The sequence below is a fragment of the Bradyrhizobium sp. genome (assembly GCF_030654605.1).
In the GTDB taxonomy this organism is placed as follows: domain Bacteria; phylum Pseudomonadota; class Alphaproteobacteria; order Rhizobiales; family Xanthobacteraceae; genus Bradyrhizobium.
Map to the genome: position 1 here is coordinate 1 of NZ_JAURXB010000274.1, position 52,735 is coordinate 52,735.

Genomic DNA, 52,735 nt, shown 5'->3' on the forward strand with positions numbered 1-52,735 from the left:
TGACCGTGAGCGCCAGCAACAGCGAGGCGGCCAGCGCAAAGATGATGGCGAGCGCCACCGGGATGAACAGCTTTCCCTCGAGGCCCTGCAGCGCCAGCAACGGCACGAAAACGATGATGATGATGAGCACGCCCGTCGAAACCGGCTCCAGCACCTCGCAGACCGACCGGAACACGATATGGACCAGCGGCGTCGTGCTGCCCTTCTGATCCTTGCTGAGATTTCCCACGATGTTCTCGACGACGACCACAAGCGCGTCGATCAGCATGCCGATGGCGATCGCGAGTCCACCGAGACTCATCAGATTGGCCGACATGCCGACCATGCGCATCACAATCAGCGCGATCATGATCGCAAGCGGCAGGCTCAGGGCGATTACCAGCGAGGCGCGCCAGTTGCCGAGAAACAGCAACAGCAGCACGATGACCAGAACCGTGGCTTCGGCCAGCGCCCGGACGACGGTTCCGACGGCGCGGCCGACCAGCCGGCTCCGGTCGTAAAACACGTTGATGGAAACGCTCTTCGGCAGCGACGGCTGCAGCTCCTGCAGGCGCTGGCGGACGTCGCGGACGAGCTGCCCGGCATTGGCGCCACGCAGGCCAAGCACGAGTCCTTCGACCGTTTCGCCGCGGCCGTCGATTGTGACGGCGCCATAGCGCGTCATCGCGCCCACCTGAACGCGGGCCACATCGTTGACCCGGATCGGAATGCCGTCCCGCGTGTCGACCACGATGGCCTTGATGTCGTCGATCGAGCGGATACTGCCCTCGATGCGGACGAGGGCGCTGTCTTCGCCCTGGTTGACGCGGCCAGCGCCGTCGTTGCGGCTGTTGGTCTCGATCGCCCGTCGAAACAGGTCATAGGAAATGCCGCGTGCGGCGAGCGCATCGCTGACCGGCACGATCTCGAAGGCCCGGACATGACCGCCGAGCGAGTTGACGTCGGCGACCCCCGGAACGGTCCGCAGCGCCGGGCGGATCACCCAGTCGAGCAGGCTGCGCCGCTCCGCCAGCGAGAGATCGGGACTCTCGATGGTGAACATGAACATTTCGCCAAGCGGGCTGGTGATCGGAGCGAGACCGCCGGTCACGCCTTCCGGCAAATCGCGCGCGATGTTGGCCAGGCGCTCCGAAACCTGGTTGCGCGCCCAATAGATGTCGGTGCCGTCCTCGAAATCGACGGTGATGTCGGCAAGCGCGTATTTTGTCGTCGAGCGGAGGATTTTCTTGTTCGGCAACCCGAGCAGTTCGAGCTCGATTGGAACCGTGATCCGCTGTTCGACTTCCTCCGGGGTGAGACCCGGCGCTTTCATGATGACCTTGACCTGAACCGGCGAGACGTCGGGAAATGCGTCAATCGGCAGGCTGGGCAGGACGACGACGCCCGCGCCGACGAGCAGAAGCACGCTCAGGGCGACGAACATGCGCTGCGAAAGCGCGAACGCGACCAGACGCTCGAGCATCACTCGCCGGCCCCGAGCCGTTGCAATATTCCTCGCAGGGCGGTGATGCCACTGACGGCCACTTCGTCCTTCTCCGAGATCGCGCCGGATACCACGACATGATCCTGATCCTCGGCCAGCAGCGTCACGGGCGCGATACGAAATCCGCCCTCGATGGCGACGAAGACCGACGTCGTTTCGCCGCGTCGGACGAGCGCGCTGTAGGGGATCTCCCAGGCACTCTCACCGGAGGAAAGAAAATTGATCCGTACCGCAGCGGTTTGCCCGGGGCGCAGTTCACCGGTATTCGGCACCTCCGCTCGCACCAGAATGGTTTGGGTCGCCACGTCGGTCGTTTCCGAAACCAGTACGACCTTGCCCGGCGTCACGTAGCCGTCGATTTCCACTCTCGCCCCCGGCCGGATGGCGCGGACGCTCATTGCCGGAATCGCAATCTCGACCCACAAGGGCGACAAGCGTGCGATCTTGACGAGCGGGGCCGATTGCTCCACCCGCTGGCCCGGGGAAACCACGATCTCGACCGCGGTTGCCGGCTGGGGCGAGGCGACCGAGAGTGTTGCCGTAATCGCGGTCTCGCTGGCGAGGCGCGAAATCGCCGCGTCCGACAGCCCGCTCAGCCGAAGCATTTGCTTTCGTTCCGACACCGCGATGCTCGCCTGCCGGGCTTCGGCCTGGCTGGTCTCCAGCACGCGTAGCGGCACCGCATTGCCCTGGAACAGTTCGGTATTCCGTTTCAGCTGCTGGGCAGCGAGCACGTCATGCGCGAAGGCCTGCAGGTAGTCGCGCTGAAGCGACACGAAGCTTGGGCTCTCGAGCATGACGAGCGGCTGGCCGGAATTGACCCGGTCGCCTCGCGCAACCGACAGACTGGTGACCATGCCGGCCACGGGAGCGCTGACGACCCACAGTTGCGGGGTAGGGATAACAATCTGGGCCGGATAGGGCAGTGTCAGGTCTGTCCGGCTCAGGATGGGATGCGCGACGCGAACGCCCAGGGTTTGTGCCTGCGCGGGGCTTAGCTTTACCTCGTCGTCGGCCAACGACAGGGTTGGCGGGCCGATCAAGGCGACTGCAAGCAAGGCCCGAATCAACCCGCGTCGCGAGCAGAGGTTTACGATCGTCTGAGCGAGATTCATCGGCAAGAAACCATATCATCGGGTGGCGCCGCCAAATCGCGCGTTCCGTTGAGCCTTCAGTATTCCGTGCAGTATCGGGTGGATTGATTTTTATCAAGCGATCGGATCCGCTCTCGGCTCGCTCGACCATTCAACTATCTCGATGCAGGTGGGTGCAATTGCGACGCGTTCGCGCGTGGCCTGCACTGCGATCCGGCAAACCTGCTTCAAGCGTCCTTTGCATAGCGCGCAAGCGAAGCCTTGAGCATTTCAAGCATTTCGTCCCGCACGGGATCGCGCGTGCCGCGGGCCCAGGCCGCCGCCAGCGGCAGCCGGTTCATATCGGACGCCTCGAGCGGGATGTAGCGGACGCCGCGCGCCGCCATTCGCGATGTCCATCTGGGAACGATGGCGACGCCGAGTTCGGCGGCGACCAGATTGACGATGGTCTGCTTTTCATCGGCCAACTGCACCACGCGCGCCTGCAGTCCGGCCTGGGCAAACAGCTTCATGGTGAGATCGTGGCTGTGCGGGCGCGACCGGCGCTCGGGCACGATCAGCGGCTGCTCGGCGAGATCGGTGATATCAACGCGTTTTCTCGATGCGAGGGGATGACGATCGGATACCGCGACCACGGCGGTTTCGTGCAACAGAAACAGGAATTCGAGCCGCTTGTCCGGATTGGCCGGCGGCCGCACCACCGCCATGTCGAGCCGCCCGGAGATCAGCCGCGGCAGCAGGCGGATCGTCTTGTCCTCCGTCAGCTTCACCGTGACATCCGGCCTGCGCGCACGAAAATCGTGCAGCAGCATCGGCAGCAGGCCGGCGGCCGCGCTATCGATCGCGCCGAGGCGGATGGTCGCCGCCTGCTTGCGGCCGCGGGCGTGGAATTTGACCGCGAGACTGTCCGCCTGCGCCAGCAAATGGCGGGCGTCCTTGAGCAAGACTGCGCCGTCATCGGTCAACGTAACGCTGCGGGTGGTGCGCGTCATCAGTCGGGTGCCGAGATCGTCTTCGAGCAGCCGGATGTAACGCCCGAGTGCCGAGGGCAGCATTTCGAGCCGTTGCGCCGCGCGGCCGAAATGCAGCTCCTCGGCCGCGGCCACGAAACAGCGAAGCTGGTGCAATTCCATAGGGAGCCTCCCTGCGCCAGATTATATCAAATATTTGTATAATCGTATGCCGATTGAACGGGTGTGACATCAGGACGTAGCGTGCCGGCAAGTGCTGACCTTCAGGCGGAATCAGCCGGCCAATAAATTTGATGGGAGTGACCAATGCGGTTCAATCGTCGCGCGATCCTGACCAGTGCCCTCGCCGCCATTTCCACCTTCGCGTCGCACGCCGTCACGGCGCAGACCGCCTTTCCGACCAAGCCGATCACGCTGATCGTTCCGGCCGCATCCGGCGGGCCGACCGACACCGTGGCCCGCCTCGTTGCGGAGTCGATGGGCCGCACCCTCGGCCAGACGGTGCTGGTCGAAAACGTCGGCGGCGCCGGCGGCACGCTCGGCATGGCACGGGTGTCGAAGTCGGCGGCTGACGGCTACACCGTCGCGGTCTGGCACATCGCGCATGCCACAGCACCCGCGCTTTACGACTCCCTGAAATACGACGTCGTCGGGGATTTCGATCACCTCGGCCGCATCACCGACGTGCCCATGACCCTGGTGTCGAAATCGACACTGCCGCCCGCCAACGTCACCGAGCTGCTGGCGTGGATCCGCGCCAACAAGGACAAGGCCACCTATGGGCATGCCGGTGTCGGCTCGGCCTCGCATCTGTGCATGCTGATGCTGATGAAGGAACTCGGCGTGCAGATCAACGGCATCCCCTATCGCGGCACCGGACCGGCCATGAACGACCTGCTGGGCGGCCAGTTCGACGTGATGTGCGACCAGACCACCAACACCACCAACCAGATCAAGGAAGCCAGGATCAAGGGTTTTGCGGTCACGACCAAATCCAGGGTCTCGTCCCTGCCCGACTTGCCGCCGCTCGATGCCGGCGCGGTCAAAGGCTTCGAGGTGTCGGCATGGCACGCGATGTGGGCGCCGAAGGGATTGCCGAAGGAGGCTTCCGACAAGCTTGTCGCGGCCCTTCAGGCGGCGCTGAAAGATCCCAAGGTGATCGAGCGGTTTGCGAGCCTCGGCACCGAGCCGGTCAAGGCGGAACTGGCGACACCGGCGGCCCTCAAGTCGCACCTGTCAGCCGAAGTGCCGCGCTGGAGCGCCGTCATCAAGGCTGCCGGGGCGAAGGGAAACTGAGTTTTCCGCCACCGGCGATCAATCACCCACAACGACACGCGGCTATCAGCGGTCCGGAGAGACTTCATGAAGACCTACGCCATTGCAGCGATCCCGGGCGACGGGATCGGCACCGAAGTCATTGCCGCCGGTGTCGAGGTGCTGCACGCGCTGGCCCAGCGCGACGGAAGTTTCACCTTCAAGGTCGATCATTTCGACTGGGGTTCCGAGTACTACAAGAAACACGGCATCATGATGCCGGAAGATGGCCGCGACCAGATCAAGGGACACGATGCCATCCTGTTCGGTTCGGCCGGCGCGCCCGACGTGCCCGACCACATCACGCTCTGGGGCTTGCGCCTCGCGATCTGCCAGCCGTTCGATCAATACGCCAATGTGCGGCCGACCCGCATCCTGCCCGGGATCACCAGCCCGCTGCGCAACGTTCACGGGCCGGAACTCGACTGGGTCATCGTCCGCGAAAATTCGGAAGGCGAATATGCCGGGGTCGGCGGCCGCGTCCACAAGGGGTTGCCGCTCGAAGTCGCGACCGACGTATCGATCCTGACCCGCGCCGGCGTCGAGCGCATCATGCGTTTTGCGTTCAGGCTCGCGCAGTCCCGGCCACGAAAACTGTTGACCGTCGTGACCAAATCCAACGCCCAGCGCCATGCCATGGTGATGTGGGACGAGATCGCGAACGAGATCGCGGCCGAATTCAAGGACGTCACCTGGGACAAGATGCTGGTCGACGCCATGACCATGCGCATGGTGATGAAGCCGGAAACCATCGATACCGTGGTCGCCACCAACCTGCATGCCGATGTGCTGTCGGATCTCGCCGCCGCCCTTGCCGGCTCGCTCGGCATCGCACCGACCGCGAACCTCAATCCGGAGCGGACCTATCCCTCGATGTTCGAGCCGATTCACGGCTCGGCCTTCGACATCATCGGCAAGGGCATCGCCAATCCGGTCGGCACGTTCTGGTCTTCCGTGATGATGCTGGAGCATCTCGGCGAGACCGCCGCCGCGACGCGGCTGATGCAGGCGATCGAGCGCGTCACCGCCGACCCGCGCTTTCACACGCCGGATCTCGGCGGCAAGGCCCGGACCACGGAAGTCACGGCCGCCGTCATCTCTTCCATTCACGGCGCCAACGAGTGATTCGTCCCGGTACTGTCACCTGGACGCGCAACGCGCTCCCGAGAGCGCTGCGCGGTTGCCTCGACGGCAACGCAGAATCACGCGAACGTGAATCCCTCGCGCATCCGGAATCCAAATTTAATGCACGATGCGCGCTATTTAACCTCGCATTAACGGCGCACTGTACCTATCTGGATATAGGGAAGGAAATTCGCTCAAGGACAACTCCAAAAAAAGGAGCCACCTATGGCGAACGTACTAACCACTGGGGCCTGGCTTTCTGCCCCGACCAAAAAACCTTCATTTTTCGCACGATTATTGCGCGCCCGTCAGCGACGGGCTGAGCGTACGGTTGAGCAATACCTTGCCGTCCGCGGGATCAAGCAGACCGACGACGCGGAGCGCCAAATCGAGCGTCTCTACTCGAGAGCGGGCCGGTAGCCATGATCATGCTCATCATCGTGCAGACGGCCAACAAGCTCGTTCAGTTCGGCAAGGAGGTTCGCGAAACCTGGCAGGAAGCTCAACGCCTTCGTCAGGCTCTTCCCGGCCCGACCGAGGAGTAGCCTCACCCGGCTATCGCACCTCGCCTGGAGCGGGTTCCTGCAACGCCCGTTAACTAATTGGAACCCGCTTGCGTCAGTTACGCTCTTGACGCCGCCGCGCGCTAGGCCAGAATGGTCATTATGTTGCGCCGGGAGCCGATCATATGAGGTTTTTGATTACTGCGCAGGATACCGCGGGAAGCGTCACCCTCAACCGGGAGTCAGTCCCGGCTGCACTGAAGAAGGCCGGGGAATTGATATCCGACGGTTGCTGGGACGTTGAGATCGCAACGCCCGACGGAACCGTCTATCGGCCTGCCCAGTTCGACGAGTTGAAGGAACGGGTCAGCGCCTAGCGAACGTCCATTCCGGCCCTCGCTATCCGCGCGGAGCCATGACCGGATGTCACTTGACCGGATGTCGCTTGCCTGATCGCCTCATGCGTGGCTTGCGTCCGTGAGGCTGATGACCAGTGCAATGGTCCCGACCAGAATGAGGCTGACGGCCCATACGGCGTCCAGATTGAACCAGCTTCGGGCCACGAATTTCAGGCCGAGATAACGGTACACCAGCCACGCCGCGCATCCTCCGGCGGCGATCATCGCGGCCGAGTGCACCACGGATACCAGCACGGCCATGCCGAGATTGGTATTGATCAGCCTGCCTGCCGCCGTATGGCCTGCGTCGAGGTCGGCGGCCCGGCACAGCCCGAGATAGATCGGCACCAGCATCAATCCGGCGCCATGCGCGATCGCCACCGCGAAGGACCACAGCCCCAATTGCGTCGGCCTGATACGGGCGAGCGCGCGTGGATGGCGCTGATTGATCAGCCGGAACACACCAAATCCGATTACCAGAAGGCTGGCGCCGGCCTGGATCGGACGCTGCCACTGGACCAGGGTGACAAGCAGCGCGAAGGGAAGCATGACCAGCAGCATCGCCAGCAAATGGCCTGCCCATAGCGGCCACAGCGCCATCAACAGCGCGCGCGAACTCCTTTCCATCAGTCCTGCCGAAACCGCGAGCGGCCACCCCATCCCCGGGTTGGCCCCGTGATAGAGGCCGCTCGCGATCACGGCCAGCCAGAGGCCGGCAACGGTCCAGTCGGCTACGCTCACATTCAGGCCGAAGGATAGCAAAACGAATCGGTCGAACAGTCGCCGCCATCGAGCCGGATTTGATGCGCCCGGTATCCCTGCGGGAAACCCACCCAATAATCCCCAGCCAGTTCGAGGCCACCATCGGCACCGGCATTGGCCATCACCTCGGCGCCCGGCATTCCCTCGGGATAGAACTGGTCGTCCCACGTCGAATACAGCGAGTTGGTCCAGTACACCCGCTTGCCGTCGCGGCTGATCTCCACCATCTGCGGTCCGCCCGCATATTTCCTGCCGTTCGGATGCGGCGTGCGGCGAACGATGCCGCCGATGTGCACGGAGCCCGAAAGCTTCGGCTTTCTGGGATCGCTGACATCGTATTGACGCATCTCGCCGGTGCCCCAGCAGGAGACGTAGAGAAACCTGTCATCCATCGACAGGTCGATGTCGGTGACCAGCGGCGGCACCGCGCCGAATCCCTGCAGCAGCGGCGGCAGCTGCTCCTTGCTTGCTGCTTCCGGTGCAATCGTCGCCGTCTTTTCGATGTGGAATTTTCCGCCCTCGCGCCACCAGGTCCAGATCGAGCCTTCGAGGTTGGTGGTGTCGACCACGACGCCGAGGAAGCCGTATTCGCGAACCGGATCGTGCGCGGGCCGCACCTCCAGCGCCATCTGGTGATTGGCGCCGAGATCGATGGTCTGGACGTTGCGCCGGGCGCTCAGATCCCAGAAATGGACCCGGTGGCCGTATTTGTTGGAGAGCAGGTCCTCCGGCACGATCCCGTTCTCGAACTGCGGCGGCAAGGCCCACTCGCTCGTCACCATGTAGTCGCGCGGCAGGTTCCACCAGAAATCATAATGCAGCGCCTGCGGACCGCGATCGATCTCCCACCGCCCCAGCACCTCGAAAGTCTGGCAGTCCATGATGAAGACGCCGGGCGGCCCGTCGGTGCCGTCCTTGCCTCCGCCGCCGAGCGTGCTGACATAGATTCCGTCCGGGCCGCAGTGAATCGTGTGCGGCCGCGAGTAGCCGGTCTTTTTGAAGATTTCCTCGGGCTCGATGATCTTGTGAATCCTGGCCTGCCTCGGATCGGGCTTGGTATCGACGATATAAATTCGCGAGGACCGGATGCCGGGGATGATGAGATAGCGCCGCTCGAGAAAGGCGTGCCCGGAGAGCGGCGACAGGGAAGACGAGCAGGCATTCCATCCGAAGTGGTGAAACTCGTCGCCCTTGTTCGGCATCGCCACGGTGTGGACGATCTGGCTGTAGGTCGGCGACCCCGGCTCGACGTCGATCACCGCGAGTGCGTCGGGTTTCGAGAAGTCCGGGCTGAGCAGCAAGGTATAGGCAAAACTTTCGGGCGGCGCTTCCATCGCGAGCCTGGGCGATGCGTGGAAGGTCGGGTCGGGCCTGATTGTCATCGTACTGCCTCCTTGTGAGTGGATGCATACTAAAACGTCTCAATGGCATGTCGCGCGAGTTGCTCCTCCGCTGTGCGCGGGCTTCCTCATTGCAACGGAGCTAGCCTAATTGAAGGCACGGCCGGTGGAAACCGTTCACGTGAGCCAGTTCAACAAATCCGACCCGACGGGCAAATCACTTCTGTTTATCGGAAATCACGTCAAGCCCCGCGCGGAAAAATATTTCTGTTTTACAGAAATCAAAGTTGGACTATATCAATGGCCATCCCGTCCCATTCAGAGGGGCGTTGCGCAAGGTCACCGATGCGGGACGGGGATGCGGTGGACGCGGATGGCGCTCCCTGACCAGGGCGCCTGAAGCGGACGGCGAAATCGTGTGGTTCCGACACCCCAAAGGCTGGTGTCAAGTTCGCAGCTCGAGGTGTTGCGGATGACGGTGGCAAGAGCGCAGGGCTCACCGAGAAGAGCACGTATAAGCCGTAAACCATTGCGCGGGGAGTGCCGGGTGATTCCGGTGTGACCTGACTAACGCGTGTGCTTCTACCACTCTACCATTGCACACGCGGCTATCGGGCGCATCGGGCGCCCGGCCTCCCCGCGCCCTCTGATTGATGAGGGCGGAAAGTTGACAGCAAACCTCGGGCGAAACGCGCCGCGAGATCGCGAAGTTGTGTTTGTTGACACACACCCACAACTGTCATCGTCCTGCTTGACCGGACGACCCAGTATTCCAGAGACGTTAGAGATGGAATCGATAGCCGCGGCGTACTGGGTCCTCCGCTTTCGCGGAGGATGACGAGTTGTGGGGAGGCGGCCACCTGTGACAGCAGCATCCGTGGCCCGAACAGAGTCTCTACAAGCCCGGGGCGTGGGCACGCTTCCACTTGGACGACCCTGCTTGCCCACCCACCCGACTTTTTTTTCGCGGGGCATGACAGCCACCCTCCTCTCCGCCGCAACACCGGCAAATCAATTCTCCTCCATTGCGCAACGCAGAATCTCGCTTGCATCAATTGTCACGACGACAATTGGGACAAGCGGCTGGAGTGGCAATCGCTCGGCTCGCTGCAGCGCCGTCTGCGCGCCTGCCTGTCGGGCATCCGCGCCCAGCCCTACGATTACGGCGCGCCGGAGCTGGTCGAGCTGGAGCTGTATCTGATGTCGCGCGCCCGCGACATGCCGATCGAAACGCCGGCGGTGCGGCCGTGACATGCCGTCGCAGCCATTGATTCGGGTGAACGCAATTCGATGACAAATTGTTGTGATCATCGCGCTTCGAGCATTTCCAATCCACCACGGATTAAAAATCGCTTCGACCGAAATCCCGACTCATTGTGGTCGCATCCCGTTCACGCTGGCTTTGTAAGAAACGCCCGCAAGCAACGCATCGAGGCAGCCATGAACACGGAATTCGACTACGACCTGACGCGGGATCAATGGGAAGCGCTGAAGGCGCTTCGCCTGCCCGCAGCCGAACGCCGCATCAAGGATCGACTGACGGCGAGCCTGATCGTGATCGAGCTCGCGGCCATGACCGGCGACGGTCCCGTCATTACGGCGAAAGGACGCAGCGTGCTGCTGCGCGGGTCGCCGCAGCTTTGGGACGTGGCGGCGTGATCAGGGATTTGAACCAAACCCGGCTTGCTGGAGAAGCCTGCAGCTGTCGGCGATATCGGCATCGGGGCTATGCGAAATCACCTCCAGCATCGGCAGTTCGGTACATCGGATCTCCTTCCTGGTCGAGGCAATGCCCGTGAGTGGAACATCGCCGCACCCCAGCGGATCATGCTTGTAACTCAGTCGAGTGGTATCGGAAAAATGCACGAGGCTGAGCCGTTCGCGGACCCTTCGCAATCCGTCGGTCGGAGCCTCGCCGTTGAAATTGGCGTTCGCGACGTCATAGATCACCCGGATGCTGTCATCGCCATAGCCGTCGACCGCGTTCATCAGCGACTCCGCGTCCGGCAGGAACGCGAACGGCATATTCTCGATCAGAAGCCTGGTGCCGACCCGCCGCGCCAGTGGCGCCGGGGTGTCCAGCGCGCGATAGAAATGCGAGATCATGCGATCCCTGGGCATCGGAAACGGCGGATTGTATTTGCCGGGACCGAAAGGATCCGTGATTCCGTGGCGATGCGAAGCATCGAACCCGGAATCTCGAGATTCCCCGATGTGCAATTGCACATCTGAGGTCTGGTGCTAACGGACCATCCCGGAATGACGTGGATGGATTATCGAGGTTGCGACGCGATATCTGATGGTAACCATGCTGGCCGGTTCGATTGCCTTGTTTACAGGCCAAGCCGAAGCGGCGGTTACTGAGCGAACGCGTTTCCACTCTGTACTGAACAGGTCGGCGAGCTCACGGAGACCGAATCGATCACATACACCCGGCCGTCGGGTCCCTTTCGCGTTATTTTCCCGCCCGCCCCTTTGCCATCGATCACAGAGAGAGAACAGCTTGAGAAACCAGGGTCGAACGTCGCTGAATACTGGGTGGCGCCGTTGGCCCAGGTTTGCACCCCCACCATTTTACTTCCTTCGAAGCGTACGCTCCCTGGGTACGCGAAGGATTCTCCCGGGCCCTTGCTCGACTCCCGAGCCGCTTTGCCTCGCATCGAGGTGAGCCGCTTTCTTAGAAACGTGCGACCCGCGCTGCTTACGTAAATCGTAAGTGCAACAGTGTTGGTGAAGCTGATCGGCGCACCATCGGCGTTTTTACCGCTGCCGGACACTGCCCAGGATAGGGTGACGGTCTTGTTCAAGGCCGCCTGCGGCGCGCTGCTGGCGGATAAGGGTCCAACCGAAACCGCGCCGAAAAAACAAATGAGGGCAAAATGTAAGCGCATTGTTCTGAATCCCGCTGGTTTGCAATGCTTGCAGGTTTACGCCGGCGTTTGGATCTTGCCAATCCGTCTGAATGCACCAAGATCTGCTTGCTCAATTCTGAGAGGTTAAGTCAGGCTCCAAAGTCTTCGATCACTTGGCCGGCGCGGGCGAGCAGCGAAGGTGACATACCGAGGGGGATGGCCCAGACACAGTGGCTGTTCGCCCCCATCGCCGATGTCCGCTTTGCGCCCCAGACCGGAAGTGGAACACCGAACCCACAGCGCGCGTTTGACTGTGTGACCAGAATCACAGAGGGCAATCTGATATTGCGGTCAATGGGTCGAATGGTAGGGTTGGCTCGATCGTCGATTTGGGACTTCGTGATGCGCTTGCTGGGGGCCTTCATTTCACTAGTTTGGTTGACCTCGCTGTTTAGCCAGCCTGCGTTGGCTGAAAAGCGCGTTGCGCTCGTTATCGGCATCTCGAAATATCAATCGGTTCCCCGGCTGGCCAATCCCGCAAGAGATGCCGAAGCGATGTCGGCGCTGTTCAAGAAAGCCGGCTTCGAGGTCGTCGAAAGCGGACGCGATCTCGGTATTTCCGACCTGCGCAAGTCCATTCGCCAGTTCTCCGATACCTCCCGCGATGCCGATATGTCGGTCGTCTATTACGCTGGTCACGGCATAGAGGTCGACGGCACCAACTACCTGGTGCCAGCAGACGCAAAGCTGGCGAGCGATTTCGACGTCGAAGACGAAACCATATCGCTCGATCGCGTCTTGAAAGCGCTCGATGGCGCCAAGCGCCTGAAGCTGGTCATTCTCGACGCCTGTCGCGACAACCCGTTCACCAAGACCATGAAACGGTCCGTGAGCACGCGCTCGATCGGACGGGGGCTTGCCAAGATCGAACCCTCGATGTCCGACACCCTCGTTGCCTACGCCGCCAAGGCCGGCGCGGTGGCCAACGATGGCGACGGACAGAACAGCCCGTTCGCTTCCGCGCTGGTCAAGCATATTGCCGAACCCGGACTCGATCTTCGGCTGGCCTTTGGCCGCGTCCGTGATGACGTCTTGAAGAGCACCGGATACCGGCAAGAGCCTTTCTTTTATGGTTCATTGGGCGGAGAGACCGTCGCGCTCGTGCCGCAGGCAGTCAAGCCCGCCGATCCCGAAGCCGGCGCCCGGACTGATTATGAACTCGCGGCCCAGATTGGCACGCGTGAGGCATGGGATTCGTTTCTGGCCGCGCATCGCAGCGGGCTATACGCCGATCTGGCGCGGGCGCAGACCGGAAAGCTGATCGCCGCGGAACAGATGCGGACGAAAGCCGACGACGCGCGCCGCGAGGCCGAAGCACAGGCCGCCAGGAAGACTGAGGAATTCCGCCGTCAGCTGGAAGAGCAGGCCGCGCGCCAGACTTCCGACGCCAAGCAGAAGATTTCGGAACAGGCGAGGAAGGAGCTGGAAGAGGCACGGCTCCAGGTTGCGGACCAAGCTATGAAACAATTGGAGGACGCCAAGCGCCAGGTGGAGGTGGCCCGACAGGAGGCGGAATCGGCGCGGCGTCAGGTCGAGGAAGCCAAGCGCCAGGCCGTCGCGGATGCGCAAGTGAAGGTCGAGCAGGCCAGGCGTGAGGCCGCCGCGGAGCGCGAAAAGATCGCCGCGCTGTCGCCGCCGAGCGCCGCGGGAAGCACGGTCGCACCGGCTGCCCCGCAAATGGATCAGGCCGACATTGCGCGGCTGCTGCAGGCCCACCTCAAGCGCGTTGGATGCAATCCGGGCAATGTCGACGGCAGCTGGGACAATGCTTCGAAAGCCGCTCTCGAGCTGTTCAACAAGAATGCTCGAACCAAATTGAATATCCAACTGGCAAGTCTGGATGCTCTCGATTCCGTTCGCGGCAAGACCGAGCGCGTCTGTCCGCTGGTTTGCAAGAAGGGGCAGCGCGCCGATGGGGACCGATGTATCCAACTCGGCTGCGAGAGCGGTCAATTTCTGAATTCCAGTGGCGCATGCGAAAAGAAGCCCGAGCCGGTCGCCAAGCCTCAGACAGCGACGCGCCGCGAGCCGGCGGCGCGCGAACCCGCAACGCGGCGGGTCGCCCCGGCAGGAGGTGGCGGCAAGTGCTTTACGTTCAGCGGAAAAACCTATTGCGAATGAAGGCGGCCGACTGTCGCGAAGGGCTGGCTTGCCGTCCGCACCGGGTATCCGCAACGGCTGCGACGCTACTCGCCGGACTGGCTTGGCGGAACATCGGAACCAAGTTGCTGCCGGCTATTTCACGGCGAACACGTTACCGGCTCTCACGGAGCATGACTGACCCGATACGTCGGTCGAGATGATATTGTACATGCGGCCGTCCATCGCGCGATGGCGGATCTCGGAGCCGCCGTCCTTGCCAAAGCGAATCTGAACCCCGCAGCCCGCATAGCCCGGATTGAAGGTTGCCTGGATGCGGCGAGCTCCACTGGACATCGAATTGCTGACGAGCAGCTGCCGTCCCTCGAAGCTGGCGGAAAGGTTTCCCGCAGCGCCGACGCCCGCGCGTTGATTTCCTCCGTCGGGATCGAGATCATTGCTGTTCGATTTTTGCCTGCCTTGCCGCGACAATCTGGTGAACAGGCGCCCTGACTCTCCGACGTAGACCAGGAGAATGGATGACGTATTGCCCTTCTTTATTTCTCCGGAATCGGCGCGTTGAACGCGATACTCGTTCCAGCTGATCGAAATAGTCTTGTTGAAGAGTTCGCGCGGCGTCTCGGCTGCGGCGGCACCGCACCCGAAAATGCTCAAGGTGACGACCACCCGCAGCAACAGTCTCGAATTGGAAGAGGACATCTGATCACCACCAGCAAAAGAAAGCGTTGAGAACGAGAATTCAGCTTGCGAAGGCATTGCCCTGGCTAACGGGCGTTCCTGACAGGAATGAAAAACTTGAATGCGATGGAGATTGTCTTGTTCGTCAGTTGCTGCGGTGCAGCTTCCGCAGATGCTGGCATGGCACAGAGGCCAATCGTCGCCTTTAGCCGTCTGAAAAAATGCTGCATTTCGAATTTCCTGTGGTGTAAGGATAGTGAGGCAGGCGGGAGCGAACTATCGAGGTTGAGCAACGTCGAGAATGTACAAGATCTATCGATCGGTGAATTGACGGGGCCGCCTGCCGTTTTTCAGTATCGAATTGACGCCGCCGGACGAAATATCGCGAAGCATAGAATGGATTTCGGTTGCCTTCAATGGACTGCTTGCCGAGTGGGACCTCTGAAGGGATTTGCAGCAACCGATGATGGCCTATTGATTTTTCGACAACCTTGAGGGCAGGCAATGAACCTTAACCTGAAGATATGCATCCGTTTGATCACGCTGACAGGGGTTGCGGGCCTGCCCTCGCTGCTTCATGCGCAAACTGCCGGGGCGTGCCTCTATGAGAGCAAGAGCTATTCCGAAGGCGCCTCGATCTGCTTGCGGCCCTCTCTGATGCTGAATTGCCGCCTGGAAGGCGCACGGATGGTATGGACTATCGTTACGGATCAGGAGACCATTCGTTTTTGCTCGCCGCCGGTTTCGAAATCATATGGGAAGCCGGTGAGAACGAGATTGCACGCCGCCGTGCGCGTCCCGCGATCAGCGGTCGCTGCGACGAAATGCTTCCAGTTCAACGGTCGAACATACTGTGAATAGCGACGCGGATTTGATTTGGAGCGTATCGGAATTGAAAGGGGAATAAGTTCATGGTGCGATTTGCTCATTGCATACCATTCTTGATAGCCGCATTGGGATCCAGTCCTGCGATTTGTGCGCCACAAGGCCTATTGAACAAGACCGTAACGATATCGTGGAGCACCTCAGGCACCGCTACCAGTGCCGACGGCGGGGCCAAAGGCTTTACCAACATCAATACCCGCGTGGTATATGTCAGCTCCGCCGGTCGAACGTTCCTGCGCATGCAGATCAGGTCTTCCGGTCGCAAAAACGCCGCGCGGGGCGCCGATAAGGGCCCGGGAGAAGGAGGCTCAAAGGGTTCCGTGCGCATTGAAGGCAATCGCCTCGTCGGAACGGAAGCCTTCGCCAGCGGCGCTCGACAATACGTCGCAACATTCGATTCCGGTTTTTCGAGCTGCACGTTATCCGTTATCGACGCCAAAGCAGGGGGCGCGAAGATTCAGCGCCGTGGGCCGGACGGAGTGATGTACGTGGTCGATTCCGTCAGCACGGGTTCGCCAACTTGCTCGGTACAGAGCGGCAATGCCTTCTCGGGCAACTAGAAAGGACAGCATGGGCCGCAAGATAGCGATCGTCGGAGCCGGCGCGGTCGGCGGCTATGCCGGCGCCCATATGGTGCAGGCGGGCGAAGACGTCACCTTCATCGATCCATGGCCCGAACACGTCGAGCACATGCGAAAGCATGGCCTGCGCGTCACCCACGCCAGGGACGTCGCGGAATTCACCGTCCCGGTGCGCGCGCTGCACGTCACCGACGCACAGCAGCTGGCGCGGGAAGCGCCTGTCAACATCGCCTTCGTCTGCATGAAGTCCTACGACACCGCCTGGGCCACCATGCTGATCCAGCAGTATCTGGCGCCGGATGGCTACGTGGTGTCGCTGCAGAACTGCATGAACGAGGAAACCATCGCCGGCATCGTCGGCTGGGGCAAGACGCTGGGTTGCATCGCCAGCAGCATCACGGTCAATCTGCCGGGGCCCGGCCACATCCACCGCGGCGCCGGCAAGCACGGGGCAGCGCACACCGTGTTTCGCGCCGGCGAAGTGCATGGCCGCATCACGCCACGGGCGGAGGAAATCTGCCGGCTGGTCGGTTACACCGACAGCGCCAAGGTAACCAGCAATCTATGGGGCGAGCGCTGGTCGAAGCTGGTCGCCAACGCCATGGGCAACGGGCTGTCTGCCTGCACGGGTCTACCCGGCGGCGAGATGCTGCACAACGAGCCGATCCGGCGCTTCTCCACCCGGCTCGGCAGCGAAGCGATCCGCGTCGGACAGGCGCACGGCTATCAACTGGAAGAGATCCTGCATTTGCCGCCCGAGACCATCGCGCGTGCCGGCGAAGGCGACGAAGCCGCGATGCGCGCCTGCGACGCGCAGCGCTTCGAGGACAGCAAGCGCACCGCTGCCGGCCAGCGTCCCTCGATGGGCCAGGACATGGAGAAAGGCCGCCGCACCGAGATCGAATTCCTCAACGGCTTTGTGGTGCGCGAGGGCGAAAAGGTCGGCGTCGCCTGCAGCGCCAATGCCGCGCTGACGGATATCGTCAAGCGCGTCGAACGGGGTGAGCTGAAGCCGGACCCGCGGCATATTACCGAGCTCAGGTTGAATTGAGTTGAATATGACGCGTTGAGCCTACACCGCTCGCACAAACACCGCTGTCATCGCCCGGCAAAGACCGGGCGCCCCCGTATTCCAGAGGCGCCACGATAGAGCCGCGGCGGACTGGGCGGATTCAACCGGTCGTCGCAATACTTCTATAAAAGGGGGTTGCGATGATACGAACGGTTTTACAATCGCCCGGCCGTCCGAGCGATCGTGCGTCTTGATCCACGTCAACAGCGGTCGACCAGCTCCGGATACACATGGACGCCAACCGCCTTGGAAAGAGTCATGTCCAGTAACAGAATAGTTGTGCCTTCGACCAGGGCGGAACACACTCCGTCCGCACCGACTCCGTCAGTACAGATTCCGTCGGTTCGGACCCAGCCAGTATCGTTGCCGCCGGCCGAGGAAAGCGTCGGCAGCGAAGCCTTCCGCGCCATCGACCGGATGCGCGAAGCTCTCACCGCGCAGTCGACGGGAGGAATTTCTCCGGCGTCGCTGGCGCTCGCCTTCTTTGACTGGTCCATCCATCTTGCGTCGGCTCCCGGCAAACGCCTGGAATTGATCGACAAGGCGTCACGAAAAGCGACTCGTCTGATGGCTCACTGCACAGCTGCAGCGCGCAATCCCGATGCGCCGCCGTGCATCGAGCCGTTGCCGGGCGACTACCGGTTTCGCGCCGAGGGATGGCACAAGCAACCCTACAATTTCCTGGCTCAAGCCTTCCTGCTCAATCAGCAATGGTGGCACAACGTCACCCGCGAAGTGCCCGGCGTCGCGCCGCACCATGAGGAGGTGGTGTCCTTCGCCGCGCGCCAGTTCCTCGACATGTTCTCGCCCTCGAACTTCCCGTTCACCAACCCCGAAGTAATCGAGAAGACCGTCGAGACCGGCGGGGCCAACCTCATCCGCGGGTTCCAGAACTGGATGGAGGACGTCAGCCGGCTGATCACCAGGCAGCCCCCGATGGGCACCGAGAATTTCAGGGTCGGCAGGGACGTCGCCGTCACGCCCGGAAAGGTCGTTTACCGGAACCACCTGATCGAACTGATTCAATATGCGCCGTCGACGGAGACGGTCATGGCCGAGCCGGTGCTGATCGTGCCGGCCTGGATCATGAAGTACTACATCCTCGATCTGTCGCCGCAAAATTCGCTCATCCGCTATCTGGTCGGACAAGGCCACACCGTCTTCTGCATCTCCTGGCGCAATCCGACCGCCGAAGATCGCGAGCTTACCCTGGACGATTACCGGCGTTCCGGCGTCATGGCCGCGCTGGAGGCCGTCAGCGCCATCGTTCCCGGACGAAAGGTCCATGCGACGGGGTATTGCCTTGGTGGAACGCTGCTATCGATCGCGTCCGCCGCCATGGCCCGCGCCGGCGACGACCGTCTGGCGACCGTTACTCTGCTGGCAGCCCAGACCGACTTCACCAAACCCGGTGAGCTCGCCCTTTTCATCGACCACAGCCAGATGCATTTTCTGGAGAGCATGATGTGGAACAAGGGCTACCTCTCCGCCGACCAGATGGCAGGCTCCTTCGAGCTTCTGCGTACCAACGACCTGATCTGGTCGCGGCTCGTGCACGAATACATGATGGGCGAGCGGATGCCGATGACCGATCTGATGGCGTGGAACGCCGACTCCACCCGCATGCCCTACAAGATGCATGCGGAGTATCTGCAGCGGCTTTATCTCGACAACGAACTCGCGGCTGGCAGCTTCATGGTCGACGGGAGGACAGCCGCGCTCCAGAACATCCGCGCGCCGATGTTCGTCGTCGGAACCGAGCGCGATCATGTCGCGCCATGGCGGTCGGTCTACAAAGTCCACTATCTCACCGATACCGACGTCACCTTCGTGCTCACGAGCGGCGGTCACAACGCCGGCATCGTCAGCGAGCCCGGCCACCCGCACCGGCATTTTCGCATCGCTTTCAAGCGTAACGCCGATACGTGTCTCGCCCCGGACGAGTGGGCTGCGGCAGCCGGGTCGAAAGACGGGTCATGGTGGGTGGATTGGACCGGCTGGCTCGCCAGCCATTCCGCGCCGGAGCAGGTGTCGCCGCCTGCCATGGGCGCCCGCGAAAAGGGTTATGCGCCGATCGAGGATGCTCCAGGCACCTACGTCTTCCAGCGCTGATGCCGACAGATTTGGGAGGTAAATCGTCCGCCCGGTGACCGTGGCCAAGACCGCGACGGCAGTGTATCAGGAGCATCCATTACAGCTGTCGAACCACGGAACCACGCTTGACCCAGAACCCCGCCACAAAGCCCTTTGTCGAAGTACTCTCCGGCCGCAGGCAGCCGGTTCCGCCGATCTGGATGATGCGGCAGGCCGGCCGTTACCTCCCCGAGTATCGCGAACTGCGCGCCAAGGCCGGCGGCTTTCTCGACCTGTGCTTCACGCCGGAATATGCCGCGGAAGTGACGATGCAGCCGATCCGCCGCTTCAACTTCGATGCCGCCATCATCTTCTCGGACATTCTGGTGATCCCCCACGCGCTCGGCCGTTCGGTGCGGTTCGAAGTCGGCGAAGGGCCGCGGCTCGACCCAATGGACGCGCCGGACAAGGTCGGCACGCTGGCCTCGAAGGGCGACTTCTCCAAATTGGAGCCAGTCTACGAGGCATTGCGCCGCGTCCGCCGCGAGCTCGATCCCAAGATCGCGCTGATCGGCTTCTGCGGCGCGCCGTGGACGGTCGCCACCTACATGGTGGCCGGACAGGGCACGCCCGACCAGGCGCCGGCGCGGATGATGGCCTATCGCCACCCCGAGGCGTTTTCGAAGATCATCGACGTGCTGGTCGAGAACTCGATCCAGTATCTGCTGGGACAGCTCAAGGCCGGCGCCGACGTGCTGCAGATTTTCGACACCTGGGCCGGCGTGCTGCCGCCGCGCGAATTCCAGCGCTGGTCGGTGGAGCCGACGCGGCGGATCGTCGAAGGCGTGCGCAAGCAGGCACCCGACGCGAAAATCATCGGCTTTCCCCGCGGCGCCGGCGCGCAGTTGCCGGGCTATGTCGAGACCACCGGCGTCGATGGCGTCAGCATCGACTGGGCCGCCGAGCCGTCGCTGATCCGCGAACGCGTGCAGACCAAAGTCGCGGTGCAGGGCAATCTCGACCCGCTGGTGCTGATATCAGGCGGCGAGGCGCTGAACCGCGCGGTCGACGACGTGCTGGCGAACTTCGCCGGGGGTCGCCTCATCTTCAACCTCGGCCACGGCATCCAGCCGGAAACCCCGATCGCGCATGTCGAGCAGATGGTGCAGCGGGTGCGGGCGTATCGGGGGTGAGGCGACAAGCCACAGATCCCACCTCCATTCGCTTGTCATCCCCGCGAAGGCGGGGATCCAGTACGCCGAGACTTCTCGGTTGAACTCAATCGTCTCTGGAATACTGGATCATCCGCCTTCGCGGATGATGACAATCTGCTTGTTGAGAACAGCTTGGCTTAATCCCTCGGCCGGCTGCGCTCGATTATCTCGGCCGCACCTTTGGCCAGCAGCTCCAGCCCGACCGCGCGGCCGAGTTCGCGCGGGCGATCGGCCGGGCCTTCGCGCGTGACTTCGATGAAGTGCCCGCCGGCTTCGTCCAGCACCGAGGCGGTCAGCGTCATCTGCACGCCGTCGATCTCGGAATATCCCGCGATCGGCGAGTTGCAGTGGCCGTTGAGCACCCACAACACCTCGCGCTCGGCGTCGCAACTCAGATGCGCCCAGGGATCGTCGATCAGGGACAGATAGCCCCGGGTCTGCCAGTCGCCGGCGGCGCATTCCACCGCGACGATGCCCTGCCCTGCCGCCGGCAGCATTTCGCGTGGTGAAAAGTCATGGGCGATCCGGTTCGAAAGACCGACGCGCTCCAGTCCGGAGCGCGCCATGATCAATGCGTCGGCCGGACCGACCTCGCCGCCGCCGGGCAACCGCTGCAGCTCGCGGTTGTCGAGCTTGCGCACACGGGTGTCGGCGGCGCCGCGAAAGTGAATCACCTCGATTTCCGGTAACAGCCGCCGCGCATAGGCGGCGCGGCGCACCGCGTTGGTGCCGATCCGGAAACCCTTGCCGCCAGAGCGCCTGATCTCCTCGAATGAAACGCCGGGCCGCAGCACCAGCGCATCGGTCGGCGGATCGCGCGCGAGCGTCGCGCCGATCACCAACCCCGGCGTGTCCTCGTTGCCCGGCATGTCCTTGAGCGAATGCATCGCGGCATGCAGTTTGCCCGCCCGTATGGCGGCGCGGATTTCGGCGACGAAGGCGCCGCCCTTGCCGCCATGCATCAGCAGCTTGCTGGTCTGGTCGCTATCCCCGACGGTCTCGAACTTGACGATTTCGACCTCGAGCCCGGGCGCCGCGGCCCGCAGCCGCCGGGCAATTTCCTCGGTTTGGGCCAGCGCCATGGTGCTCTTGCGCGTGCCGATCCGCATTGAAACTGCCACCAGAGGCTCCATTCGATCATTGCGCGCGCAAGGCTTCGGCGCTGCCCCCTTCTATCCGCAAATCGCCGATGTCACAAATCCAGATACGTAGCGGATGGAGCCAAGAGGTAGGCACGCAGCGCCCGATGGCGCAATCCGGGACGGTGGCTCTGCGGCGCACGGCTTCCCGGATTTCGCTTCATCGGTCGTCGCTACGCGCCGACCATTTCGCTCCATCCGGACTACGGACCGTTTGCTACCGCCCGACCAGCGCCAGGATCTTCACCGCGGCGCGCAGATGCGGCTTGTCGATCATCATGCCGTCGATCTTCACTACCCCGGAATTGGGATTGTCGTCGAACGCCTTGATGACCTTCTCCGACCACGCGATTTCCTCTTCCGTCGGCATGAAGGCGGCGTTGACGACGTCGACATGCCTGGGGTGGATCACGGCCTTCGACAGGAACCCGTCCTGACGGGCGGCGATCGCCTCTTCCTTCAAGCCGGCGAGATCGTCGATGTCGGTGGCGATGGTGTCGATCGCCACCACGCCGATGGCGGCGGCGCTGATCAGGCAGAGGTCGCGCGCCAGCAGGAACGGGCTGTGAAAGCGGCCATTGCTGCGGTTGCGCGAGGCGCCGAGCGAGGCCGCGAGATCTTCAGCACCCCACATCATACCCCACAGCCGCGGGCTGGCGCCCTCGAAGTCGAGCAATTTCGTCACCGCCCGCGCCGTCTCGGTCGCGACTACCACGATCCGCGTGGTGCCCTGCCCGGTGCCTGACGCGGCCTCGAAGGCGTCGAGATACAAGGCCAGGTGATTGACGTCGGCGGCGCCTGCGCATTTCGGCAGCACGATGCCGTCGGGCCGGCCCGGCATCACGGCGGCGAGGTCGCCGAGCGTCATCCCGGTATCGAGCGCATTGACGCGAATGTAGATCTTCTGGGCGGGATTTCGCGCATCGAGCATATCGCGCGTAATGCCGCGCGCGGCTACCTTCTGGTCCGGCGCGATCGAATCCTCGAGATCGAGGATCAGCGCGTCGGCCGCGGTCTTCTTCGCGCTTTCGTATTTTCGCAGGCTGTCGCCGGGAACGAACAGGAATGAGCGCATCGATTTCAGGCCTTGGGTTGCGGTTTGCAATGCATCAGTCCGGTGCGGCGGCAGCTTGCCACCACCTCGCCGCGCTGGTTGGTCGCGGTGTGCTCGAACTCGACGATTCCCTGGGTCGGCCGCGACTGGCTGAGGCGCTTGGAGATGATTTTGGTATGCGCTTTCAGCGTGTCGCCGTGAAACACCGGTTTCGGAAACTTGACGTCGGTCATGCCGAGATTGCCGATGGTGGTGCCGAGCGTGGTGTCGTAGACGGTCATGCCGATCATGATGCCGAGCGTATAGAGGCTGTTGAACAGCCGCTGGCCGAATTCGGTATTTTTGGAGAATTCAGCATCGATATGCAGCGGCTGCGGATTCATCGTCAACAGGCTGAACATGGTGTTGTCCATCTCGGTGACGGTCCGGCTGAATTCATGATGATAGTCCCGGCCGACCTCGAACTCCTCGAAATACAGTCCTGCCATGGTGTCCCCCGTTTTCAGGTGTTGATTCGCGTCAATGATCCGTCAGCGCCCGTTGTATTTCGGCGCCCGCTTCTCGACGAAGGCGTTGAGCCCTTCCTGACAATCTTCCGTGCTGGCGACAAGCGCAAAACTCTCGGCCGCATTCTCGATGGCGCGGCGATAATCCGCATCGACCGCGCGCATGAAGGCGTCGCGGCCAATCTTCATCACAACAGGAGATTTTGCGGCGAATCGCAGCGCGATGGCCCGCGCGCGCTGCAGCGCGGTCCCTTTCGGAACGACCTCGCTGACCAGCCCCATGCGAAACGCGGTCGCGGCGTCGAAGGGATCGCCGAGGAACAAGGGACCAAAGGCCTGGTGCTTGCCGACCAGCCGCGGCAATTGCACGAAGTGCAGCGCCGGAATCAAGCCGACGTCGATCTCCGGGTAACCGAACGTCGCGCCGTCGCCGGCAATGACCATGTCGCAGGAGATCGCGATGGTCATGCCGCCCGCCCGCGCCGCGCCGTCGACGGCCGCGATGGTCGGCTTGCCCATCCGGTACTGGATGTCATTGAGCGCGAAATACAGCCGCTCGAGAAACCCCTTGGTCTCGGTCGCGCGCTTGCCCCTGATGATGTCGAGGTCGAGTCCGGCGCAGAACACCTTGTGGGCGCTGGCGACGATCACTGCGCGCACGTTCTCGTCGTCCCGTGCCTTCGCCAGCGCCGCCAGCAGTGCGTCGATCAAGTCCAGGCTCAGCGCATTGACCGGGGCGCGGTCGAGCGTGATCTCGGCAATCGCATCCGAGACGGCATAACGAACCAATTCCTGGGCCATGACGCATGGTCTCCTGTTGGTCAGGCCCGGCGGGCGGAGGTGCGGACAATGCCGGCGCTGATCAGACGCTCGATGGCGTCGGCATCGAACCCGGCGTCGAGCAGAACCTCGCGGCCGTCGGCGCCGATATCCGGGGCCGGACACAGGTCATCTTCCGACGGTCCCGCGATGCCCGGCGTGCGCGCGGCATACACTTTTCCGATGCCGGGCGTATCCTGGCAGACCGCCCCCCTCGTCGCCTCGACGTGGGTATTATGCAGCCAGTCACCGGGGGTGAGGATGCGCTCGGCGATCACGTCGGCCGCGTGAAGCCGGCCGAGCCACGTTTCGCTGGTTTCGGTCAGGAATACCTCTCGCAACTGAGCCATCAAGATATCCGCCGAGTCCGCGCGCCGGGCAAAATCCTGATAGCGCGGATCGCCGGCGAGGTCTTCCCGCTCGATTGCGGTGCAGAGGCGCTTGTACTGCGCCTCGTTCACCAGCGTCACCATGATCCAGCCGTCGCGGGTCTGGTAGGAGCCTGCCGGCACGTTGAGCGCGCGCGGGGCGCCGCCCTCCAGCACATGTTCGGCGGCCTTGTGGCCGAGCAGCGCGGCGGTCGACTGCGCGAGGTTGACGTCGATCCAGCGACCGGTGCCGACGGTGGCGCGGGCGAACAGCGCCGTGGCGATGGCCTGGAACGCATAGACCCCGGTGGCGACGTCGGAGATGGTGTGACCGACCCGATGCGGCACCTTGTCATTGCCGAGATTGACCGAGACCAGTCCGGAAAAGGCCTGCGCCACCGAATCCGAGCCAGGGCGCTTCGAGTAGGGACCGTCCTGCCCGAAACCGGAGATCGAAAGATAGATCAGGCCGGGATTGTCGCGCGACAGTTCCTCATAGCCGATGCCGAGCCGGGCGGCGACGCCGGGACGGAATCCTTCGATCAGCACGTCGGACTCTACGGCGAGCCGCTTGGCGATCGCGATGCCCTCGGCGTGCTTCAGGTCGAGGCACAGGCTGCGCTTGCCCCTGTTGTAGACCGCCGACAGCGCGGTATGGCTGCCATAGGTGGTTCCGAGGTAGCGCGACCAGTCGCCCTCGGGCGGTTCGACCTTGATAACCTCGGCGCCGTAAACGCCCAGCAGCATCGCACAATAGGGCGACGCGATGCCCTGCCCGAAGTCCAGCACCCGCAAACCGCGATAGGGCGCTTCATGCGTCGGCGACATCTTCCGTTTGGCGGTCATTTTTTGTTTTTCTCAAGCGGGGGTCCGCAGAGAGAGAAGAGGATGGCTTTGGATGAGTCAAGCGCGCGCCAGCGCGGGTCGCCCTGCGCTGGAGACGTGGTTCGAGGATGATCCGGAAGCGACGCTCAGGCGCGCTCGGCATGCTCGATGGCGCGGATGGCGCCACGCAGTTCGGCGAGGCCGCGCAGCCTGCCGATCGCGGTATAGCCGGGATTGGTCCGCTTGGTTTCCTGGAGATCGTCGAGCATGCGGTGGCCGTGATCGGGCCGGAACACGATCTGGTCGCCGGCCGTCCGGCGCCGGTTTTCCGCCAGCAGCGCCTTCAGAACCGCGATCATGTCGACGTCGCCGTCGAGATGATCGGCCTCGAAGAACGACAGGCCGTCGGCCTCCCGTCTGGTCGCCCGCAAATGGGCAAAGCCGATGCGCGACGCGAACCGCTTCGCCATCGCGGGAAGATCGTTTTCCGCACGCACGCCGAGCGAGCCGGTGCAGAGACAAATGCCGTTCGCCTTCGAGGGCACGGCATCGAACAGCGCCTGGTAGTCTTCCGCTGATGAGGCGATGCGCGGCAGACCGAACAGCGAGCGCGGCGGGTCGTCGGGATGCAGCGTCAGCGTCACGCCGAGCGCTTCCGCCACCGGCGCGACCCGTGCGAGAAACTCGATCAGGTGTTGGCGCAACACCTGCGAGGTGATGCCGCGGTATTGCTCGAGCCGGTCGCGAAACTGCGGGATCGAGAGCGCATCGGTGGTCGAGCCGGGCAAGGCGCTGGCGATCACCATCACCATGTAATCGATATCGGCCTGGCTCATCGCCTCGTACACCTGCTTCGCCCGCGCCTGGGCGGCGGGCGAATATTCCGCCGTAGCGCCGGGCCGCTGCAGAATGTGCAGATCGAACGCCGCAAAACGGTTCTGGTCGAAACGCAGCGCGCGGGCACCGTTCGGCAACTCCCATTCGAGATCGGTGCGGCACCAGTCGACGACGGGCATGAAGTTGTAGCAGATGATCCGGATGCCGGCGGCGGCCACCGCTTCCAGGCTCGCTATCCAGGCCTCGATCGAGCGCGTGGCCGCTCCCCCGAGCTGCTTTACATCGTCCGGCACCGGAATCGATTCCACCACCGACCAGGTCAGCGGCGAGCGTCCGGACGGCCCGCTCTCGACGATCGCTTTGCGCTGCTCGACCGCCGCACGGGTCCAGGCCTCGCCGATCGGTATCTGATGCAGCGCGGTGACGACATCGGTCGCACCGGCCTGCCGGATATCGTCGAGCGATACCGGATCGTCGGGCCCGTACCAGCGCCATCCCTGCAGCATCATCGAAAATCCCTCAATGCGCCGTGAGCACGACCTTGACGCTCTGCGAGCGATCGAGCGCCAGCCGCATCGCGTCGGGTGCGCCGGCCAGAGGACGCTCGGCCGTCACCAGCGCCATCACGTCGACGCTGCCGTCGGAGATCAATTCGACCGCGGTCATGAATTCGGAGCCGAACCGGAACGAGCCCCGGAGATCGATCTCCTTGGCCATGACGGCATTGGCGGGTACTGGAATCTGGCCGCCCGGCAGATTACCGATCTGCACCACGATGCCACCGCGCCTGACAATGTCGATGGCGCTGGCGAGGCCTGCCGCCGTTCCCGAGACTTCGAAGGCGACATCGAACGGGCTTGTCGCCGCATGCGCCTTCAATCCGTCATCGCCGCCGGAGACGTCAGCGACATGGTCGGCGCCGAGCCGGCTGGCAAAAGCCAGCGGTGCGGCGGCAATATCGACGACGGTGATTTCGGCAATGCCGGCGCGCCGCGCCGCCAGCATGGTGAGCAGGCCGATCGGGCCCGCGCCGAACACCACCGCGCGCTTACCGCTGATATCGCCGGCGCGGGCGACCGCGTGCAGGCAGACCGCCAGCGGTTCCGCCAGTGCCGCCGCCTGGTACGGCACTTGGTCCGGAATCTTGACGCACTGCTCCGGGACGGCGTCGAAGAAACTGGCGAAACCGCCCTGCATGTGCGGCGTCTTCGACGCCGAGCCCATGAAGTAGATGTTCTCGCACAGATTGAGCCTGCCCTCGCGGCACCGCGTGCAGCGGCCGCACCAGCGCGACGGATTGACGGCGACCCGGTCGCCGATCGCGAGTCCGGGCGCGCTGCCCGCGATTTCGACCACCTCGCCGGCGATTTCGTGCCCGAGCACCAGCGGCGACGTCACGACAAAGTCCCCGGTGCGGGCATGGCGGAAGTAATGCATGTCCGAGCCGCAAATGCCGCCGGCGCCGAAGCGAATGCGCACCATGCCAGCGGCAAGGCGCTCGAGCGGACGTTCCACCATGCGCAGGTCTTCCGGGCCGAACAGAGTTGCAGCCAAAGCCATCGATGTCATTTTGCAAGCCCCATGTATTTCGGCAGCCACAGCGTCAGTTCCGGGATGTAGGTGATCGCAATCAGCGCCAGCATCAGCGGCACCAGCCACGGCAAGATCGCCATCGTGGTGCGCTCGACCGAGAGTTTTGCGACGCGCGCCAGCACGAACAACACCATGCCGAGCGGCGGATGCAAGAGGCCGATCATCAGGTTCAGCGTCATGATCAGCCCGAAATGGATCGGATCGATGCCGAGCTTGAGGACGATCGGCAGCAGGATCGGCACCAGGATGGTGATCGCCGCGATGGTGTCGATGAAGCATCCGACGAACAGGATGAGAATGTTGGCGAGCAGCAGGAATACCCATTTGGTCTGCGTCAGCCCGAGGATGGCGTCGGTCATCAGCTGCGCGGCCTGCGAGACCGTCAGAAGCCAGGCGAAGATCGAAGCCGCCGTGACGATGAACAGCACCGATGCCGTGGTCTCGATGGTGTCGAAGGTGGCCTTGGCCACCGTCTTCACGGTCATGGTGCGATAGCGCACCAGCCCGAGAAACAGCGACCAGATCACGGCCGCGACCGCGGCTTCCGTCGGCGTGAACCAGCCGAGCGTCATGCCGCCGATCAGAATCACCGGCGCCATCAGCGCCATGACGGCTGAGAAATCGTAATACCAGTCGATCGCCAGCAGCACCACGAGCCCGATGCCGATCGCGAGGTTGGTCGAAACGCCGGCGAGGGTCAACAGCCAGACCGCCAACGGGAAGGCGATGACGAGCCCGATCTCGGTAGCCGCCGATCCCAGCTGCGTCCATGAGAACGGCGCATCGCTGCCCCAACCGTTCTTGTGGGCGAAATACGCCACCGTCGCCATCATGAACAGCGTCATGAGGACGCCGGGGATGAGGCCGCCCAGGAACAGCGCGCCGATCGAGACGTTCGCCATCATGCCGTAGATCACGAACGGCAGCGATGGCGGAATGATCGGACCGAGCGTCGCCGATGCCGCGGTGACGCCGACGGCAAACTCCGTGGAGTAGCCGTGATCCTTCATTGCCTTGATCTCGATGGTGCCGAGACCGGCGGCATCGGCGATCGCGGTGCCGGACATGCCCGAGAAAATCACCGAGCCGATGATGTTGACGTGGCCGAGGCCGCCGCGCATCCAGCCTACCAGCGCCACCGCGAACTTGTAGATGCGGCCGGTGACCCCGGCGATGTTCATGAGGTTGCCGGCCAGAATGAAGAACGGCACGGCCAGCAACGGAAAGCTCTCGACGCCGGCAATCATGCGCTGCGCCAGCGTCACGTCGGGCGTGATGCCCGTGACGAGAATGTACAGCAGCGACGACGTCGCCATCGCCAGCGCGACCGGAAGGCCCACCAGCATCAATATCAGAAACGCTCCGAGCAGCAGCAGCATGACGTTATTCTTCCGTTCCGTCGAATGCGCCGGGGCGCTCCAGAATCGAGTAGCCGCGCCGCCAGTTGTCGACGGCGATCTGGATCGATCGGACGAACATCATGACAAAGCCGAACAGCACGACGTAGTAGACGAAACCCTTCTGGAATTTGATCGTCGTCATCCGCTCGTCGCCGACGACCTGAATGAAGACCCAGACCAGCTTGATCGCGTAGCCGAAGAAGGCGATGCGGATCAGATCGATCGCGGTCGAAAGCGCACGTGCCGGCAGATGCGGCAGATAGCGAAACAGCAGATCGACCTGGATATGCCGCGACAGGCGCACACACATCGACGATCCCACAAACACCACGCCGATCAGGCAATAGGTCGCGATCTCCTCGGTCCAGGCGTAGCTGTCGTTGAGGACATAGCGGGTAAAGAACTGCAGGAAGACGCTGAGCGCCATGATCCAGAAGATCGCCAGCGTCAGCCAGTCCTCGAACGCGTATTGCCCAAGATCGACCTTGGGGATCGCCTCCTCCTCGAAGGTATGGGCGATCTCTTCCGCCGTGATCTGCTTGTGCACTTCGGCCGTCATGGGCTTCTCTTTGCTCGATCAGGTTTCCGCCTCTCCCCGCCGCATGCGGGAAGAGGCGGAAAACGCCGCGTGTCTTACTTGACGGCCTGGATGCGATCCCAGTCGGCCTTGCGATAGTCGAAACTCTCGAAGGTCGTGGTCTTGAGTACCGTGTCGCGGAACGCGTTCTTGTCGACCTCGGTGACGGTGAGGCCCTTGGTCTTGAAGAAATCGACCAGCTTGGCCTCTTTAGCCTTGATTTCCGCGGTCGCCTTCGCCGCCGCTTCCTGCGCCACGTCGCCGAAGATCTTGCGGTCTTCCGCGGAGAGCTTCTTCCAGAGACCGCCCGCGATCACCGTATTGAGATGGTCGACGATGTGGCCGGTCAGCACGATGTGCTTCTGCACCTCGTAGAATTTCTTCGCCTCGATCGTGGTCAGCGGATTTTCCTGGGCTTCCACCGTGCCGTTCTGCAGGGCGAGGTAGACTTCGGCAAAGGCGATCGGCGCGGTGTTGGCGCCGCAGGCACGCGGCATCGCCAGGTAGGCCGGGACATCAGGCACCCGGATCTTGAGGCCCTTCATGTCGGCGCAGGTCTTGATCGGCTTGTTCGACGTGGTGTGACGCACGCCGTAATAGGTGACGGCCGCGATGTGATGACCGCTCTTGTCCTCGTAACCCTTGGTCAGCTCCTTGAAGACGTCGCTCTTGGTGTAGGCCAAAAGGTGCTCGGCGTCGCGGAAGGTGTAGGGATAATAGGTGACGCCGATCGGCGGATAGCTCTTCGCCGCAAAGCTCGATCCGGAAATGATGATATCGACCGAACCGAGCGCCAGGCCCTGGTTGATGTCGGTTTCCTTGCCGAGCTGCGAGGCCGGATAGACGTCGATCTGGTAGCGTCCGCTGGTCCGCTTGCCGATCTCCTGCGCCGCCCATACCGAAGCGGTGTGGAACGGCTCCGACGTCTCATAGACGTGGGCCCATTTCAGTTTCGCCTGGGCCATGCCGACATTGGTCGCAGCCACCAGCGCTGTTGCCGATGCCGCCAATACAATCATTGCTCTCTTCAACATGACAATTTCCTCCACTGTTACGTTTGGTTTTTTACCCAATCGGTTCATGATTCAGCCGAACCGCTCGAATGGATGTTTGCAGGCGCCCGCCTCTGCGGCGCACCCGCTGAAATTTCTCAGCCGCTCCTGATCGAAACGCGCGATGGCGAGGCCGCCTCGGCCCCAAAACTCTGGGCAAAGCGTTCCTGCGAACAGGCGAGATGATGACGCATCGCGATCCCGGCGGCTTCGGGCTCGTGCGCCGCGATGGCGTCGCGGATCGCGTGATGCTCGGCGAGGGCAGCGCGCCACGACTCCGGATTCTCGAAGTAGTGCGCCAGCTTGGCGAAGTAGGGATTGAGCCGCTGGTCGAACAGTTCACCGACGACACGGACCAGCACCGCATTGTCGAGGCTCCCCGACACCGCAATATGGAAGGCGCGGTCATGGATCATCGAGGGCTCGCCGGGATGTTGCACCGTCGCCATCGCCACCAGCGATGCGTCGATGCGCGCGATATCGGCTGCCGTGGCGACCCGTGCCGCCTGTTCGGCGATCGCGCCTTCGATGAATTCGCGGGCCCGCAACACCTCGAACGGCCCTTCGATCGTGGCGGAAGCCGGCAGGGGGAAAGCGGGTGCCGCCGGTTCGATGACATAGATTCCGGAGCCGACGCGGATGCGGACCCGGCCCTCGACTTCCAGCGCAATCAGCGCTTCGCGCACCGTCGGCCGCGAGACTTTCAACTGTTCGGCGAGATCGCGTTCGGTCGGCAGCCGGCTGCCGACGGCGTATTCACCGCTGTCGATCAGGGCACGCAGTTGATCGGCAATCTGGCGATAGAGGCGCCGCGCCTCGACAGCTTCGAGCGGCACGCTGGTCTCCCTGTAACGACTCCCTGTGGCACATTGGCCTTACCAATTGACCGAAGGATTGACGGGAAAAGCCGCCTATGTCAAGCGAGAGGGCGAAAATCCCGCTTTTTACCTAGATTGGGCTCGATTTTGCGCCTCTCCAACGCCAGCCTCGATCTGCTTCCGGGCAGTGTTCGCCGCCCAGGGTATGACCGCGCACGGGTCACGCCGGGCATCGTTCATCTCGGCATCGGCGCCTTTCACCGGGCGCATCAGGCTGTGGTCATCGACGACCTGCTTGCCAAGGGGGCAACCGATTGGGGAATCGTCGGCGCCAGCCTGAGAAGTTCGGACACCCAGGATGCCCTCGCCCCGCAGAACTGCCTCTACACGGTGGCGACCCGTTCCGGGGCGGGCGCCGAGCACCGGGTGGTCGGCTCGGTCCTTGCGGCCGAGGTCGCCAGGGCCAATCCCGCGCGCTTGATCGCGCGCATGGCCGATCCGGCGACGCGGATCGTCTCGCTCACCATCACCGAGAAGGGATACTGCCACACGCCGCAGACCGGCGAACTCGACGAAGGTCATCCCGATATCGTTCATGACCTGAAAAATCCGGATGCGCCGCGATCGGCCGCGGGCTTCATCGTCGCCGCGCTGTCGCGCCGCAAGAATTCGGGGCTGGCACCCTTCACCGTGCTCTCTTGCGACAACCTGCCCGCCAACGGCGTTACCGTAGGAAAAATTTTGCAGCGGTTCGCCGATTTGCGATCGCCAGAACTCGGCAAATGGATCGCGGATGAGGTCGCCTTCCCCTCGACGATGGTGGACCGGATCGTACCCGAGACCACCGATGCCGACCGCGCGGCCGTTTCCGCGGCGCTTGGCATGATCGACGCGTGGCCTGTCGTCACCGAGCCCTTTACGCAGTGGATTGTCGAAGACCGTTTTGCGGCCGGCCGGCCGGATTTAGCCGCCGCCGGCGTGCAGCTGGTCACTGATGTCACACCGTTCGAGCACATGAAACTGCGGCTGCTCAATGCCAGCCACTCGGCGGTGGCCTATCTCGGCTATCTCGCGGGCCATGAGACCATCGCCGCCACCATGGCCGACCAGCGCTTCGCGGCGTTTGCGGCCCAGGTGATGGACGAGGCCGCGGTGACGCTGACGATGCCTGCAGGAACCGATCTCGCGACCTACAGTCAATCGCTGCTGAAGCGGTTTTCCAATCCGGCGCTGCATCACCGCACCTGGCAGATCGCGATGGACGGCTCGCAAAAGCTGCCGCAGCGGCTGCTCGGCACGATGCGCGACCGGCTGGCGCTGAATCTACCGATCGACACCCATGCGCTCGCGGTCGCCGGCTGGATGCGCTACGTCACCGGCACCGACGAGCAAGGGCAGAAGATCGACGTGCGCGACCCGATCGCGGCTGAACTGGCTGACATTGCAAAGGCGAGCGGTCCGGTTGCGGACCGGCTGGCCCCGGCGCTTTTGAACGTCAGCGCGGTGTTCGGCACGCTGGGGACCGATCCCCGCATGCGCAAGGCGGTCACCGCTGCACTGGCGCGGCTCTATCAGCTTGGCGCCGGCCGGGCGCTGCCGAAGTAACGGGTATTGTTTCGCCGGAAGCCTTCGATCAGCGCATCTATTCCGTTACGGGACGAAGCTTGATCCCAATCAATAATCCGGATCGGGTCGCAGACTACGCTTGATGCTTGGCGGCAACGGCCATCATGCACCCGGAGCCTACGCGACATGAACAAGCAGCTCGGCACCGGCGCAGCCGAAAGCGGGGAAGCGTTGCCACAGGGGCCGCCTCCGTCAGGAGTACGCCCGGTCAGGGAACCGCCGGCGCAGCCGCGATTTGCGAGCCGGCGCTGGATCATCCTCGCCTTCGCCGTCCTGCTGCTTGCGGCGGCCGGCGGCATCTGGTGGGCGGTCGGCGGCGGCGACGCCGTCGTTCGATATGAAACCGCGCCGGTTACCACCGGCGCAATTGCCCGCGGTATCAACGCCACCGGCACGGTCAATCCGGAATTGACCATCATCGTCGGGACCTATGTCTCCGGCGTAATCCAGGAATTGACCTGCGATTACAATACCCAGGTGAAGCGCGGACAGATCTGCGCCAGGATCGACGGACGTCCCTACCAGAGCATTGTCGATCAGGCGAAGGCCAACCTCGCCGTCGCGCGCGCGCAACTGGAGAAGGACAAGGCATCGCTGACCTATGCCAAGGTGGCGTATGAACGGCTGGCGACGCTGGTCGAGACCAAAGCCGTATCGAAAGACGCCTACGACAGCGCTCACAGCGAATACTTGCAGGCCCTGGCCCAGATTACATTCGACGAAGCGACCATCCAGCAGCGCCAGGCCGTGCTGGATGCCGCGCAGGTCAACCTCGATTACACCAGGATCATCTCGCCGGTGGACGGCACCGTGGTTTCGCGCAACGTCACCATCGGGCAGACTGTCGCGGCCAGTTTCCAGACTCCCACGCTGTTCCTGATCGCCACCGACCTCACCAAGATGCAGGTTGATGCCAATGTCAGCGAAAGCGACATCGGCGGCGTCAAACAAGGCAACAAGGCGACGTTCACCGTCGATGCCTATCCCAAGCGTGTATTCGAGGGCGTGGTCAGCCAGGTTCGGCAGTCTCCGCAAACTGTGCAGAACGTCGTCACCTACGACGTCGTCATCAGCGTCCAGAATTCCGATCTTGCGCTCAAGCCGGGCCTCACCGCCGCGACGCGTATCCTGATCGATCAGCGTGCCGACGTGCTGCGGGTTCCGAACCAGGCGTTGCGCTATGTCCCGAGCGGAAGCGCCGTTCGCGAAACGGCTCAGCCGCGCATCTTTGTGCTTCGCGACGGCAAGGTCACGCCAATTCAGGTTGCGACCGGCCTCGACGACGATGAATTTACCGAGATTACTCAGGGCGATCTCAAGCCGGGCCACGACGTCATTCTCGGCGAGGCGCGCAACGCGGCAAAGGCGCGCGCGAGCGTGCCGCGGCCGCGACTCTGATTGAACGGCCGACACAGCGGCGATGGACTGAAATGGCGGAGCCGGTCATCAGGATTGAAGGCGTGTCGCGTACATATCATGTCGGCGATATTGACGTGCATGCGCTTCGCGAGGTCAACCTGACGGTAGAGCATGGCGAGTTCATCGCCATCATGGGCGCGTCCGGATCCGGCAAGTCGACGCTGATGTCGATCCTCGGTTGTCTCGACCGGCCGAGCTCCGGCCACTACTGGTTCGACGGCATCGACGTCGCGCAGCTTGCCGAGCCCGATCTCGCGGGCCTGCGCAGCGAGCGGCTCGGCTTCGTGTTCCAGAGCTTCAATCTGCTGCCGCGCACCAGCGCCATCGACAACGTCGCCCTGCCGCTGCTGTACGCGATGTCCGGCCAGGGCCAGGCGCGGGTGCGCTTCGAGCGGGCGCGCGCGGTGCTGGACAAGCTCGGGCTGAGCGACCGCGAACGCAACACGCCCGGCCAGCTCTCCGGCGGGCAGCAGCAGCGCGTCGCCATCGCCCGCGCCCTGGTCAACCAGCCGAGCCTGCTGCTGGCGGACGAGCCGACCGGAAATCTCGATACCCGCAACTCCAACGAGATCATGCAGACGCTCAGTTCGCTCAACCGCGAACAGGGCGTCACCATCATCGTGGTAACCCACGAACCCGACGTCGCGGCGTTTGCCGACCGCGTGCTGACCATGCGCGATGGCCAGATCATCTCGGATGTTCGCAAGCCAAAGCTCGAAAGGGCCGCCGCGCCGGCAGCCGCAGCGGCCGGCCCGGCACGCGAACAGGCCCTGCCCTCCCCGCTCGCGCCGTCGCGCTTCGCTGCATCGTCGGGCGCGTCATGGCCGTTCGCGTGGATGGTGATGACGGCGGCGGCGGAGGCGATCTGGCGCAACAAGATGCGTTCGGCACTGACCATGCTCGGGGTCTTCATCGGCGTCGCCGCCCTGATCGTCATGGTGTCGCTCGGCCAGGGGGCCAATGAGGCGGTCCGCAAGGAAATCGCAAGGCTCGGCACCAACCTGGTGGTGATCGTGCCGGGCGCCGCCACAAGCGGCGGCGCACGCGGCGGCTCCGGCAGCGCATCGACACTGACCGTGGCCGACGTTCAGGCGATCCGCAGGGAAGCGCCCGCCGCAGGCGAAGTGAGCTATCTGATCCGCCAGTCCGGCCAGATCCGGTTCGCCAGCCAGAACTGGACCACCGGCATCCAGGGCGTCAGCTTCAACTACCCGCCGATGACGAACTGGCAGATCGTCGCCGGGCGGGCGATCACATCGGAGGACGAGCGCAGCGCCGGACTTGTCGTCGTGCTCGGCGAGACCGTGCGCCGGCAATTGTTCGGCGCCTCGCAGAACCCGATCGGCGCACTGGTGCAGGCCAAAGGCGTCTCGCTGCGGGTGATCGGGGTGCTCGGCAGCAAGGGCCAGACATCGTTCGGCCAGGACCAGGACGATCTCATCATGGTTCCATTTACGACCGCCGAGCGCAAGATTCTAGGAGTGGCGGCGCCAAGCCAGGCGCAAACCGCCATCAACTGGATCTATCCGACGCCGCCGAATCCCTATGGGCTGCAGCCGCGCCTGACCGGTTTCGTGAATCAGATCTACGTGCAGGCGGTGGACCAGAACAGCATTCAGACCGCGATCGGCCAGGCCACCGATATCCTGGCCCGCCGTCACCGCATCAAGCCGGGCGCCAGCAATGATTTTTCGGTCCGCAACCTCAGCCAGATCGCCGAGGCCGCGGAGGGCAGCAGCCGCATCATGGCGCTCCTGCTGGCCTCGGTGGCCTCGATATCGCTCCTGGTCGGCGGCATCGGCATCATGAATATCCTGCTGGTCTCGGTGACGGAACGGACCCGGGAGATCGGACTGCGGATGGCGATCGGCGCCCGACGGCTGCACGTGCTGCTGCAGTTTCTGGCCGAGGCGATCTTCATCAGCGTCAGCGGCGGCATCGTCGGAATTGTCATCGGCGCGGCACTTTCACTGGCGGTCTCCGCCATCACCGATTGGCCGGCGCCGATATCGCTGGCAGCCATCTTCGGGGGATTCCTGTTTTCGGCCGCCGTCGGTATCTTCTTTGGCTACTATCCGGCCCGCAAGGCCGCCCGGCTCGATCCGATCGAAGCGCTGCGCTACGAGTGAGAGGTTTGACCTTGCTCAATATCCCCCGGGTCCGGCCTGATCTACTGCCGCCATGGCAAATTACATCAGATCGTTTCTCGAACTCGGGCTGAACGATGTCGGGCTGGTCGGCGGCAAGACCGCCTCGCTCGGCGAACTGTATTCAACCCTCGCATCCGAGGGGGTCGCCGTTCCCAACGGGTTCGCCGTCACCGCCGACGCCTACCGCGATGCGCTGTCGCAGCCCGGCGTCGCCGAGCAACTGCATCAGCTGCTCGACGGCCTGGACAAGAGCAAGATCAAGCGCCTGGCAGTCGCCGCAGCCAAGGCGCGCGCCGTCGTCTACAAGGCGATGGATACCGCTCCGATCCGCGATCAGATCCTGGAAGCCTATCGGAAGCTGGAGCGGGAAGCCGGCAAAGGCGTCGCTGTCGCAGTGCGCAGTTCCGCGACGGCGGAGGACCTGCCGACCGCGAGTTTTGCCGGCCAGCATGAAAGCTTCCTCAATGTGCGCGGGCCGAAGGACCTGTTCGAGGCCTGCCGGCGCTGCTTTGCCTCGATCTTCACCGATCGCGCGATTTCCTACCGCATCGACAATGGCTTCGACCATTTCAAGGTCTTTCTTTCCGTTGCCGTGATGAAAATGGTCCGATCCGACATCGGCGCCAGCGGCGTCATCTTCACGCTCGATACCGAATCCGGATTTCGCGACGTGGTCTTCGTCACCGGTTGTTACGGCCTCGGCGAGACCATCGTGCAGGGCCAGGTCGATCCCGACGAGTTCTATGTGCACAAGCCGACCCTCGCCAAGGGCTTCCGCCGGGTGCTGCGGCGCCGGCTCGGGGCTAAGCAGATCCGGATGATCTACGGCAAGCGCGGCGGCAGCCACGCGACGCTGACCCGGAACGTGCCGGAAGCGGAGCGGCGCAAATTCTGCATTTCCGATCCTGACGTCTTGACCCTGGCCGACATCGCCGTGCGGATCGAGGCGCACTATTCGAAGCATGCCGGCGCGGCGATGCCGATGGATATCGAATGGGCCAGGGACGGCGGCGACGGCAAGCTCTATATCATCCAGGCACGACCCGAGACGGTGGCCTCGCAGCGTTCGGCTGAAATGTTCGAGACCTACAATCTCAAGGGAAAAGGCTCTGTCATCGTCACCGGCCGCGCGGTGGGTGAAAAGATCGCCTCCGGCCGCACCCGCCGCATTGCCAGCGCGCGGGACCTCTCCACCTTCAAGCCCGGCGAGATCCTGGTCGCGCCGGCAACCAGTCCGGACTGGGAGCCGGTGATGAAGATCGCGGGCGGCATCATCACCGACAAGGGCGGTCGCACCTGCCACGCCGCCATCGTGGCGCGCGAGCTCGGCATTCCTGCCGTGGTGGGAGCGACGCACGCGACCGAAAAGCTCGAGACCGGGAGCCTTGTCACGATCTCCTGCGCCGAAGGCGACGTCGGCAACGTCTATCAGGGCGCGGTGGCCTTCGACGTCACGCGAACGCCCGTCAGCGCGTTCAAGGCGCCGCGCACGCCGATCATGGTCAACGTCGGCACTCCCGAAATGGCGTTCCGGACCGCGATGCAGCCACAATCCGGCGTCGGGCTCGCCCGCATGGAATTCATCATCAGCGAGCATATCGGCGTGCATCCGATGGCGCTGCTCAAGCCGAAGAAAATCACCTCGGCCAAGGCGAGAACCGCGATCGCCCGCCTGGTCGAGGGCTACAAGACCCCAGCCGATTTCTTTATCGAGAGGCTTTCGGAAGGCGTCGGCACCATTGCCGCGGCGTTCTATCCGAAGCCGGTGATCGTGCGGCTCTCCGACTTCAAGACCAACGAATATGCCAGCCTGCTCGGCGGCGAGGCCTTCGAGCCGAAGGAAGAGAATCCGATGCTGGGATTCCGCGGCGCTTCCCGCTACAGCCACCCGGCCTACGCGGAAGGGTTTGCGCTGGAATGTGCCGCGCTGCGCCGGGTGCGCGAGGAAATGGGGCTCTCCAATCTTCGCATCATGGTGCCGTTCTGCCGGACCGTCGAAGAAGGCAAGCGCGTGATCGCGACCATGGCCGCCGACGGCCTGAAACGCGGGGAGAACGGGCTCGAGGTCTACGTGATGTGCGAGATTCCCAACAACGTCATCCAGATCGACGCGTTCGCGCAATTGTTCGACGGCTTCTCGATCGGTTCCAACGATCTCACCCAGCTGACCCTCGGGGTCGACCGCGATTCCGACATCGTCGCGTTCGATTTCGACGAGCGCGATCCGGGCATGCTGGAGATGTTCAGGCTGGCCGTCACGGGCGCCAAACGTAACGGACGGCACGTCGGCATCTGCGGCGAAGCGCCGGCGAATTATCCGGAGATCGCGCGCTACCTGACGCAGCTCGGTATCGACTCGATCAGCGTCAATCCATCGAGCGTGTTTCGCACCATGGCGGCGGTTCGCGAAGCCGAGGCCGCGAAGGATGCGGTTTGACGCAACGCAGCATATTTGCTGCCCTGCGGCTTACTGTACATGGGGTTGTTTTAAAAATTTTTTGTCCAGGCCCGCCGGTTAGCCGCCGGGCGCGGATTCGGCGTGAATCCGCTCGGCCATGGCATTGACTCTGGTCATCGTCGCCGTCAACTCGACATAGGGATCGTCGTCGATCGTTACCGTGCCGTAGTTCGAATTTTCACCGTCAAACCGCCCTTCCGCCGGCTGGTCGGCATGCTCGAACCAGTGATAGCCGACCACATTGGGCTTGCGCAGGGCGGCGGTGACGTAGCGCTCGAAACACTGGGCCCGCTCGGTCTGGCTGGCGACCCGGGGCCCGGCGCCGTGGCCGTTGGGCAGGCCGGCATCGTCGCCGCGGAAGGAGAATTCCGAAATCAGGCATGGCTTGCCGCCGGCGGCATAGGCATCGATCTGCGGGGTTGCATCGAGTTCGTAGCAATTGAACGAGATCACATCGAGATAGCGGACGGCCGCGGCGATCACACTGGATTGCGCCTGATAGCCGAAGCGGGAGCCGATCACGAGGTGATTGGGGTCGGCGGCCTTGATGGCCGAGACGCACACCTCGAAATATCGATCGGCGACAACGGCCAGAAAGGCGTCGCAATCAGCGGAAAAGGCCGCGCGGGCGGGGTTGGCGAGGTTGGCCTTGAGCTCGAGCGCGTCATTCAGGCCTCCGGCAGGCATTCGGAAGAACGGCGCTTCGACCCGTCCCATCGCCGCGAGCTGCGCCCATGATCGCGCCGGCGTCTGCCAGACCGCATTGAACTGCGAGAATTCGCGATAATGCTCCTGCAACCTCGCGATGGCGGCGACGCGGCCGGGGCGGTGTGACGGCAGGTTCAGAAACACCGTCAGCAACTCATCGGCGCCGCGCCAGTCGGGTGACCAGTACATTTCGTTATCGATAAACGTGCCGAGCAGCCCGACATCGTGACATCGTCTTGCGCAATGAGTGCTGGCTCGTTCCCGGATGTGGGCCGCAAAGGCAGGGTCGAACACATCGGGAAACACCTGGTCGCGCCGGTGCAGCTTGAAGGAAGCCCCGAGTTCATTGGTGGGCGCGATCGCAAGCGGCGACGCACCGGCGCCAGCGACCAGTTCATCCGACCAGCAGCCCAGCGTATTGAAGTGCCAGCTGGTCAGCCGGTCCGCCACCGCCGCGCGCCAGACGTGCTGACTGCCGTATTTGCTCCGGCACGCATCGGCATAGGGGGCGCGAGCGGTATTGCGGACGTGGTCCGAATCGAAGCGTACATTGTTGACGCCCTTGGAAAGAAAGCGACCGCCATCGGGATCGACCAGCCAGAATACGCCATCATGCTGATCCACGCGAAAGAAGCCGCTTCCGCGGAAGCGGTCGTCGGCAATTCCACCCCATTTGGTTCTTTGCAAGTGGACACCTCGTCGGCAAGATAGCGACAACTATTTGTCGCATCGGCTGGCCAGGTGCAGTTGATGTATCTCAAGAACGCCGGGTCACCGGCAGGACTAATGCTACGGTGCCTCGCATTCCTGCCGGGGCGGAAGGGCCAAGAGTGAACTCGAACCGCCTCGTCCCTGCGTCGCAGCTGCCTTCCACTGCGTCCTTGCGTCCGGATTTCATCTGGGGCGTCTCGACCTCCAGCTTCCAGATCGAAGGCGCGACCACGGAAGACGGCCGCGGACCCAGCATCTGGGACGTCACCTGTCAAAACGGTGAAATCAGGAACCGCGACACCGGCGACATCGCGTGTGACCATTACCATCGCTACCGCGAGGATGTCGCGCTGATGCAGCGGCTGGGCGTTCAGGCCTATCGGTTCTCGGTCGCCTGGCCGCGGGTGCTGCCGCAGGGCCGGGGACTGGTCAACGAGCCCGGCCTCGCCTTCTACGACCGGCTGATCGACGAATTGCTGGCCGCCGGCATCGAACCCTGGCTGTGCCTGTATCACTGGGATCTGCCGCAGGCGCTGGAGGATCTCGGCGGATGGCAGAACCGTGAATCGGTCGTATGGTTTGCCGACTACACGACGCTGATCGCCGGACGTTTCGGCGATCGTGTCAAGCGCTTTGCGACCTTCAACGAGCCCTCGATCTTCAATCTGTTCAGCCGCTCGCTGGGCAAGCGGGACCGCAGCAGCGAAGCCGGTCTTTACCGGGCGACGCACCACGTCAATCTCGCCCATGGCGCGGCCGTGGACGTGTTACGCGAGAAAGTTCAGGGCGCCTCGATCGGGTGCATTCACAATCTTCAGCCGTGCCTGCCTTCCGGCGCGAGCGAAGCCGACGCGGCGGCGGCCGCGCGCCTGGGCGTTTACTGGAACGGCGCCTTCCCCGATCCGCAATGCCGCGGCGAATATCCACCCTCGATGCGGACCGTCATCGAGCCGCATTTGCAGCCGGGCGACCTCGCGCGCATTTGCCGCCCGCTCGACTGGTTTGGATTGAACCATTACAGCCCGGTCTACGTAAAGGCACAGCCGACGGCGATGCTGGGCTTCGACTTCGGCGAAAAACCGGCCGGCGTTGCCCTGACGCAGATCGGATGGCCGATCGATCCGCCAGCCTTCGGCGAAACGCTGCGGCTCGTCCACGAGCGCTACCGCTTGCCGATCTATGTGCTCGAAAACGGATATGGCGGCAACGACAGGCCCGACGCGAGCGGCGCCGTGACCGATCCCGAGCGGATCGATTTTCTGCGTGGTTACATCGGCGCGATGAATGCCGCCGCCGCCGACGGCGTCGATGTCAGGGGCTACTTCGTCTGGTCGCTGCTCGACAATTTCGAATGGATGTCGGGGTACAGTGATCGGTTCGGCCTGGTCTATGTCGACTATGCCTCGCTGCAACGCATTGCGAAGTCGTCGTTCCACTGGTACGCGGACCTGATCAAGGCGGCACGTCAGCGATGAAAGCAGCGTCTCCAGGACAAGCCGGCCGGACCGTGCTGCTTGCCGACATCGGCGGGACCAATGCGCGCTTCGCGCTTCTGGCCGGGGGGGCGGTCGGCAGGATTACCCATATGGCGGTCCGCGACCACGGCAGCTTTCGCGAAGCGCTCGACACCTATCTCGGCAGTGTGCAGGAGGCCGGCACCATCAGCGCCGCGTTTCTGGCTGCTGCCGGCGTGATCGACAACGGCCGTTGCGCCCTCACCAACAATTCCTGGGTGATCGACGCTGAGGAACTGCGCGCCGTCTACGGATTCACCACCGTCCGCCTGCTCAACGATTTCGAAGCCCTGGCGTGGGGCCTGTCCTACCTTCCCGCTGACAAACTCCTCCCCCTCGGCGGCGGACTGCCGGTCGCGGAGGCACCACTGGCGGCGCTCGGCCCCGGCACGGGCCTCGGAATGGCAGCCTGCATCCCGCACGCAACCGGACGCCTCGTGCTGTCGAGCGAGGGCGGCCATTCCACCATGGCCGGCAGTTCGTCACGCGAGGACGCCGTCATCGGCCTGCTGCGCCAGCGACTGGGACATGTCTCGGCCGAACACGTTCTTTCCGGTGGCGGGCTGGAAAATCTCCACCAGGCGCTGGCTGCGCTCGACGACCTCGCGCTGCCGGGACGCCGCGCCGCCGAGATCACGCAGGCCGGCATCGAGGGCACCTGTCCGACCAGCCGCGCCGCCATCGACATGTTCTGCGCGATGCTCGGTACGGTCGCCGGCAATCTCGCGCTGACGCTCGGCGCGAAAGGCGGAATATTCATTGCCGGTGGCATTCTGCGCCATATGCCCGAATATCTCGCCCGCTCGCAATTTCGCGCACGCTTCGAAGACAAGGGCCGGCTTCGCGAGTATCTCGAACCGATTCCGGTCTGGCTGATTCTGGACGACGACGCCGCATTCGTCGGCCTGCATGCACTGGCGGAGGTCGAACGCATTGGCTGAAATTTCGCGGGGCATCGTCACCCTCACCATCAATCCCGCCGTCGACGCCTCGACGTCGGTGAAGAAACTGGCGCCCTTCACCAAGATGCGCTGCGCGCCGGCGCGCCGCGATCCCGGCGGCGGTGGCATCAACGTGGCCCGCGTTCTCGGACGACTTGGCATCGCCGCGCCGGCCATTTACACGGCCGGCGGCGCAACCGGACAATTGCTCGGCGCCCTGGTCGCGCGCGAAGGCGTGCAGGGCCTCATGGTCCCGGTCCAGAACGAGACGCGGGAGGATCTGACGGTTTACGACGAGACCACCCGCGAGCAATTTCGCTTCGTCTTTCCCGGATCGCCGCTCGGCGAATCCGAGTGGCAGGAATGCCTGGAATCGATCGCGCGCATCGAACCGCGGCCGGCGTTTGTGATCGCCAGCGGCAGCCTGCCGGCGGGCGTACCGGAAGATTTTTATGGCAAACTGGCGCAGGCTTGCAGGGCAAACAGCAAGGTCATCGTGGATACCTCCGGCCGCTTCCTGAAGGCGGCACTCGAACAAGGCGTCTATCTCATCAAGCCCAATCTTCGCGAGTTTCAGGAACTGGCTGGCATGACGGCCTCGGATGATGCTTCGTTGATCGAGGCGGGACGGCGCCTGATCGGTCGCAGCCAGGTCGAGGTGATCGCGCTCTCGATGGGGCCGGACGGCGCCCTGCTGATCACGCGGGATCTGGCCCTGCGCGCCAACGGCCTCGCGATCGAGCCGGTCAGCGTGTCCGGCGCCGGAGACAGTTTTCTGGCGGCGATGGTCTGGAGCCTTTCCAACAACGACAGTCTCGAAACCGCCCTGCGCTACGGGGTTGCCGGCGGTTCCGCCGCGCTGCTCAGTCCGGGGACCGACCTTTGCCGGCCGCAGGACATGCACCGCCTGGTCGCGGAGGTGATGGTCAGGCCGATCATGTCGCAAAACCCCCTGCCCGATCCAGCTCATGAATAGCGACAGCTACATCGTTCCCAGCGAGCAGCGCCTGCTCTCCCGCTTCTGGCAGAGCGCGCGCGGCTTTTGGGGCGGCGCGACGGCCCCGTGGGCCTGGCTGCTCACCGTGCTGCTGATCGCCACCGTGCTGCTGCAGCTGTTGACCCAATACTCGCTGAATTTCTGGAATCGAGATTTCTTCAATGCCGTCGAACGCAAGGATGGCGCAGAGCTGCTGGCGCAGGCATGGCGATTCTTGCCGCTGGCCGCGGCCAGCCTCGCGCTGGCCGTTTTCTCGGTGTGGGGCCGCATGACCCTGCAACGGAAATGGCGCGCATGGCTGAGCAACCATCTCTACGAATACTGGCTGGAACGCGACCATTATGTCCGGCTCAGATTCATGCCGGGGGAGCACCAGGCCCCGGAATATCGCATCGCCGAGGACGCCAGGCTTGCCACCGACCTGCCGGTCGACCTCGTGCTCGGGCTGTTCTCCTCGCTGATCACCGGCATCACCTTTATCGGCATCCTCTGGAAGGTGGGTGGTAGCTCGACCATCGACCTGTTCGGCCTGGTGCTGACCATTCCCGGCTACCTCGTGGTGGCGGTGATCGTTTACTCCATCATCGTTGCGGCGGCGATGGTGCTGATCGGCAGCCGCCTGACCCACGTCGTGGAAAGCAACAAGCGAGCCGAAGCCGAGTTGCGCGCGATAGGAACCCACATCCGCGAGAGCGGCGAAGGTAAGACGTTGCCTGACAACATCAAGGACCGGCTTGCTGCCGTCAGCACGGCGCTGCGGGCGGTGATTGCCACGTGGCTGGACTATTGCTGGCAACTCATGCGCCTGACCGTGGTCACGCACAGCAACACGTTGCTGGCCCCGGTTGTCGGCTTGCTGCTCTGCATGCCGAAATACGTCGCCGGGACGATGCTGCTCGGCGAGGTGGTCCAGGCGGCCGCAGCCTTTGTCGTGGTGCAGGGTGCCTGCAACTGGTTCACCGACAACTATATTCGCCTGGCCGATTGGGCCGCCTCCGCCAACCGCGTCGCATCGCTGCTGCTGGCGCTGGACCGGATCGACCCGCCCGACGCCAGCGCAGCGTGACCGCCTGCAATCGAAACGCATCGACGGGCTGCATCATTGATTCAGCGCAAGGCGTTTGGCGGGTGCGGCGGGTATTGGAATAAATCACTGTTGGACAGAGGTACGACTGCCATGAAGATCAAATATCGATACCTGATTGGCGCATTGGCTGTGGCGGTTGGCGGCGGCGGCCTGATCTCGACGGCCAGCGCCCAGAGTTGCCAGGATTTATGGGTCGAGCGCAATTCCTACTACAAGCAGGCCGGCTACTGCTTCAAGACGTCCCGCGCGATCTCCTATTTCGGTAACGGGGGCTGCATCTATGACATCGAGGCCAGCGTGCCGCTGCCGCGCGGTATCCGTGCCCGCATCGCCGAGATCACCCGGATCGAGCGGCGCAGCGGCTGCAATTGAGGAACGCCCGTTGGAGAACGGAAAGCAGCTGAAAGGGGCGCACATGATCGTGAGAGTTCTTCTCGCCGTGCTCGCCTGCGTCATCGGCGGCAACGCCGTCGCCGCACCGGGCTGGACCAGGCCGCAACTTCCCGCGGCGCTCGGCTTTATCGTCATGCAGTGCGACCAGCGCGAATTCTGTTTCGCGATCGCCTGCCCCGACAAGAAGCTGCAGCTCGTCAACATTTCGCCCGGCGGCGGCCCGATGGGCAATCCGGACGTCGGCGCTAGCGGCGGCGCCGCGAAACTGACCGTGGGCAAGGAAGTATTTTCGCTGTCATTCAGCTGGGACGACAGCATCCTGGAACGGGTGGGCAATGCCGGAAGCCGCAGCGAATTGCCGGTCGCGGCGTTGATGGCGCTGGCCCGGACCACCGGCAGGATCGAAGGCACCAACACCGCGCCGGTCAAGGCTATCCTCCCCAGCAGCGGGCTGAAGCAGCATTGGCCCGTGATCGCCAGGACATGCGGACTTCCCGAACTGCCGCGCTGACCAGCGGTGTCCGCTGCTTTACCGTTCGAAATGCGCCGGATTCTCGACGACGCCGTTCTCGCAAAACCGCTGGAAGGTTCCCAGTCGCGAGCCGAGGTCGGACAGGTTGATGACATAGCTTCGGCCCGCCAGCGTCAAGTCCAGGTCACCGGCCGCCTTGATCGACGCCAGCAGCGGCGCGCCGATTTCGGCATAGTGAATATCCGCATCCCAGTTCAGGCTGCGCGAAAGGACCGACTTCGTCTTGTAGAGATTGCGGAACGTCAGCGGAACCGGGGCTGATCCGCTCGCCGTATTCGCCGCGCGCGCGGAGATCATGCCGGGTTCGCTATCGCGCAATTTGACCGACGGCTGAACCAGCAACACGAAATAGTTCGATTTCATGCAAACGAATTCGAGCAGTCCGATCCCAGCCTCGACCCCGCTGTCCTGCTGTTTCGGCAGCAGCGCGGGCAGGTCCTTGTACTCCTTGCTGGGCTTGTGGATCTGCCAGCCGCCCGTCGTGACCTTCACCGCCTCTGCGGCAGGGGCAACGGCGGGATCGACGCCTGCGGGTTTCGTCTTGCAGGGGCCTGAGTCAACCGGCGGCTTTTTGAGGATGAAGGCATCGCCCGGCAGCAAGTCGCCGCTGATCGTGACCTGATGTCCCTCGAACGGCCGGAGATCGAACTCCCGGCCGTCGGCATTGCTCGGACGGATTTCGTAACCGTCGGACGAGACGAAGATTCCGTTGGCGACGCAGCCGACGATGGTTTTCGGCACCGGCTTTGACGCGACCACCGGGGCGATACCCACAAAGCCTGCTGCCGCGAGGACGGCGAAGAGGCCGACAGCGACCCTATGACTTCTGGTTGACATCACACTTCTCTCTCGAAAACCCACCCATTGAACACCCGGGAAATCGCGGTCCATTGATCTGGAACAAACCCGCCGCCAGCTGCGGCCTGCCTTCTCACGCCAATCCCGCTCCGCATTCGCCACAGAAACGATCAGCCGTGCCGACAGGACGGCCACATTGCTGGCAGAAGCGCCGCGCCGCATTTACCTCGCTGCCTGCTGTCGATCCCGCCATGTTCGCCGATGCCGTTGCCCGACGCGAAGCTTGCTCGCCTTGCTTCCCGGCGGGGATGGCCGCAAGCGCGTCGGTTACAAGCGATCGGAACGCTTGAAGCAACACGGCCTCACCCAGCGTTCCCAACCTCACTCCATTGGCGCGCGCCTCCACTCCCCACAGGCCCACAAATGTCCGCATGCCTCCCAATTGGTTCCATGTCGCTTGCAAGTTCGCTTCGGAAATCGTCGTCAGCGTGCTCCAGGCCAGTGGCGCCAGCAACAGCCGACGCACCGGTTCGAACGCCGCAACCAGTCCGTATTCGCGGTCCGGTCCGGCCTCGATGATCGATGCGCTCACGAGATCGGCCAGCCCCTTGTCGATCGCGCCCTGGTTCATTTCAGGCACGTTCGGCAGCAGGCGGCGGAAGATCGGAACCAGCCAGCGATAGTCCTCCGAGGTGAGTCCTGCCCCCATGGCGACGCGAACAGCCGCAGCCTTCAGCAACGGCGCCGGAGTACGATCACGTGCAAGTAACGACTCGAGCTCCTCTTCACGCAGCGCATCCAGCACCGCGCCCAGCATCAGGAACCCCTCGGGCGTCAGCTCCAGCTGGACGTCAGGATCGTTGGTTGCACTATCGAGCGCAAGCTGGGCGGTCATGATGGCGGCGATGTCGTCTTCCGCGAGCGGCCAGGCAACCATCCACTCGCCGGCTCCGCGCTCGACGAACGACACCAGGCGGCCGTTGGTCTCGTCCGACGCGAAAGCCTGCAGGCGACTTAATCCGGCCGGCCCCCCCGCAGTGACCACGACCTGCAGGGCTGGCGCCGCAAGCGCCGCGGCGGCCGGCATCCAGCTTGCCGTCGGAGCGCCGGCTTCATCCAGAATGCCTGCCTCCCTGAGCGTGGTGGAGTCGTCGGATGCAGGGCTTGCGGCAGGCAGGTCACGAACCGGAGAAAGCGAGCCCTGGGTGCCGGCCGCACGCAGGAGCATCTGCAATTGCGCCGTCGACATCGAAACCGTGCGGGGCTCTACGCTGACCTGGGTGTTCATTTTCCGCTCCTGATGGCATCGAGCAGGCGAACCGCCGCGGCTTCTTTCGCCGCATCGCTGAGCCCCGGGTCCTTCGCGCGCTGCGCAAGATCCAGGAACTCACGATCAACGCCGAGAGGTCTGCCATCGGTTGCCTTGGTTTCCATCCTGCGCGTGAGTTGATAGAGCTTGCCTGCCTGGTGCATGCGCTCGCCCGGCGTCGACATCTCGCCCAGCTCTTCGGCGTATTTGTTCAGACAGTCGTTTCGGAAGCCCGCAAGCTGGCGAGCATCCTGCGCGCGAACGCACGCCAGGGTCGCGGGATCTCGGCTGGTGACTTCACGCACGCTGCCCGTCGTCCACCGCGTGCCTTCCCCGATTTCGACGGGATCGTTGCCGTTCAGCCGGTGGGTGACGCGCGCACCATCGATCTTCTCGATGCTGCCGCTGGTCTGGTTCAGCATATCCTTGACCTTCAGCCCGCCCTCGCTGCGGAATGCCCCGCGTCCGGTGTTGTTGGCATAGACATTGATCTTGAGGTCATGCGTTCCGACCTCGATGCCTTCCGGCCTGCCGGGCGTACCTTTCGTCAGGTCCCTGCTCACCTGCCGAAGCGCGCCGTCGAATTCCTTCCGGAACAGTTCCGCGGCCCTGGCCCCAGCCGGCGTGCCATTGTGCATCGGGGTAAAGTCGACGTCGGAATCGAGACCGCGATAGTTCGGCCCCTTGAGTGCGTGGCTGCCGGTGTTCTGGATGCCGGTGATCGAGCCGCGCAATTCGGGATGCTTGGCATAGACGTTTTCCAGCGCCCGCTCTGTGGCTCTGATCTTCAGGTCGTAGCGCGCCGCATCGGCGGCGGCCTTGGCCTGCGGAGTGAGATATTTGGGATTCTTGGTCAGCGCCTCGACCGCCTTGCCGTAGGCTGGCGATGCGGGATCGAGCCGCGCATGGGGATTCACCAGTCGGGCATTGAACCGCGGCCCGGCTTCACCGAGGGCTTCGTTGATCGCACCGATCTGCCGCGTCGGATGACCCGCCGGCAGCTTGGCGGCGGCACGCTCCTCGACTTCGCGCTGCACGGCCCGCATGCCGGTACCCCAGATGCGGGTGCCGGAAGCGGGCGCTGGCTGCGCCGGCCTCGGCCAGAGCCGCACCTCGGTCTGGTGGGCCTTGGCGATCCACTTGGCCACGGTCGGAATCCCGGCCGCCATCTTCTGCCCCTCCATCATCGCCTTGCCGAAGAAATAGCTCTTCAATCCCGACTGCAGGCCCTGAATCGCCGCTTCCGATGCGCTTGCCCCACCCGCCAGCGAGGCCTGGGTTCCGCGGTACGACGCCAGCCCAGCCGACGCTGCGCCGCGCGTGAGCAGGACATCGGACGCCAGCGCACCGGTCTCGAGCGCGGTATCCACCAGCGCGTCGCGATAGGTATAGGTGACCTCGAAGCCGGCGCGACCGAGGTTGACGGAGGCCTGTCCAAGGCGCCGTAACCGCTCGACGGAATTGGATGGGTCGGGCGCCAGCGCGAGATCGTCGGCGTGGAGGCGCATGCGCCAGATCAGCCGCTCGCGGTTTGCATCCAGTTCACCGGCGTGCTCCGCCTCGGTCTTGAGCCGGTCGAGATAACCTTCGATCCGGTTGCGTACCCGGTAGGCTTCGGCGATTTCCTCCTTCCGGATGGCGATCGCTTCCTTTGATTCCAGCCAGCGCTGGTGCAACTCCCGCACATCGGCGTCCTGTCCGGTTGCCATGTCGGTGAGGTCGCGGCGGTCCTTCTCCGCCAGTCCGGCCCGGCTCGCCATGTCCTGCTCGTAGGTATGGCGCCCCACATAGCCGCCGGAGAACGAGCTCCACACCTCGCCGCGCTCGTTGACGTCGCCATCGCGCGGTAAACGCGGCGGCACGATCGTGGTCTCGGCTGTGGGCCCCACGAAGCCGCCGCGCTCGGCCGAATAGATCTCGCCGCCCTCGTTGCGGGCACCGTCGACCGGATCGAAGGTGCCGACGCCGTCCTTCTCGCTGTATCTCCAGCCCAGCGCCTCGTATTTGCGCTTCCACGCCTCATAGGGATCCTCGGGCAGCCGGCCGCGCAGCAGATCGCGGATCGCTTGCAGCACTTCATCGCGCCGAACGCCGCTCGCTCCCAGCATCAGCAGCGAACCGAGCAGCGCCGTACCGCCGGCTAGCGCTGAGACCGCCGCGATCTCGGCTGGAGTAAGTCCCAGCGGCATTTCCTCGCCCACCGCCCACCCAGGGATCTCCTCGGTTGGTGCGGACGGGGATGGAGTGCTCGCGCCCTGAGGCGGGCGCGCGGGTTGAGAAAGATCGATCGACGCATGGATTTCCGCAACCATTGCATCGAGAAGACCCTCTACGGATTGACGAGGCAGCGCCATTGTGAGAACTCGGACCGCGTAAGGACCGCCGGCATGGCGCCAAGAGAAGCCGTTATTTGGATTGATGCCCTGACTTGCTGCATACGCTTTGGCCTGAGCCTCGCCGTCAAAGACGAACAGTGCAATGCCTCGAACATTTCCGTTGCACCACTCCATGAAGGTGCGCGCAGGTGGACCGGTATAATTGGGAATGTCACTGGCTGAGCCTTCCCACACGCGCGGCTGGCACGTTGCGCGGAAAAGTGAGTAGGTGTTTCTTCTCTCGATCAACTCCTTCCAGCGAAGGCGCTTCGACAAGTTCTCTGCCGAACTTTGCCCCCCGAGGCGGATAGCCGCGAAGACTGCGCGATCGCGCTCCACTTGGGCCGCAGATGGAATCGCCCCGATGACAAGGCACCCGAGAACTATGGTGGCGAGCACGAACGATGAGCGGTGCAGCGCGTTCGTTCCGCAACTCCCGGCGAAGAGACGTGTCGCCCATGACCACGACTGCGAAGCGCCACCGGGGCCGCGTAGCCTGCGGCGATGGGCAGTTTCGCGGCGCTGAAGTTGAAAGTTGGCCCGGCCTCTCACTTCAATTCGGCTCCGCACTGGCCGCAGAAGCGGGCGGCGGGAGTCGCGGGATGACCGCATTGCTTGCAGAAGCGCGGCGCTGCGGCCGCCTTCGGCGCTTGCGGCGGCGCGGCGGGCTCCTTCAGCGCCAGCGCAATGGCGTCGTGCACCAGCGTCCTCGCGTCGGCGGCGCTGACGGAACTGAGGCGCACCGCGGCCGGCGCTCCGGCCGGGCCGAGCGGTTCGATGACCCAGACGGCGGCGAAGCTGCGCAGAAATGCCAGCGTCGCGGAATCGAATCCGCCGGTCCGCCGGCGATCGACCGACAGCACCGCGGCGACGAGCGGCAATTCGAGATGCGCGAAGGCGGTGACGAAGGCCGGTTGCGGCGACCACAATCCCGTCTTGCCCCGCGCGATCAACCCGCCGCGCGCCAGCACGTCGAGCCCTGCCAGCAGCCGCGCTTCCGTGACGTCGCCCGGGCCGAAAATCTGCGTCAGCATGCCCGACAGCCAGCGCGGATCGGGCATCGTCGCGCCGTCCAGCGCGCGCAGGTAGATACTGTCCTCGTTGAGCGCGACCTGGCGCGTTGGCGTGCGCGCGAGCAGGCTCTCCAGTTCCGCTTGCCGGTGCGCATCCGCCATCGCCGCCAGCGCCCACAATGCGGCGGTGTCGAGTTCGCTGCGATGGTCGACAGGGGCGAGCGGCTGATCGAGGCCGAGGGTTTCAACGACGAGGGATTCCGCCAGCGCGCCATCCACCGGGAATGACACCGCGGCGCCGCCCTCAGCGTCCGGCGTCACCGCCGCCAGCTGTTTGCCCGCGCCCGCGACTGCATAGCAATCCAGTCGCCGCCCGCCGTCGCGCGTCACTGTCGTCACCGCGATGCGCGCTGAGGGATCGGCGAGACCGGCGCGCACCGGCGGCGGCAATTGGCCGGCTTTTGCGGCGCGATCGAGCTGAACCGCATCCGGTGCAATCGTTTGAGTAGTCATGACATTCCTCCTGAGCGCGATTGCGCGCGTTCTATGGTGTCCATTTCAGCCCCTCGAACTGGCTGGAGAGTTTTTCGCTGAAGTCGCCGATGTCGGTGAAGCCGAGCCGCTCCAGCCTGCCTTCCAGCGTGTGCAGCACCGCGGCGTCGGGATGAACCGGCAGGTTGGAGGACTTCACCAGATCCATCGCCTGGCGCAGATTGCCGGGCAGCGCACCGGCCGGGATGTTCTGCGCGCCATAGGCCTTGCGCACGCTGTCCAGCGTATCGACACCCTTCTGCGCCTGCGCGATCGCCTCGAACGGATCACCGCGGCGCAAATTGCCGGTCACCTTCTCGTGGAACTGCTGCGCCAGTCCCTGCGGATCGGCGAGTTTTATCGGCTGTGACGGCGGCGCCACCTTGCCTGAGGCGATGTCCTTGAGCTCGGCAATCCGGGTGGTGCCGGTGCCTCCCGCCGCGCCGCCCGGTAGATTGACGCGCTCGCCGGTCCTGAGATCGGCGATCTGGTCGGAGTAGTCGCGGCCGGCCTCGCGGAAGGTGCGGTCGGTCGGAGTATGGCCGTGCTGCTCCGCCCACCACGCCTTCTGCTGCGCAGGGTCCATCCCCTTGGGGCATTTTGTCTTGTCGAAGAAGGTCAGCTCGGCGAAGGCGTCGTTGGAATGCTGCTCCCACTTCGTCTTGGGCACCTCGACCCAC

Annotated in this window: 45 protein-coding genes and 1 pseudogene; 21 read left to right on the forward strand and 25 right to left on the reverse strand. The window is 63.8% G+C overall.

The genetic code is table 11. The annotated features are described in order from the left end of the window. From Q7U29_RS25295 to Q7U29_RS25305, 3 genes are all read right to left on the reverse strand, one after another. A partial coding sequence (locus Q7U29_RS25295) for an efflux RND transporter permease subunit (RefSeq protein WP_304745962.1) occupies nt 1-1,462 on the reverse strand: 1,462 nt, incomplete at its 3' end. Then, nucleotides 1,462-2,598, reverse strand: a complete 1,137-nt coding sequence (locus Q7U29_RS25300) for an efflux RND transporter periplasmic adaptor subunit (protein WP_304746053.1) — start codon at nt 2,596-2,598, stop codon at nt 1,462-1,464. The genes Q7U29_RS25300 and Q7U29_RS25295, both read right to left, overlap by 1 nt. A gap of 206 nt (nt 2,599-2,804) precedes the next feature. Continuing rightward, entirely contained in the window at nt 2,805-3,710 is a 906-nt protein-coding gene (locus Q7U29_RS25305) for a LysR family transcriptional regulator (protein WP_304745965.1), read from the reverse strand. Between the two features lie 144 nt (nt 3,711-3,854). On the opposite strand from Q7U29_RS25305, the gene Q7U29_RS25310 reads away from it, so the two are divergent. The 4 genes from Q7U29_RS25310 to Q7U29_RS25325 all read left to right on the forward strand — a co-directional run bounded on the left by Q7U29_RS25310 (nt 3,855) and on the right by Q7U29_RS25325 (nt 6,867). Beyond that, entirely contained in the window at nt 3,855-4,844 is a 990-nt protein-coding gene (locus Q7U29_RS25310; RefSeq protein WP_304745968.1) for a tripartite tricarboxylate transporter substrate-binding protein, read from the forward strand. A gap of 66 nt (nt 4,845-4,910) precedes the next feature. Next, on the forward strand, nt 4,911-5,987 hold the full coding sequence (locus tag Q7U29_RS25315) for a tartrate dehydrogenase (RefSeq protein WP_304745971.1): 1,077 nt from the start codon (nt 4,911-4,913) through the stop codon (nt 5,985-5,987). Nucleotides 5,988-6,409: 422 nt separating this feature from the next. Next, the gene (locus Q7U29_RS25320) at nt 6,410-6,532 is read left to right on the forward strand and encodes a hypothetical protein (RefSeq protein ID WP_304745974.1); all 123 of its coding nucleotides are present in this window, start codon (nt 6,410-6,412) and stop codon (nt 6,530-6,532) included. 143 nt (nt 6,533-6,675) lie between these two features. Continuing rightward, entirely contained in the window at nt 6,676-6,867 is a 192-nt protein-coding gene (locus Q7U29_RS25325; RefSeq protein ID WP_304745977.1) for a hypothetical protein, read from the forward strand. 81 nt (nt 6,868-6,948) lie between these two features. Here the strand turns inward: Q7U29_RS25325 and Q7U29_RS25330 are convergent, their stop codons facing one another. Together Q7U29_RS25330 and Q7U29_RS25335 are read right to left on the reverse strand one after the other, a co-directional pair. Then, nucleotides 6,949-7,629 carry a hypothetical protein gene (locus Q7U29_RS25330; protein WP_304745979.1) on the reverse strand — a complete coding sequence of 227 codons (681 nt, stop codon included), beginning with the start codon at nt 7,627-7,629 and terminating at the stop codon, nt 6,949-6,951. Nucleotides 7,630-7,631: 2 nt separating this feature from the next. Further along, nucleotides 7,632-9,032 carry a selenium-binding protein SBP56-related protein gene (locus Q7U29_RS25335; RefSeq protein WP_304745981.1) on the reverse strand — a complete coding sequence of 467 codons (1,401 nt, stop codon included), beginning with the start codon at nt 9,030-9,032 and terminating at the stop codon, nt 7,632-7,634. 996 nt (nt 9,033-10,028) lie between these two features. On the opposite strand from Q7U29_RS25335, the pseudogene Q7U29_RS25340 reads away from it, so the two are divergent. Together Q7U29_RS25340 and Q7U29_RS25345 are read left to right on the forward strand one after the other, a co-directional pair. Further along, nucleotides 10,029-10,241 (forward strand): annotated as a pseudogene (locus Q7U29_RS25340) (sulfur oxidation c-type cytochrome SoxA); the annotation flags it as partial. Between the two features lie 189 nt (nt 10,242-10,430). After that, nucleotides 10,431-10,649 carry a hypothetical protein gene (locus Q7U29_RS25345; RefSeq protein WP_304745983.1) on the forward strand — a complete coding sequence of 73 codons (219 nt, stop codon included), beginning with the start codon at nt 10,431-10,433 and terminating at the stop codon, nt 10,647-10,649. Here Q7U29_RS25345 and Q7U29_RS25350 read toward each other — a convergent pair whose 3' ends face one another. Then, complete coding sequence (locus tag Q7U29_RS25350) at nt 10,650-11,111, reverse strand: sugar phosphate isomerase/epimerase family protein (protein WP_370691826.1); 462 nt, start codon at nt 11,109-11,111, stop codon at nt 10,650-10,652. It abuts the gene before it with no gap. A gap of 947 nt (nt 11,112-12,058) precedes the next feature. On the opposite strand from Q7U29_RS25350, the gene Q7U29_RS25355 reads away from it, so the two are divergent. After that, nucleotides 12,059-14,023: a caspase family protein gene (locus Q7U29_RS25355; RefSeq protein ID WP_304745987.1), complete on the forward strand. Its 1,965-nt coding sequence runs from the start codon at nt 12,059-12,061 to the stop codon at nt 14,021-14,023. A gap of 114 nt (nt 14,024-14,137) precedes the next feature. Here the strand turns inward: Q7U29_RS25355 and Q7U29_RS25360 are convergent, their stop codons facing one another. Both Q7U29_RS25360 and Q7U29_RS25365 read right to left on the reverse strand, forming a co-directional pair. Beyond that, nucleotides 14,138-14,758, reverse strand: coding sequence for a hypothetical protein (locus Q7U29_RS25360; RefSeq protein WP_304745989.1), 621 nt, complete (start codon nt 14,756-14,758; stop codon nt 14,138-14,140). A 632-nt stretch (nt 14,759-15,390) separates the two neighbouring features. Then, the gene (locus Q7U29_RS25365; RefSeq protein WP_304745990.1) at nt 15,391-15,609 is read right to left on the reverse strand and encodes a hypothetical protein; all 219 of its coding nucleotides are present in this window, start codon (nt 15,607-15,609) and stop codon (nt 15,391-15,393) included. 63 nt (nt 15,610-15,672) lie between these two features. Here Q7U29_RS25365 and Q7U29_RS25370 point away from each other — a divergent pair, with 63 nt between their 5' ends. The 4 genes from Q7U29_RS25370 (at nt 15,673) to hemE (ending at nt 20,484) form a co-directional block, all read left to right on the forward strand. Then, entirely contained in the window at nt 15,673-16,125 is a 453-nt protein-coding gene (locus tag Q7U29_RS25370) for a hypothetical protein (protein ID WP_304745992.1), read from the forward strand. 10 nt (nt 16,126-16,135) lie between these two features. Then, nucleotides 16,136-17,197, forward strand: coding sequence for a ketopantoate reductase family protein (locus tag Q7U29_RS25375; RefSeq protein WP_304745994.1), 1,062 nt, complete (start codon nt 16,136-16,138; stop codon nt 17,195-17,197). 279 nt (nt 17,198-17,476) lie between these two features. Next, the gene (locus Q7U29_RS25380; RefSeq protein ID WP_370691827.1) at nt 17,477-19,330 is read left to right on the forward strand and encodes a PHA/PHB synthase family protein; all 1,854 of its coding nucleotides are present in this window, start codon (nt 17,477-17,479) and stop codon (nt 19,328-19,330) included. A gap of 107 nt (nt 19,331-19,437) precedes the next feature. Continuing rightward, on the forward strand, nt 19,438-20,484 hold the full coding sequence (hemE, locus tag Q7U29_RS25385) for a uroporphyrinogen decarboxylase (RefSeq protein WP_304745998.1): 1,047 nt from the start codon (nt 19,438-19,440) through the stop codon (nt 20,482-20,484). A gap of 158 nt (nt 20,485-20,642) precedes the next feature. Here hemE and hemC read toward each other — a convergent pair whose 3' ends face one another. The 11 genes from hemC to Q7U29_RS25440 form a co-directional block, all read right to left on the reverse strand. Continuing rightward, on the reverse strand, nt 20,643-21,614 hold the full coding sequence (gene hemC / locus Q7U29_RS25390; protein ID WP_370691828.1) for a hydroxymethylbilane synthase: 972 nt from the start codon (nt 21,612-21,614) through the stop codon (nt 20,643-20,645). A 247-nt stretch (nt 21,615-21,861) separates the two neighbouring features. Further along, a complete protein-coding gene (locus Q7U29_RS25395; protein WP_304746003.1) occupies nt 21,862-22,719 on the reverse strand; it encodes a CoA ester lyase in 858 nt (285 codons plus the stop codon). 5 nt (nt 22,720-22,724) lie between these two features. After that, nucleotides 22,725-23,186, reverse strand: a complete 462-nt coding sequence (locus Q7U29_RS25400; RefSeq protein ID WP_304746005.1) for a MaoC family dehydratase — start codon at nt 23,184-23,186, stop codon at nt 22,725-22,727. A gap of 42 nt (nt 23,187-23,228) precedes the next feature. Further along, nucleotides 23,229-24,005 carry an enoyl-CoA hydratase/isomerase family protein gene (locus tag Q7U29_RS25405; protein ID WP_304746008.1) on the reverse strand — a complete coding sequence of 259 codons (777 nt, stop codon included), beginning with the start codon at nt 24,003-24,005 and terminating at the stop codon, nt 23,229-23,231. 20 nt (nt 24,006-24,025) lie between these two features. Beyond that, nucleotides 24,026-25,237, reverse strand: coding sequence for a CaiB/BaiF CoA-transferase family protein (locus tag Q7U29_RS25410; protein WP_304746010.1), 1,212 nt, complete (start codon nt 25,235-25,237; stop codon nt 24,026-24,028). A gap of 125 nt (nt 25,238-25,362) precedes the next feature. After that, on the reverse strand, nt 25,363-26,562 hold the full coding sequence (gene uxuA / locus Q7U29_RS25415) for a mannonate dehydratase (RefSeq protein WP_304746013.1): 1,200 nt from the start codon (nt 26,560-26,562) through the stop codon (nt 25,363-25,365). 10 nt (nt 26,563-26,572) lie between these two features. Beyond that, nucleotides 26,573-27,622, reverse strand: coding sequence for an L-idonate 5-dehydrogenase (locus Q7U29_RS25420; protein WP_304746014.1), 1,050 nt, complete (start codon nt 27,620-27,622; stop codon nt 26,573-26,575). After that, nucleotides 27,619-29,025: a TRAP transporter large permease gene (locus Q7U29_RS25425; protein WP_304746016.1), complete on the reverse strand. Its 1,407-nt coding sequence runs from the start codon at nt 29,023-29,025 to the stop codon at nt 27,619-27,621. Before Q7U29_RS25425 ends, Q7U29_RS25420 begins: the two co-directional genes overlap by 4 nt. A 4-nt stretch (nt 29,026-29,029) precedes the next feature. Beyond that, nucleotides 29,030-29,605 (reverse strand): TRAP transporter small permease, encoded by a 576-nt coding sequence (locus Q7U29_RS25430; protein ID WP_304746018.1) that lies wholly within the window; start codon nt 29,603-29,605, stop codon nt 29,030-29,032. Between the two features lie 74 nt (nt 29,606-29,679). Next, nucleotides 29,680-30,588, reverse strand: a complete 909-nt coding sequence (locus tag Q7U29_RS25435) for a sialic acid TRAP transporter substrate-binding protein SiaP (protein ID WP_370691829.1) — start codon at nt 30,586-30,588, stop codon at nt 29,680-29,682. A 185-nt stretch (nt 30,589-30,773) separates the two neighbouring features. After that, nucleotides 30,774-31,511, reverse strand: a complete 738-nt coding sequence (locus Q7U29_RS25440) for a FadR/GntR family transcriptional regulator (protein WP_304746022.1) — start codon at nt 31,509-31,511, stop codon at nt 30,774-30,776. Between the two features lie 129 nt (nt 31,512-31,640). Between Q7U29_RS25440 and Q7U29_RS25445 the strand changes: the two genes are divergently transcribed. The 4 genes from Q7U29_RS25445 to ppsA all read left to right on the forward strand — a co-directional run bounded on the left by Q7U29_RS25445 (nt 31,641) and on the right by ppsA (nt 39,125). Then, nucleotides 31,641-33,098 carry a mannitol dehydrogenase family protein gene (locus tag Q7U29_RS25445; RefSeq protein WP_304746055.1) on the forward strand — a complete coding sequence of 486 codons (1,458 nt, stop codon included), beginning with the start codon at nt 31,641-31,643 and terminating at the stop codon, nt 33,096-33,098. Nucleotides 33,099-33,245: 147 nt separating this feature from the next. After that, nucleotides 33,246-34,517 (forward strand): efflux RND transporter periplasmic adaptor subunit, encoded by a 1,272-nt coding sequence (locus Q7U29_RS25450; protein ID WP_304746024.1) that lies wholly within the window; start codon nt 33,246-33,248, stop codon nt 34,515-34,517. 62 nt (nt 34,518-34,579) lie between these two features. After that, nucleotides 34,580-36,667 (forward strand): ABC transporter permease, encoded by a 2,088-nt coding sequence (locus tag Q7U29_RS25455; RefSeq protein WP_304746026.1) that lies wholly within the window; start codon nt 34,580-34,582, stop codon nt 36,665-36,667. Nucleotides 36,668-36,719: 52 nt separating this feature from the next. Continuing rightward, a complete protein-coding gene (gene ppsA / locus Q7U29_RS25460; protein WP_304746028.1) occupies nt 36,720-39,125 on the forward strand; it encodes a phosphoenolpyruvate synthase in 2,406 nt (801 codons plus the stop codon). A 78-nt stretch (nt 39,126-39,203) separates the two neighbouring features. On the opposite strand, the gene Q7U29_RS25465 is transcribed toward ppsA, so the two are convergent. Continuing rightward, nucleotides 39,204-40,541 carry an agarase gene (locus Q7U29_RS25465; protein WP_304746030.1) on the reverse strand — a complete coding sequence of 446 codons (1,338 nt, stop codon included), beginning with the start codon at nt 40,539-40,541 and terminating at the stop codon, nt 39,204-39,206. 143 nt (nt 40,542-40,684) lie between these two features. Between Q7U29_RS25465 and Q7U29_RS25470 the strand changes: the two genes are divergently transcribed. From Q7U29_RS25470 to Q7U29_RS25495, 6 genes are all read left to right on the forward strand, one after another. Continuing rightward, nucleotides 40,685-42,040, forward strand: a complete 1,356-nt coding sequence (locus Q7U29_RS25470) for a GH1 family beta-glucosidase (protein WP_304746032.1) — start codon at nt 40,685-40,687, stop codon at nt 42,038-42,040. Then, nucleotides 42,037-43,020, forward strand: coding sequence for a glucokinase (gene glk, locus Q7U29_RS25475; protein WP_304746034.1), 984 nt, complete (start codon nt 42,037-42,039; stop codon nt 43,018-43,020). Before Q7U29_RS25470 ends, glk begins: the two co-directional genes overlap by 4 nt. Further along, the gene (locus tag Q7U29_RS25480) at nt 43,013-43,996 is read left to right on the forward strand and encodes a 1-phosphofructokinase family hexose kinase (protein WP_304746036.1); all 984 of its coding nucleotides are present in this window, start codon (nt 43,013-43,015) and stop codon (nt 43,994-43,996) included. Before glk ends, Q7U29_RS25480 begins: the two co-directional genes overlap by 8 nt. After that, nucleotides 43,989-45,083: an SbmA/BacA-like family transporter gene (locus Q7U29_RS25485; RefSeq protein WP_304746038.1), complete on the forward strand. Its 1,095-nt coding sequence runs from the start codon at nt 43,989-43,991 to the stop codon at nt 45,081-45,083. The genes Q7U29_RS25480 and Q7U29_RS25485 overlap by 8 nt, the downstream gene beginning before the upstream one ends. Nucleotides 45,084-45,194: 111 nt before the next feature. After that, complete coding sequence (locus tag Q7U29_RS25490) at nt 45,195-45,476, forward strand: YARHG domain-containing protein (protein WP_304746040.1); 282 nt, start codon at nt 45,195-45,197, stop codon at nt 45,474-45,476. 43 nt (nt 45,477-45,519) lie between these two features. Continuing rightward, complete coding sequence (locus Q7U29_RS25495; RefSeq protein WP_304746042.1) at nt 45,520-46,008, forward strand: hypothetical protein; 489 nt, start codon at nt 45,520-45,522, stop codon at nt 46,006-46,008. Nucleotides 46,009-46,026: 18 nt separating this feature from the next. Here the strand turns inward: Q7U29_RS25495 and Q7U29_RS25500 are convergent, their stop codons facing one another. The 5 genes from Q7U29_RS25500 to Q7U29_RS25520 all read right to left on the reverse strand — a co-directional run. Further along, entirely contained in the window at nt 46,027-47,049 is a 1,023-nt protein-coding gene (locus Q7U29_RS25500; RefSeq protein WP_304746044.1) for a hypothetical protein, read from the reverse strand. Further along, nucleotides 46,961-48,115, reverse strand: coding sequence for a zinc ribbon domain-containing protein (locus Q7U29_RS25505; RefSeq protein WP_304746045.1), 1,155 nt, complete (start codon nt 48,113-48,115; stop codon nt 46,961-46,963). The genes Q7U29_RS25500 and Q7U29_RS25505 overlap by 89 nt, the downstream gene beginning before the upstream one ends. Next, entirely contained in the window at nt 48,112-50,850 is a 2,739-nt protein-coding gene (locus tag Q7U29_RS25510) for a hypothetical protein (RefSeq protein ID WP_304746047.1), read from the reverse strand. Before Q7U29_RS25510 ends, Q7U29_RS25505 begins: the two co-directional genes overlap by 4 nt. 209 nt (nt 50,851-51,059) lie before the next feature. Further along, nucleotides 51,060-52,037: a zinc ribbon domain-containing protein gene (locus Q7U29_RS25515; protein ID WP_304746049.1), complete on the reverse strand. Its 978-nt coding sequence runs from the start codon at nt 52,035-52,037 to the stop codon at nt 51,060-51,062. 31 nt (nt 52,038-52,068) lie between these two features. Further along, the coding region (locus tag Q7U29_RS25520) for a hypothetical protein (protein ID WP_304746051.1) at nt 52,069-52,735 on the reverse strand (667 nt) is incomplete at its 5' end.

Excerpts from the sequence above, each read along its gene's own strand:
- Q7U29_RS25305 (WP_304745965.1), bottom strand. The coding sequence starts at position 3,710 with ATGGAATTGCACCAGCTTCGCTGTTTCGTGGCCGCGGCCGAGGAGCTG.
- Q7U29_RS25325 (WP_304745977.1), top strand. The coding sequence starts at position 6,676 with ATGAGGTTTTTGATTACTGCGCAGGATACCGCGGGAAGCGTCACCCTC.
- Q7U29_RS25505 (WP_304746045.1), bottom strand. The coding sequence starts at position 48,115 with ATGAACACCCAGGTCAGCGTAGAGCCCCGCACGGTTTCGATGTCGACG.
- Q7U29_RS25430 (WP_304746018.1), bottom strand. The coding sequence starts at position 29,605 with ATGACGGCCGAAGTGCACAAGCAGATCACGGCGGAAGAGATCGCCCAT.
- Q7U29_RS25400 (WP_304746005.1), bottom strand. The coding sequence starts at position 23,186 with ATGGCAGGACTGTATTTCGAGGAGTTCGAGGTCGGCCGGGACTATCAT.
- Q7U29_RS25410 (WP_304746010.1), bottom strand. The coding sequence starts at position 25,237 with ATGACCGCCAAACGGAAGATGTCGCCGACGCATGAAGCGCCCTATCGC.
- Q7U29_RS25360 (WP_304745989.1), bottom strand. The coding sequence starts at position 14,758 with ATGCCTTCGCAAGCTGAATTCTCGTTCTCAACGCTTTCTTTTGCTGGT.
- hemC (WP_370691828.1), bottom strand. The coding sequence starts at position 21,614 with ATGCGGATCGGCACGCGCAAGAGCACCATGGCGCTGGCCCAAACCGAG.
- Q7U29_RS25365 (WP_304745990.1), bottom strand. The coding sequence starts at position 15,609 with ATGAGCAAATCGCACCATGAACTTATTCCCCTTTCAATTCCGATACGC.
- Q7U29_RS25300 (WP_304746053.1), bottom strand. The coding sequence starts at position 2,598 with ATGAATCTCGCTCAGACGATCGTAAACCTCTGCTCGCGACGCGGGTTG.
- Q7U29_RS25395 (WP_304746003.1), bottom strand. The coding sequence starts at position 22,719 with ATGCGCTCATTCCTGTTCGTTCCCGGCGACAGCCTGCGAAAATACGAA.
- Q7U29_RS25495 (WP_304746042.1), top strand. The coding sequence starts at position 45,520 with ATGATCGTGAGAGTTCTTCTCGCCGTGCTCGCCTGCGTCATCGGCGGC.
- uxuA (WP_304746013.1), bottom strand. The coding sequence starts at position 26,562 with ATGATGCTGCAGGGATGGCGCTGGTACGGGCCCGACGATCCGGTATCG.
- Q7U29_RS25320 (WP_304745974.1), top strand. The coding sequence starts at position 6,410 with ATGATCATGCTCATCATCGTGCAGACGGCCAACAAGCTCGTTCAGTTC.
- Q7U29_RS25405 (WP_304746008.1), bottom strand. The coding sequence starts at position 24,005 with ATGGCCCAGGAATTGGTTCGTTATGCCGTCTCGGATGCGATTGCCGAG.
- Q7U29_RS25490 (WP_304746040.1), top strand. The coding sequence starts at position 45,195 with ATGAAGATCAAATATCGATACCTGATTGGCGCATTGGCTGTGGCGGTT.
- Q7U29_RS25500 (WP_304746044.1), bottom strand. The coding sequence starts at position 47,049 with ATGCGGCGCGGCGCTTCTGCCAGCAATGTGGCCGTCCTGTCGGCACGG.
- Q7U29_RS25310 (WP_304745968.1), top strand. The coding sequence starts at position 3,855 with ATGCGGTTCAATCGTCGCGCGATCCTGACCAGTGCCCTCGCCGCCATT.
- Q7U29_RS25485 (WP_304746038.1), top strand. The coding sequence starts at position 43,989 with ATGAATAGCGACAGCTACATCGTTCCCAGCGAGCAGCGCCTGCTCTCC.
- glk (WP_304746034.1), top strand. The coding sequence starts at position 42,037 with ATGAAAGCAGCGTCTCCAGGACAAGCCGGCCGGACCGTGCTGCTTGCC.
- Q7U29_RS25375 (WP_304745994.1), top strand. The coding sequence starts at position 16,136 with ATGGGCCGCAAGATAGCGATCGTCGGAGCCGGCGCGGTCGGCGGCTAT.
- Q7U29_RS25315 (WP_304745971.1), top strand. The coding sequence starts at position 4,911 with ATGAAGACCTACGCCATTGCAGCGATCCCGGGCGACGGGATCGGCACC.
- Q7U29_RS25350 (WP_370691826.1), bottom strand. The coding sequence starts at position 11,111 with ATGCCCAGGGATCGCATGATCTCGCATTTCTATCGCGCGCTGGACACC.
- Q7U29_RS25380 (WP_370691827.1), top strand. The coding sequence starts at position 17,477 with ATGTCCAGTAACAGAATAGTTGTGCCTTCGACCAGGGCGGAACACACT.
- Q7U29_RS25450 (WP_304746024.1), top strand. The coding sequence starts at position 33,246 with ATGAACAAGCAGCTCGGCACCGGCGCAGCCGAAAGCGGGGAAGCGTTG.
- Q7U29_RS25420 (WP_304746014.1), bottom strand. The coding sequence starts at position 27,622 with ATGACATCGATGGCTTTGGCTGCAACTCTGTTCGGCCCGGAAGACCTG.
- Q7U29_RS25435 (WP_370691829.1), bottom strand. The coding sequence starts at position 30,588 with ATGGCCCAGGCGAAACTGAAATGGGCCCACGTCTATGAGACGTCGGAG.
- Q7U29_RS25425 (WP_304746016.1), bottom strand. The coding sequence starts at position 29,025 with ATGCTGCTGCTGCTCGGAGCGTTTCTGATATTGATGCTGGTGGGCCTT.
- Q7U29_RS25515 (WP_304746049.1), bottom strand. The coding sequence starts at position 52,037 with ATGACTACTCAAACGATTGCACCGGATGCGGTTCAGCTCGATCGCGCC.
- ppsA (WP_304746028.1), top strand. The coding sequence starts at position 36,720 with ATGGCAAATTACATCAGATCGTTTCTCGAACTCGGGCTGAACGATGTC.
- Q7U29_RS25335 (WP_304745981.1), bottom strand. The coding sequence starts at position 9,032 with ATGACAATCAGGCCCGACCCGACCTTCCACGCATCGCCCAGGCTCGCG.
- Q7U29_RS25355 (WP_304745987.1), top strand. The coding sequence starts at position 12,059 with ATGGCCCAGACACAGTGGCTGTTCGCCCCCATCGCCGATGTCCGCTTT.
- Q7U29_RS25345 (WP_304745983.1), top strand. The coding sequence starts at position 10,431 with ATGAACACGGAATTCGACTACGACCTGACGCGGGATCAATGGGAAGCG.